Source organism: Sphingorhabdus sp. EL138 (assembly GCF_945862485.1).
In the GTDB taxonomy this organism is placed as follows: domain Bacteria; phylum Pseudomonadota; class Alphaproteobacteria; order Sphingomonadales; family Sphingomonadaceae; genus Sphingorhabdus_B.
Window position 1 is genome coordinate 1 of sequence record NZ_CAMAYF010000005.1, and the last position, 55,448, is coordinate 55,448.

General features: G+C 57.0%; 57 protein-coding genes and 1 tRNA gene (1 of these 58 running past the window's edge). 27 read left to right on the forward strand and 31 right to left on the reverse strand.

Annotated elements, in window-relative coordinates; genetic code table 11:
- Window positions 1–79 precede the first annotated feature (79 nt).
- A complete protein-coding gene (locus Q0O33_RS03385) occupies window positions 80–2,299 on the reverse strand; it encodes a TonB-dependent receptor (RefSeq protein ID WP_295496069.1) in 2,220 nt (739 codons plus the stop codon).
- Window positions 2,300–2,623: 324 nt separating this feature from the next.
- Here Q0O33_RS03385 and Q0O33_RS03390 point away from each other — a divergent pair, with 324 nt between their 5' ends.
- Window positions 2,624–4,009, forward strand: coding sequence for an aromatic ring-hydroxylating dioxygenase subunit alpha (locus tag Q0O33_RS03390; protein ID WP_295496072.1), 1,386 nt, complete (start codon window positions 2,624–2,626; stop codon window positions 4,007–4,009).
- A 24-nt stretch (window positions 4,010–4,033) separates the two neighbouring features.
- Window positions 4,034–5,254, forward strand: coding sequence for an MFS transporter (locus Q0O33_RS03395; protein WP_295496075.1), 1,221 nt, complete (start codon window positions 4,034–4,036; stop codon window positions 5,252–5,254).
- Window positions 5,255–5,289: 35 nt separating this feature from the next.
- On the opposite strand, the gene Q0O33_RS03400 is transcribed toward Q0O33_RS03395, so the two are convergent.
- Window positions 5,290–5,366 (reverse strand) — tRNA-Arg (locus Q0O33_RS03400).
- A gap of 206 nt (window positions 5,367–5,572) precedes the next feature.
- Between Q0O33_RS03400 and Q0O33_RS03405 the strand changes: the two genes are divergently transcribed.
- The 3 genes from Q0O33_RS03405 to Q0O33_RS03415 are packed head-to-tail and all read left to right on the forward strand — an operon-like array spanning window position 5,573 to window position 8,534.
- Window positions 5,573–6,718 (forward strand): acyl-CoA dehydrogenase family protein, encoded by a 1,146-nt coding sequence (locus Q0O33_RS03405; protein WP_295496078.1) that lies wholly within the window; start codon window positions 5,573–5,575, stop codon window positions 6,716–6,718.
- Window positions 6,715–7,764 (forward strand): enoyl-CoA hydratase/isomerase family protein, encoded by a 1,050-nt coding sequence (locus tag Q0O33_RS03410; protein ID WP_295496081.1) that lies wholly within the window; start codon window positions 6,715–6,717, stop codon window positions 7,762–7,764. Before Q0O33_RS03405 ends, Q0O33_RS03410 begins: the two co-directional genes overlap by 4 nt.
- On the forward strand, window positions 7,761–8,534 hold the full coding sequence (locus Q0O33_RS03415; protein WP_295496083.1) for an enoyl-CoA hydratase: 774 nt from the start codon (window positions 7,761–7,763) through the stop codon (window positions 8,532–8,534). Before Q0O33_RS03410 ends, Q0O33_RS03415 begins: the two co-directional genes overlap by 4 nt.
- A 4-nt stretch (window positions 8,535–8,538) precedes the next feature.
- Here the strand turns inward: Q0O33_RS03415 and Q0O33_RS03420 are convergent, their stop codons facing one another.
- From Q0O33_RS03420 to dapB, 3 genes are read right to left on the reverse strand one after another with little or no spacing between them, the layout of a single operon-like run.
- On the reverse strand, window positions 8,539–8,931 hold the full coding sequence (locus Q0O33_RS03420) for a hypothetical protein (RefSeq protein WP_295496086.1): 393 nt from the start codon (window positions 8,929–8,931) through the stop codon (window positions 8,539–8,541).
- 12 nt (window positions 8,932–8,943) lie between these two features.
- On the reverse strand, window positions 8,944–9,633 hold the full coding sequence (gene nth / locus Q0O33_RS03425; RefSeq protein WP_295496088.1) for an endonuclease III: 690 nt from the start codon (window positions 9,631–9,633) through the stop codon (window positions 8,944–8,946).
- Window positions 9,630–10,355 carry a 4-hydroxy-tetrahydrodipicolinate reductase gene (gene dapB, locus Q0O33_RS03430; protein WP_295496091.1) on the reverse strand — a complete coding sequence of 242 codons (726 nt, stop codon included), beginning with the start codon at window positions 10,353–10,355 and terminating at the stop codon, window positions 9,630–9,632. Before dapB ends, nth begins: the two co-directional genes overlap by 4 nt.
- A gap of 81 nt (window positions 10,356–10,436) precedes the next feature.
- Here dapB and Q0O33_RS03435 point away from each other — a divergent pair, with 81 nt between their 5' ends.
- Window positions 10,437–11,144 carry an NAD-dependent deacylase gene (locus Q0O33_RS03435; RefSeq protein ID WP_295496094.1) on the forward strand — a complete coding sequence of 236 codons (708 nt, stop codon included), beginning with the start codon at window positions 10,437–10,439 and terminating at the stop codon, window positions 11,142–11,144.
- Here the strand turns inward: Q0O33_RS03435 and Q0O33_RS03440 are convergent.
- From Q0O33_RS03440 to Q0O33_RS03460, 5 genes are read right to left on the reverse strand one after another with little or no spacing between them, the layout of a single operon-like run.
- Window positions 11,133–11,897, reverse strand: a complete 765-nt coding sequence (locus Q0O33_RS03440) for a HesA/MoeB/ThiF family protein (protein WP_295496097.1) — start codon at window positions 11,895–11,897, stop codon at window positions 11,133–11,135. The two genes, Q0O33_RS03435 and Q0O33_RS03440, sit on opposite strands and share 12 nt — an antisense overlap.
- Entirely contained in the window at window positions 11,894–12,343 is a 450-nt protein-coding gene (gene dut, locus Q0O33_RS03445; protein ID WP_295496099.1) for a dUTP diphosphatase, read from the reverse strand. The genes Q0O33_RS03440 and dut overlap by 4 nt, the downstream gene beginning before the upstream one ends.
- On the reverse strand, window positions 12,324–13,589 hold the full coding sequence (locus Q0O33_RS03450; protein WP_295496101.1) for a bifunctional phosphopantothenoylcysteine decarboxylase/phosphopantothenate synthase: 1,266 nt from the start codon (window positions 13,587–13,589) through the stop codon (window positions 12,324–12,326). The genes dut and Q0O33_RS03450 overlap by 20 nt, the downstream gene beginning before the upstream one ends.
- Window positions 13,589–15,139, reverse strand: a complete 1,551-nt coding sequence (gene ubiB / locus Q0O33_RS03455; RefSeq protein WP_295496103.1) for a 2-polyprenylphenol 6-hydroxylase — start codon at window positions 15,137–15,139, stop codon at window positions 13,589–13,591. The genes Q0O33_RS03450 and ubiB overlap by 1 nt, the downstream gene beginning before the upstream one ends.
- Before the next feature lie 11 nt (window positions 15,140–15,150).
- Window positions 15,151–15,882 carry a class I SAM-dependent methyltransferase gene (locus Q0O33_RS03460; RefSeq protein WP_295496395.1) on the reverse strand — a complete coding sequence of 244 codons (732 nt, stop codon included), beginning with the start codon at window positions 15,880–15,882 and terminating at the stop codon, window positions 15,151–15,153.
- 82 nt (window positions 15,883–15,964) lie between these two features.
- Between Q0O33_RS03460 and mutM the strand changes: the two genes are divergently transcribed.
- The 4 genes from mutM to Q0O33_RS03480 all read left to right on the forward strand — a co-directional run bounded on the left by mutM (window position 15,965) and on the right by Q0O33_RS03480 (window position 20,207).
- Window positions 15,965–16,777 (forward strand): bifunctional DNA-formamidopyrimidine glycosylase/DNA-(apurinic or apyrimidinic site) lyase, encoded by an 813-nt coding sequence (gene mutM / locus Q0O33_RS03465; protein ID WP_295496105.1) that lies wholly within the window; start codon window positions 15,965–15,967, stop codon window positions 16,775–16,777.
- A 108-nt stretch (window positions 16,778–16,885) separates the two neighbouring features.
- Window positions 16,886–17,149 (forward strand): 30S ribosomal protein S20, encoded by a 264-nt coding sequence (rpsT, locus tag Q0O33_RS03470; RefSeq protein WP_183941705.1) that lies wholly within the window; start codon window positions 16,886–16,888, stop codon window positions 17,147–17,149.
- Window positions 17,150–17,552: 403 nt separating this feature from the next.
- Window positions 17,553–19,025 carry a chromosomal replication initiator protein DnaA gene (gene dnaA / locus Q0O33_RS03475; protein ID WP_295496109.1) on the forward strand — a complete coding sequence of 491 codons (1,473 nt, stop codon included), beginning with the start codon at window positions 17,553–17,555 and terminating at the stop codon, window positions 19,023–19,025.
- Between the two features lie 165 nt (window positions 19,026–19,190).
- The gene (locus tag Q0O33_RS03480; RefSeq protein WP_295496112.1) at window positions 19,191–20,207 is read left to right on the forward strand and encodes a hypothetical protein; all 1,017 of its coding nucleotides are present in this window, start codon (window positions 19,191–19,193) and stop codon (window positions 20,205–20,207) included.
- Between the two features lie 22 nt (window positions 20,208–20,229).
- Here Q0O33_RS03480 and Q0O33_RS03485 read toward each other — a convergent pair whose 3' ends face one another.
- From Q0O33_RS03485 to secB, 4 genes are all read right to left on the reverse strand, one after another.
- The gene (locus Q0O33_RS03485) at window positions 20,230–20,883 is read right to left on the reverse strand and encodes a DUF4136 domain-containing protein (protein ID WP_295496115.1); all 654 of its coding nucleotides are present in this window, start codon (window positions 20,881–20,883) and stop codon (window positions 20,230–20,232) included.
- Between the two features lie 103 nt (window positions 20,884–20,986).
- Complete coding sequence (trpS, locus tag Q0O33_RS03490; protein WP_295496118.1) at window positions 20,987–21,985, reverse strand: tryptophan--tRNA ligase; 999 nt, start codon at window positions 21,983–21,985, stop codon at window positions 20,987–20,989.
- Window positions 21,986–21,990: 5 nt separating this feature from the next.
- Complete coding sequence (gene murJ, locus Q0O33_RS03495) at window positions 21,991–23,595, reverse strand: murein biosynthesis integral membrane protein MurJ (protein WP_295496120.1); 1,605 nt, start codon at window positions 23,593–23,595, stop codon at window positions 21,991–21,993.
- A gap of 23 nt (window positions 23,596–23,618) precedes the next feature.
- A complete protein-coding gene (secB, locus tag Q0O33_RS03500) occupies window positions 23,619–24,128 on the reverse strand; it encodes a protein-export chaperone SecB (RefSeq protein WP_295496123.1) in 510 nt (169 codons plus the stop codon).
- A 237-nt stretch (window positions 24,129–24,365) separates the two neighbouring features.
- Between secB and Q0O33_RS03505 the strand changes: the two genes are divergently transcribed.
- Genes Q0O33_RS03505 through Q0O33_RS03515 form a run of 3 tightly spaced genes read left to right on the forward strand, consistent with a single transcriptional unit; the run spans window position 24,366 to window position 26,808 of the window.
- Window positions 24,366–25,025 carry a Tim44/TimA family putative adaptor protein gene (locus tag Q0O33_RS03505; RefSeq protein ID WP_295496126.1) on the forward strand — a complete coding sequence of 220 codons (660 nt, stop codon included), beginning with the start codon at window positions 24,366–24,368 and terminating at the stop codon, window positions 25,023–25,025.
- A 12-nt stretch (window positions 25,026–25,037) separates the two neighbouring features.
- Window positions 25,038–26,246, forward strand: coding sequence for a murein transglycosylase A (locus tag Q0O33_RS03510; RefSeq protein WP_295496129.1), 1,209 nt, complete (start codon window positions 25,038–25,040; stop codon window positions 26,244–26,246).
- A gap of 7 nt (window positions 26,247–26,253) precedes the next feature.
- Entirely contained in the window at window positions 26,254–26,808 is a 555-nt protein-coding gene (locus Q0O33_RS03515) for a Smr/MutS family protein (RefSeq protein ID WP_295496132.1), read from the forward strand.
- Here the strand turns inward: Q0O33_RS03515 and dapE are convergent.
- The 3 genes from dapE to Q0O33_RS03530 form a co-directional block, all read right to left on the reverse strand.
- Window positions 26,805–27,950 carry a succinyl-diaminopimelate desuccinylase gene (dapE, locus tag Q0O33_RS03520; protein WP_295496134.1) on the reverse strand — a complete coding sequence of 382 codons (1,146 nt, stop codon included), beginning with the start codon at window positions 27,948–27,950 and terminating at the stop codon, window positions 26,805–26,807. The genes Q0O33_RS03515 and dapE overlap by 4 nt on opposite strands.
- A gap of 80 nt (window positions 27,951–28,030) precedes the next feature.
- Window positions 28,031–29,497: a glycerol kinase gene (locus tag Q0O33_RS03525; protein ID WP_295496137.1), complete on the reverse strand. Its 1,467-nt coding sequence runs from the start codon at window positions 29,495–29,497 to the stop codon at window positions 28,031–28,033.
- Window positions 29,494–29,751: a hypothetical protein gene (locus Q0O33_RS03530; protein WP_295496140.1), complete on the reverse strand. Its 258-nt coding sequence runs from the start codon at window positions 29,749–29,751 to the stop codon at window positions 29,494–29,496. The genes Q0O33_RS03525 and Q0O33_RS03530 overlap by 4 nt, the downstream gene beginning before the upstream one ends.
- A 128-nt stretch (window positions 29,752–29,879) precedes the next feature.
- Between Q0O33_RS03530 and Q0O33_RS03535 the strand changes: the two genes are divergently transcribed.
- From Q0O33_RS03535 to Q0O33_RS03545, 3 genes are all read left to right on the forward strand, one after another.
- Window positions 29,880–30,026 (forward strand): hypothetical protein, encoded by a 147-nt coding sequence (locus Q0O33_RS03535; RefSeq protein ID WP_295496143.1) that lies wholly within the window; start codon window positions 29,880–29,882, stop codon window positions 30,024–30,026.
- A gap of 118 nt (window positions 30,027–30,144) precedes the next feature.
- Complete coding sequence (locus Q0O33_RS03540; RefSeq protein WP_295496398.1) at window positions 30,145–31,152, forward strand: ligase-associated DNA damage response exonuclease; 1,008 nt, start codon at window positions 30,145–30,147, stop codon at window positions 31,150–31,152.
- Entirely contained in the window at window positions 31,152–32,720 is a 1,569-nt protein-coding gene (locus Q0O33_RS03545; RefSeq protein WP_295496145.1) for a cisplatin damage response ATP-dependent DNA ligase, read from the forward strand. The genes Q0O33_RS03540 and Q0O33_RS03545 overlap by 1 nt, the downstream gene beginning before the upstream one ends.
- On the opposite strand, the gene Q0O33_RS03550 is transcribed toward Q0O33_RS03545, so the two are convergent.
- From Q0O33_RS03550 to Q0O33_RS03570, 5 genes are read right to left on the reverse strand one after another with little or no spacing between them, the layout of a single operon-like run.
- Window positions 32,717–33,586 (reverse strand): alpha/beta hydrolase, encoded by an 870-nt coding sequence (locus tag Q0O33_RS03550; RefSeq protein ID WP_295496147.1) that lies wholly within the window; start codon window positions 33,584–33,586, stop codon window positions 32,717–32,719. The genes Q0O33_RS03545 and Q0O33_RS03550 overlap by 4 nt on opposite strands.
- A complete protein-coding gene (locus tag Q0O33_RS03555; protein WP_295496150.1) occupies window positions 33,583–36,996 on the reverse strand; it encodes an AAA family ATPase in 3,414 nt (1,137 codons plus the stop codon). Before Q0O33_RS03555 ends, Q0O33_RS03550 begins: the two co-directional genes overlap by 4 nt.
- Window positions 36,997–37,048: 52 nt before the next feature.
- A complete protein-coding gene (locus tag Q0O33_RS03560; RefSeq protein WP_295496153.1) occupies window positions 37,049–37,786 on the reverse strand; it encodes a thioredoxin domain-containing protein in 738 nt (245 codons plus the stop codon).
- 28 nt (window positions 37,787–37,814) lie between these two features.
- Entirely contained in the window at window positions 37,815–38,498 is a 684-nt protein-coding gene (locus tag Q0O33_RS03565) for a thioredoxin domain-containing protein (protein WP_295496155.1), read from the reverse strand.
- A gap of 44 nt (window positions 38,499–38,542) precedes the next feature.
- Window positions 38,543–39,082: a DciA family protein gene (locus Q0O33_RS03570; protein WP_295496401.1), complete on the reverse strand. Its 540-nt coding sequence runs from the start codon at window positions 39,080–39,082 to the stop codon at window positions 38,543–38,545.
- A gap of 22 nt (window positions 39,083–39,104) precedes the next feature.
- Here Q0O33_RS03570 and Q0O33_RS03575 point away from each other — a divergent pair, with 22 nt between their 5' ends.
- From Q0O33_RS03575 to Q0O33_RS03590, 4 genes are read left to right on the forward strand one after another with little or no spacing between them, the layout of a single operon-like run.
- Window positions 39,105–40,181 (forward strand): A/G-specific adenine glycosylase, encoded by a 1,077-nt coding sequence (locus Q0O33_RS03575; RefSeq protein WP_295496158.1) that lies wholly within the window; start codon window positions 39,105–39,107, stop codon window positions 40,179–40,181.
- Window positions 40,178–41,479, forward strand: coding sequence for a serine hydrolase domain-containing protein (locus Q0O33_RS03580; RefSeq protein WP_295496160.1), 1,302 nt, complete (start codon window positions 40,178–40,180; stop codon window positions 41,477–41,479). The genes Q0O33_RS03575 and Q0O33_RS03580 overlap by 4 nt, the downstream gene beginning before the upstream one ends.
- Window positions 41,480–41,483: 4 nt before the next feature.
- Complete coding sequence (gene nudC / locus Q0O33_RS03585; protein WP_295496163.1) at window positions 41,484–42,353, forward strand: NAD(+) diphosphatase; 870 nt, start codon at window positions 41,484–41,486, stop codon at window positions 42,351–42,353.
- Window positions 42,350–43,024, forward strand: a complete 675-nt coding sequence (locus Q0O33_RS03590) for a DsbA family oxidoreductase (RefSeq protein ID WP_295496166.1) — start codon at window positions 42,350–42,352, stop codon at window positions 43,022–43,024. The genes nudC and Q0O33_RS03590 overlap by 4 nt, the downstream gene beginning before the upstream one ends.
- Here the strand turns inward: Q0O33_RS03590 and Q0O33_RS03595 are convergent.
- Window positions 43,021–43,425, reverse strand: coding sequence for a DUF1489 domain-containing protein (locus Q0O33_RS03595; RefSeq protein ID WP_125230650.1), 405 nt, complete (start codon window positions 43,423–43,425; stop codon window positions 43,021–43,023). The genes Q0O33_RS03590 and Q0O33_RS03595 overlap by 4 nt on opposite strands.
- A gap of 24 nt (window positions 43,426–43,449) precedes the next feature.
- Window positions 43,450–44,859 carry a magnesium transporter gene (gene mgtE / locus Q0O33_RS03600; protein WP_295496170.1) on the reverse strand — a complete coding sequence of 470 codons (1,410 nt, stop codon included), beginning with the start codon at window positions 44,857–44,859 and terminating at the stop codon, window positions 43,450–43,452.
- Window positions 44,860–45,014: 155 nt separating this feature from the next.
- Between mgtE and Q0O33_RS03605 the strand changes: the two genes are divergently transcribed.
- Window positions 45,015–45,464 carry a peptidylprolyl isomerase gene (locus Q0O33_RS03605; protein WP_295496172.1) on the forward strand — a complete coding sequence of 150 codons (450 nt, stop codon included), beginning with the start codon at window positions 45,015–45,017 and terminating at the stop codon, window positions 45,462–45,464.
- Window positions 45,465–45,530: 66 nt separating this feature from the next.
- On the opposite strand, the gene Q0O33_RS03610 is transcribed toward Q0O33_RS03605, so the two are convergent.
- The 4 genes from Q0O33_RS03610 to pdxH are packed head-to-tail and all read right to left on the reverse strand — an operon-like array spanning window position 45,531 to window position 48,207.
- Complete coding sequence (locus tag Q0O33_RS03610) at window positions 45,531–45,821, reverse strand: EF-hand domain-containing protein (protein ID WP_295496175.1); 291 nt, start codon at window positions 45,819–45,821, stop codon at window positions 45,531–45,533.
- A 35-nt stretch (window positions 45,822–45,856) separates the two neighbouring features.
- A complete protein-coding gene (locus Q0O33_RS03615) occupies window positions 45,857–46,654 on the reverse strand; it encodes a PhzF family phenazine biosynthesis protein (protein WP_295496177.1) in 798 nt (265 codons plus the stop codon).
- Window positions 46,647–47,600 carry a cation diffusion facilitator family transporter gene (locus tag Q0O33_RS03620; protein WP_295496404.1) on the reverse strand — a complete coding sequence of 318 codons (954 nt, stop codon included), beginning with the start codon at window positions 47,598–47,600 and terminating at the stop codon, window positions 46,647–46,649. The genes Q0O33_RS03615 and Q0O33_RS03620 overlap by 8 nt, the downstream gene beginning before the upstream one ends.
- A gap of 10 nt (window positions 47,601–47,610) precedes the next feature.
- Window positions 47,611–48,207, reverse strand: a complete 597-nt coding sequence (pdxH, locus tag Q0O33_RS03625) for a pyridoxamine 5'-phosphate oxidase (RefSeq protein WP_295496180.1) — start codon at window positions 48,205–48,207, stop codon at window positions 47,611–47,613.
- Window positions 48,208–48,270: 63 nt separating this feature from the next.
- On the opposite strand from pdxH, the gene Q0O33_RS03630 reads away from it, so the two are divergent.
- From Q0O33_RS03630 to aroC, 6 genes are read left to right on the forward strand one after another with little or no spacing between them, the layout of a single operon-like run.
- Window positions 48,271–48,726, forward strand: coding sequence for an ABA4-like family protein (locus Q0O33_RS03630; protein ID WP_295496183.1), 456 nt, complete (start codon window positions 48,271–48,273; stop codon window positions 48,724–48,726).
- Window positions 48,727–48,780: 54 nt separating this feature from the next.
- Window positions 48,781–49,707, forward strand: a complete 927-nt coding sequence (locus Q0O33_RS03635) for a DnaJ C-terminal domain-containing protein (RefSeq protein WP_295496186.1) — start codon at window positions 48,781–48,783, stop codon at window positions 49,705–49,707.
- On the forward strand, window positions 49,700–50,662 hold the full coding sequence (locus Q0O33_RS03640) for a YihY/virulence factor BrkB family protein (protein WP_295496190.1): 963 nt from the start codon (window positions 49,700–49,702) through the stop codon (window positions 50,660–50,662). The genes Q0O33_RS03635 and Q0O33_RS03640 overlap by 8 nt, the downstream gene beginning before the upstream one ends.
- Before the next feature lie 7 nt (window positions 50,663–50,669).
- Window positions 50,670–51,497: an enoyl-ACP reductase FabI gene (gene fabI, locus Q0O33_RS03645; protein ID WP_295496193.1), complete on the forward strand. Its 828-nt coding sequence runs from the start codon at window positions 50,670–50,672 to the stop codon at window positions 51,495–51,497.
- A complete protein-coding gene (locus Q0O33_RS03650; RefSeq protein WP_295496196.1) occupies window positions 51,497–51,832 on the forward strand; it encodes a hypothetical protein in 336 nt (111 codons plus the stop codon). Before fabI ends, Q0O33_RS03650 begins: the two co-directional genes overlap by 1 nt.
- Complete coding sequence (gene aroC, locus Q0O33_RS03655; RefSeq protein WP_295496199.1) at window positions 51,822–52,898, forward strand: chorismate synthase; 1,077 nt, start codon at window positions 51,822–51,824, stop codon at window positions 52,896–52,898. The genes Q0O33_RS03650 and aroC overlap by 11 nt, the downstream gene beginning before the upstream one ends.
- A gap of 7 nt (window positions 52,899–52,905) precedes the next feature.
- Here aroC and Q0O33_RS03660 read toward each other — a convergent pair whose 3' ends face one another.
- The 3 genes from Q0O33_RS03660 to yidC form a co-directional block, all read right to left on the reverse strand.
- Window positions 52,906–53,568, reverse strand: coding sequence for a glutathione S-transferase family protein (locus Q0O33_RS03660; RefSeq protein ID WP_295496406.1), 663 nt, complete (start codon window positions 53,566–53,568; stop codon window positions 52,906–52,908).
- A 72-nt stretch (window positions 53,569–53,640) separates the two neighbouring features.
- On the reverse strand, window positions 53,641–54,255 hold the full coding sequence (gene yihA / locus Q0O33_RS03665; RefSeq protein ID WP_295496202.1) for a ribosome biogenesis GTP-binding protein YihA/YsxC: 615 nt from the start codon (window positions 54,253–54,255) through the stop codon (window positions 53,641–53,643).
- An 86-nt stretch (window positions 54,256–54,341) separates the two neighbouring features.
- Window positions 54,342–55,448: the 3' portion of a membrane protein insertase YidC gene (gene yidC, locus Q0O33_RS03670; protein WP_295496205.1), read on the reverse strand. 663 nt of this gene lie beyond the right edge of the window; the window shows 1,107 of its 1,770 coding nt (coding positions 664–1,770); its start codon lies beyond the right edge, outside the window — the gene reads right to left on this strand; the stop codon is at window positions 54,342–54,344.

Consider the following 55,448-nt stretch of genomic DNA (forward strand, 5'->3'; position numbering starts at 1 on the left):
GCGCCCGTGATCATGACCGTGCGGCCTGCAAGTGTGCCCATACCGTGGACCATTTCTTTAAAAGCGCGACCGGGCAGGCTTAAAAGGCGAACTCGGCCCGGACGCCATATGTGCGCGGCGCCGCATAGCTGCCAACGTCAGCAAGCGTCGATGTAAGCGATGATGCCAGATAGGCCTTGTTGGTTAGGTTCTTGCCCCAGAGCACCATCCGCAAGCCGTCTATCCCCGACGGTGCGAAGGATATCTCGCCATCGATCGTGGTGTAACCCTTTTGACGAATGCGATTGCTTGGCTCCATGCCAAAGCTGCTGGTGTGATAGACCGATGCATAGGCCCCGATTTTGCCAGCGTCGGTCTCGACACTGTAATTGGCGCTGACATTGCCGCTGAACTTTGGCGCACGCAACAATCGCCCGCCGCTCAGGTCCGTCGTAATCTGGATGCTACCAGTGCCGGTGGGTTGCAGCGCCTGCGCATTGGCAAAGCTTTTATACTTGCCATCAAGAACCGCAGCGCCCGCTGAGAAGGTGAGCTCAGAAGTGGCGTCCCAGCTCATGTCAAAGTCAAAGCCCTTTACCCGCGCTGACGCTGCATTCTGGGTGATATAGGCCTTGCCCGGCACAAAAATGACGGCCTGCAAGTTGGTGTAATCATAATAGAAACCTGCAGCGGTGAAGCGAAGTGACCCCGCAATCTTGCCCTTCACACCCGCTTCATAGGCTGTGATGGTTTCCGGCTTGACCGGATCAATTGCGAAATTGGTCGTGTTCACCACGCCGCTCTTGAACCCTTTGCCCCAGCTGGCGAACAAGTTGACATCAGGCGTCAATTCATAGCGTGCGGTAATGCGGGGCGTGAACTTTTTAAACGTCACAGGGTTGCCGGGATAGGCAATGATCGCAGGCTGCTTCACAGAACCGAGGGTGTCAGAAAACACCTTCTGACGTTCGCTGGTATATCGCCCGCCCGCCGTCAAGGTCAGTTGTTCGGTTGGCTTGACCGTGACTTCAGCATAGCCAGCAATGATCCGCTTTTCCACTTTGCCATAGGCATTTGTCAGGAAGAGCCTGGCACGTGGAGCTGGTGGCACCGATGGCATAAAGCCTTCAAAGATATTGCTTTCAAAAGTCTCGTTCCCCTTCAGATAGAAAAGGCCCACGAGAAATTCGACGGCGCCAAACTGGCGCGAGGCAAAGTTGGTATCATGCACCAGAAATTTGCCGGAAAGGGGTTCCGCCCTGGCTTCGCCAATATTGACGGCCGTTCCATCAATATCAGCAAGATAGACAATATTGTTGCTGAACAACCCGGTTGAGGAGTTGATCGTGCCTGCCCCGACATCAAATTCGCCGCGCAGGCTGACGCCCTTGGAACGGATCTGCGTAAAGACATCAGGTGACGCCGAAAACTGGCTGGCCTTGATCGGATCGGGTGTTGCCGGGACCGGAAAGAACGGGCCGCTAATCGGGCCAAGCAGACCCGTCAGATTCGCAGCATGGCCGATCGAATTCCCGTTCAGAGCAAAGCCTGCGTACATCGCCGAGTCACGGCGCTTGGCATAATAAGCGCTGGCTGTGATGCTCGCGCTATCACTTGGCTTGTAGAGCAATTTGCCACGCACAACCTTTGCCGTCAGCCCCAGATCGCGTTCACCGGTGACGACATGGCGACGGAAACCCTGATGATCCTGATAAGACCCTGAAACGCTGGCGGCGAGGTTGCTTGTGATCGGACCGGAGATATAGCCACGTAACTGCACATCGTTGAAACTGCCGTAGCTGGCGCTGAGCTTGCCCGTGTTGGTAAAACTGGGTGTCATGCTGTTCACAAGGATGGCGCCACCCGTGGCGTTCTGGCCATAAAGCGCGCCCTGCGGGCCTTTGAGCACTTCGATCTGCTGCACATCGGGCAGGTCGATGAGGGTCGCAATTTGTTGCGGCTGATAAATGCCATCAACATACATGGCGACGTTAGAATTTTCGCCCAGATTCGCTCCGGTTGACGTGATTCCGCGCACGGCAGGTTGAAGGAAAGAGCCGAAAAATGTCATGGCGACGCCAGGCACAACGCGGGCAAGATCTGAGGTGTTCGTAACGCCCGACTGCGCTAGCGCATCAGCATCAAGTGCCGTAATTGACATCGGCACGTCGGCAAGATTTTCATTGCGGCGCTGGGCCGTAACGATGATGTCGCCTTCACTCGCTTCTGTTGCCGCTTCAGCGGCCATGGCATTGCCGTTTGCGAGGAAAGCACCAGCAATTGCCGTGCCGCATAAAATCATAGACCGAATCATTTTCATCCCACCCTCCCTTATCGGCGTTTCTGGCCTCTTGAGCAGATATTTAGACAGGAAATTATTGGAATGCAACGATGCAATTGTTTTTTACAGCGCGCCACAGCTTGAGGACTTTTGAAGGTTTTTTTATCGTATTATCAATGCGTTACATATTTTCCATGCTGTCTGCCCACTTATCACAAGGTGGGTTGCAGCGCGCGCGCTTGAACGCTAGCAATGCAGTCTGTTCAAAACTGGCGATACCCGCCACCGCAGCACGCAATTCGAGTTCCAGCTGAGACCAAGCTGGTCAATCGCGCGTAACGGGAAAAGATAGCGAGTAGTTACATGACTGACACCGCATACGCCGCGCTGGAGGCAGTCCCCTTCCGGGTGACTAATCCCGAACTCATCCCATCACAGCGTTATTATGACCCCGAATTCTTCGCGCTGGAGAAGGAAAAGCTCTGGCCGCATGTGTGGCAGATGGCCTGCCGTCTGGAAGAGATTCCGAACGTCGGCGATTATGTCGAATATACGATTCTCGATAAGTCGGTCATCGTGGTCAACACCAAGAACGGCGTGCAGGCGTTCCATAATGCCTGCCGCCATCGCGGCGTCCGCCTTGCCACTGGCCCCGGCAATTGTGCCAAGCAGGGATTTGTCTGCCCGTTTCATGGCTGGCGCTGGAATACCGAAGGCGAAAACACCTTCGTGTTCGGCAAACAGGTGTTCAATCCGGAACTGCTCGACAAGGCAGAGATCAATCTCGTGCCATGCCGCGTCGAATTCTGGGCTGGCTGTGCGTTCATCAACTTTGATGATGACGCGCCCTCGCTGCTCGACTCGCTGGGCCCTGTGGCCGAACGGATGAACGCCCGCCATGCCGACAAGCTCAAGATGGACTGGTGGTTTGGCACGGTGCTGCCGACCAACTGGAAGCTCGCCATGGAGGCCTTCCAGGAAGGCTATCACACCATGAAGACGCACCCGCAGCTTCACCGCCTGTCCGCACTCGGCAATAGCTACGGCAATGACGCCGATGGCCTTGCGCCCAATCGCGGCCTGAACGGCAAGCAGACGCTCAACATGCACATTGACTTCATGGCACGGCTCAGCTCGGGCATGGGCGGCATGGTGCATGAGAGCGAAGTCGCGGTGATGGAGCGCATGCGCGACATGGAAGTGCCCGATGATCCCATGGGCGCGACCATGGCCTTTTACGGCAAGATGTACGAGGAAGTGACCAAGGATGCGCTCGCGCGCGGCGTGCCTATGTTCGACATTTCCAAGGTCTCGCAAGAGGTGGAGTTCCACGCGGTGGAGTTCATGTTCCCGCACTTCTTCCTGCTGCCGATGGTCGGCGCGATGTCATCCTATCGCATCCGCCCGCTGACGCCCGAAACCTGCCTGTTCGAAATCTGGTCGCTCGTTCTGCGTCCCGAAGGCGAAGAGTATGACACGCCCAAGGGTCCGACGATCCTGCCGTATGACTCGCCTGACTTCCCAGAAATTCCGCGTCAGGATTATTACAACCTGCCGCTCCAGCAGCTCGGCCTCCATGCGGGCGGGTTCAAGCATATGCGCTTGTCCAAGGATACCGAGGGCATGATCAGCAATTACCAGCGCCTGCTCGACGGTTATCTTGCCGCGCTCGATCTGGACACGCTGACCAAGGCGCAGAACATCGTCAATTGCGGGTTCGAAACCCCGATTCAGGACATTGGTTTCTGAGTCGGGCGATTGCGCCCTGACCTGATGGACACTGCATCTCCCGAGCGCAGCGAATGGCGCGAGAATGGGCCGCTGTTGCTATGCAGCCTGATCGGCCTGCCCGCATCGATGGTCTCGCTCTACGCGCTCGGGCAGTTTCTGGGGCCCTTGGAACAGAGTTTCGGCTGGTCGCGCACGCAGGCTTCGGTCGGGCTGTCGATTGCGCTGGTGATCAGCTTTTTGTTGATGCCGGTCGTCGGACGCCTCGTGGACCGTTTCAATGCGCGCTGGCTGATCCTCTCCGGCTTCGTCCTGACCGGGATTGCGCTGGCGGCCTTCTCGCTCGCCACGCAAAGTCTTGGCCTCTGGATCGCGCTCTGGTGCTTTCATGCGCTCGGGGCAACGCTGATCGGCCCGGCAGTGTGGCTGGCGGTCGTCGCCGCAGCCTTTGACAAATACCGGAGCATGGCGATTGCCGTGGTCCTTTGCGGCAGCGGCATTGCCTCGGCCTTCGGGCCTACTTCAGCACGTTATCTGATCGACGCATTCGGCTGGCGTCAGGCCTTTGTGATGCTCTCAGCCGTCTGGATTGTTCCGGCCTTCCTTTTGGCTTGCCTCTTCTTCTTTGACCGCCGTCTACGCGGCGACGACGCGGCCAAGGCTGAAACGCATGCAAGCGTGCCTCCGGCCAATATCCGGCAAACCTATTTCTCGGCCAATTTCATCAAGCTCGCGCTCGCGGTGGTCGCCTCGCAAACCGCTTTGTCGGCCTATATGATCCATTTGGCCCCGGCGCTGGCGGACAAGGGGTTTTCGCTGACTTATGCCGCCTCCATCGCGGGGCTGGCGGGGATTGCGGCCATCCCCGGCAAGATCATGATCGGCTATGTGTTTGATCGCATGGGAAAGACCAGCGTCTCGATTGGCATCATGGCTTTGGTCGCGCTGGCCTGCACGCTGCTGGCACTCGACAGCCAGAGCCTCGCCGCCGCGCTGAGCGCCACGGCCCTGCTCGGCATCAGTGCGGGAGCGATGATGGCCTTCATTGCCTGCTTGTCGCGCGATCTGTTCCCGGCCTCGATCTTCGGCACGGTTTACGGCGCGATGACCAGTCTGAGCGCCCTGGGTGCGGCGATGGGGCCGCTTGCTGCAAGCGCGGTTCATGACCAGACCGGCTCCTACGCCCTCGCCTTCTGGCTGGGTGTCGGGATTGCGGCGGTGTCGGCCATCCTGCTGGCCTCGCTCTCCCCGCAATCGGCACATTGATGCGTTTAAATATTATTATATATCAATGAGTTAAATGGCGCACCCAAGAGGATTCGAACCTCTGGCCTCTGCCTTCGGAGGGCAGCGCTCTATCCAGCTGAGCTATGGGTGCGGGTTGGAAGCGGTTAGCAGGCATGACGCCATTGCGCCAAGTTTTTTTTGGAGCGTAGTTTTAATCTAAGCCGATTTAGTGACGATGCCGCATGGAAACCGAATAGTTCGCGCGCCCGAACTTACCGGATGCATGGCGTGCGCGACACCTATTTTTCCTCTCGCTAATGGCTGGATAACTGAAAAAGGCGATGCTACGGCGAGCTTATGAAAAACCAGTTTGAACTCTCCGACGATCAAGTTGCCATTCAGGATATGGCGCGCAAATTCACCGCAGACGCGATCACACCTTTTGCCGCCGAATGGGACGAAAAGTCGCATTATCCGGTCGATGTGTGGAAAGCCGCCGGTGAATTGGGCTTTGGCGCGATTTATGTGTCGCAAGAATCGGGCGGCACTGGCCTTGGCCGGTTAGAGGCGGCGTTGATCATGGAGGCGATGGCCTATGGCTGCCCCACCACCAGCGCGTTTATTTCTATCCATAATATGGCCGCGTGGATGATCGATTGTTTTGGCAGTGCAGAGTTGAAGGCACGTTATTTGCCTGACCTGGTGTCGATGCACAAAATCGCCAGCTATTGCCTAACTGAACCGGGCAGTGGGTCGGATGCAGCGGCGCTGAAAACCAGCGCGCGGCGCGATGGCGATCATTATGTGCTGAATGGAACGAAGCAATTCATCTCGGGTGCTGGTTACAATGACGTTTACGTTGTGATGGTCCGCACGGGCGAGGACAAGACCAAGGGTGTCACGTGCCTCGTGGTTGATAAAGACACGCCTGGTCTCAGCTTTGGCGCGCCAGAGAAGAAACTTGGCTGGAACGCCTCACCGACTGCGCAAGTGATATTTGAAGATTGCCGCGTGCCCGTTGCCAACCGCGTTGGCGCAGAGGGCGACGGTTTCCGCTTTGCGATGATGGGGCTTGACGGCGGGCGGCTCAATATCGGTGCGTGTTCACTGGGCGGGGCGCAGCGGTGCTTGGATGAGACGATTGCCTATACCAAAGAGCGTCAGCAATTTGGTCAGCCGGTGGCCGAGTTCCAGAACACGCAGTTCATGCTGGCCGACATGGCGACCGATTTGGAAGCCGCGCGCGCCTTGCTCTACATCGCAGCGGCCAAGGTCACGGCGAACGCCACTGACAAGTCGCGTTTTTCGGCTATGGCCAAGCGCCTGTCCACCGACAGCGGCAGCGAGATTGTCAATCAAGCGCTGCAACTTTTTGGCGGCTATGGGTATTTGCGGGATTATCCCATCGAACGTTTCTGGCGTGATTTACGTGTGCATTCGATTCTGGAAGGCACCAATCAGGTCATGCGCATGATTATTGGCCGTGATCTCTTGCGCCAATGACCGATGATATCTTGGTCCGCGTCGAGGGTCATGCCGGTTTCATAAGCCTGAACCGGCCGTCGGCGTTGAATGCGCTGACGCTGCCTATGGTGCACGCTATGACGCAAGCATTGTTGGCGTGGCGCGATGATGACGCGGTAACATGCGTGGTGATTGATCATGCAGACGGGCGCGGTTTTTGTGCAGGTGGCGATATAGCTTTCTTGCGCAATTCAGCCCTGAATGATGGCGGAGAATCGGGCCGCAAATTCTTCCATGACGAATATCAGTTGAACCATTTATTGTTCACCTATCCTAAGCCTGTGGTTGCTTTCATGGATGGCATTACAATGGGTGGGGGCGTGGGTATTAGCCAACCCGCCCGTTTCCGCGTGGCGACTGAGAATACCAAATTTGCCATGCCCGAAACCGGCATTGGCCTTTTTCCAGATGTTGGCGGTGGCTGGTTTTTGTCGCGGCTCGAAGGCCGCATGGGACAGTTTTTGGCGCTGACCGGATCACGCGTGGCCGGTGCAGAGTGCCTCGCGCTTGGCCTTGTCACCCATTATCTGCCGAGCAGCGCGCTCGCCGAAGCCAAAACACGAATTGCCAGTGAAGGTGTCGAGCGCCTTGAAGGGATATTGGGCACCTTGTCGGAAACGCAACCCGCATCGAAGATCGTCGAGACGCTTGTGCAGATCAATCGCCATTTTGCCTCCAACGCATTTGAGGACATCCTTGCCAGCCTTGAAGGCGACGCGAGTGAATGGGCGATGAAAGAATTGGCGACCTTGCGGACCAAAAGCCCGCAAACCTGTAAAGTCGCTTTGCGCCAATTGTCCGAGAGCCTGAAGCTCAGCAACTTTGCCGAGAACATGGCCATGGAATATCGTATCGCCAGCCGCGTGATTGTACGCCCCGATTTTGCCGAAGGCGTCCGCGCCGTTATTGTCGATAAGGATAATGCGCCCCAATGGAATCCGGCGACAGCAGAAGCTGTGACTGAGGAGCTGATCGACGCTATTTTCGCCGCCTTGCCGGCGCAGGATGAATGGAAACCCCTATGACCTATGAAACCTTATTAGTCGAACAACGCGGCGCGGTGACGCTGATAACGCTTAATCGGCCGCAGGCGTTGAACGCGCTGAATAGTCAGGTGTTGGCAGACCTCATCGCTGCCTTTGCGGCATTTGATGCCGAAGACAGCCAAAGATGCGCCGTTCTGACGGGCAGCGAAAAAGCCTTTGCCGCAGGCGCGGACATTAAAGAAATGTCCTCGCAGTCTTTCGCGGACATGTATGGCGCAAACTTCTTCGCAGGCTATGATCGCGTAACCGCTACCCGCAAGCCATGGATCGCCGCGGTAAATGGCTTTGCGCTGGGCGGTGGATGCGAATTGGCAATGATGGCCGATTTCATCATCGCGGGCGACAATGCCAAATTTGGTCAGCCGGAAATCAAGCTTGCTGTCACCCCGGGGATGGGCGGGTCACAACGCCTAACGCGTGCGATTGGCAAAGCAAAGGCCATGGAAATGTGCCTGACGGGCCGGATGATGGACGCGGCTGAGGCCGAGCGATCTGGTTTGGTTGCCAAGGTTGTTCCTGCAGCCGAGCTGGTCGACGAAGCCGTTAAAACCGCAACGGCCATTGCCGCCATGGCGCCTTTGGCCGCGCTTGCGTGCAAGGAAATGGTTAACGCTGCATTTGAAACAACCTTGCAGCAAGGCGTGGTGTTCGAACGCCGCTTGTTCCATGGCTTGTTTGGTACAGAAGACCAGAAGGAAGGCATGGCTGCTTTTATCGAGAAGCGCCCGGGTAACTGGACGGGTAAGTAACCGCTCAGCGCGATTGCGCGATTTTCTCTAGCATCTGAAACTTGCCAAGCCCGCATCCGGCACCTTCGTAAAGCTGCCCGCCTTGATCATGCAAAACGCGGACGATGTCGACGCTGCACAATTGGTTGAGTGACGTTCGATAGGAAAAGCGATCCTCAAACTTCAATCCGGGGCAGCTTTGGGGCAGGGTGTTGCGATAGGTTTTGCCGCCCGCCATGCGGAAATCGATATTACGGCTATCGATAACTTTCGTGGAACGTATCTGCGATATCGTGACGCAGTTTTTTGGTTCGCCCACCGTCCGAACCGGTTCAGCTACCTTCTTACCCGCAAGTGCGACCGCTCCGCCACCAGACAGCAAGGCAATCGCAGGGATGATGAACAGCAATTTACGCATCGGCCTTCTCCATTATGACGACTCGCCCTTAACCCCTTCTGCCTTAACTTTAGCTGACTTGATTTTGGGCGCGGGCGTTTTGGGTTTGAAGCGGCACAAGTCGGCGACGGGGCAGCACCAGCATTCCGGCGTGCGCGCTTTGCAGATATAACGCCCATGTAAGATCAACCAATGGTGCGCGCCAACGCGGAACGGCTTTGGCGTGCTTTTCTCCAGCGCTTTTTCGACCGCGACCACGGTTTTCCCCGGCGCGATTCCCGTGCGGTTGCCAAGACGGAAGATATGCGTATCGACAGCGAAGGTTTCTGCGCCAAAGGCGGTGTTCATCACCACATTGGCGGTCTTACGCCCCACGCCGGGCAAAGCCTCCAGCGCGTCGCGGTCGGCGGGCACTTCGCCGGCATGATCACGTACGAGGATTTCTGACAAAGCGATGACATTCTTCGCCTTGTTATTATACAGGCCAATGGTCTTGATATGGTCTTTCAAGCCCTCCAGCCCAAGCGCGACCATTTGTGCAGGCGTCTTGACCTCTTCGAACAATGCCTTTGTTGCCTTGTTTACCCCCACATCGGTTGACTGCGCTGAGCATGTGACGGCGACGAGCAATTGATACGCATTGCCATAGGCCAGTTCAGTTTCCGGATCGGGATTTGCTTCTGCCAAGCGCCGGTAAAATTCGAAGATGTCGGCTTTCTTCAAAGACCAAGGACCTCTTGCATATTATACCGGCCGGGTGTCTGCCGCGTCAGCCAGACGGCAGCTTTCACCGCGCCGCGCGCGAATATAGCGCGATTTTCGGCGCGATGGACAAGCTCGATCCGTTCATTGTCTGAGGCGAATATGACCATATGGTCGCCCGCCACGCTGCCGCCGCGTAAGGCGGCAAAGCCGATATCGCCGGCCTTGCGTGCGCCGGTAATCCCGTCGCGGCCCCTTTCGCTATGATCTTTCAAATCGACCGCGCGGCCCTTTGCCGCGGCATCGCCCAGTAGCAAGGCGGTGCCCGATGGCGCATCAACCTTATGCCTGTGGTGCATTTCCAGAATTTCGATGTCCCAGTCCGCACCCAACTGCCGCGCAGCTTGTTCCACCAAGGCGGCAAGCATATTCACGCCCAAGGACGTATTGCCGGTCTGCAAAATGGCAATATCGCGCGCGGCATCATCGATCAGGAAATGGTGGCGCTCCTCCAAACCTGTCGTGCCAATGACGATGGGCTTACCCGCAGCCACGCAGGCATCGAGACTCGCCTCAAGGCCGTGCGGGCTCGAAAAATCGACGAGAACGTCGGATGCGGCAATCAATGCGCCAAGGTCGCCGTCCTTATCGACGCCTCCTGCATGTGTGTGGCCGTCGGCGACAATTGCATCTACCAAAGTCTGACCCATGCGCCCCGCGCTGCCAATAATTCCAATTTTCATATCTCTTGCCCTGACTTAATGTCTGGGTCTTACTATATTAGGCAACCGAAACAAGTTTTGGGTGAAGATGAAGGAAAGCATGTGGGGCAAGGCATAAAAAACATTGTGATCCTGACAGGCGCAGGCGTCAGCGCCGAAAGCGGCATCGATACCTTTCGCAGCGCAGGCGGGTTGTGGGAGCAGCATAAGGTGGAAGATGTGGCCACGCCCGAGGCTTTCGCGCGTGATCCTGACCTTGTGCTGCGTTTTTACGATATGCGTCGCGAACGTATTCAACAGGTAGAGCCCAATGCCGCGCATTATGCCCTCGCACGGCTGGATGCGGCATGGTCGGGCAATCTGCTGCTGGTGACGCAAAATGTCGACGATCTGCACGAACGGGCAGGGGCGCAGCGTCTGTTGCACATGCATGGTGAACATCTGAACGCTTGGTGCAATGCCTGTGATGCCCGCCACCCGTGGCGCGGAACATTGATGGATCGGCCAGCTTGCCCAGCCTGCGGCGTGGCGGGGCGGTTACGGCCGGATATCGTCTGGTTTGGGGAAATGCCGTATCGGATGGACGAAATATACCATGCGTTGGACCAAGCGGATTTATTCGTCAGCATTGGCACATCTGGCGCGGTCTATCCTGCTGCTGGCCTTGTGCGTGAAGCGCGGCAGAAAGGCATCAGGACTTTGGAACTGAACCTTGAACCATCGCATGGCACATCATGGTTCGAAGAATCGCGGCATGGCCCCGCAACATTCGTGGTGCCAGCATGGGTGGACGAGATATTAGGCGGTTAAGCCGCCACAGCTCCTACAGCCTGTATCTTTCGGCAGGCGAATAGACCGCATCCCGAGAGCCATCCCGTCGAACAAATGCAGCTTGCCCATCTGGGCCTCCCCAAAGCCGGTCAGCGCACGAATGGCCTCCATCGCGGCAAAGGATCCCATCAGGCCGCACATCGCGCCAAGCACGCCCTGCGTCGCGCAGTCGTCGCAATCATCGGGGTCATGCGCGTCGCCAACGAAGCAGCGATAGCAAGGCGCATCATCCTGCCACCCCGTAAAGGTACCAATCTGTCCATGAAACTGGCCAATCGCGGCGCTAACCAACGGCACTTGCGCGGCAAGGCACAGATCGTTCACGATCAAGCGCGTGGCGAAATTATCGCAGCCGTCGATCACGACATCGACGCCCTTTAGAATGTCTACCGCGGTGGAGCGGTCAATACGCTGCTTGAGGCCGCGGAATGTTACATCAGGATTTAAGCGTGCGACGGCGGCACTCGCGGCATCGACCTTTGCCGTGCCAATGTCGCTTTCGGTGTACAGAATTTGTCGCTGGAGATTGGAAAGCGACACAACATCATCATCAATGACGCTGATCGTTCCAACGCCCGCCGCGGCTAGATATTGGATGGCAGGGCAACCAATGCCGCCCGCACCGATCAGCAGCACATGGCTCGACAGCAATTTAGACTGACCCGCGCCGCCAATGTCGCGCAGCACAATATGCCGTGCGTAACGGTCAAGCTGTTGGTCGCTAAGCGTCATACGCCGGTTGAACCAAAGCCTCCGGTGCCCCGTTCGGTATCGTCTAGGGCGTCGACTTCGAGCATCATTCCTTGCGTGACCGGCGCGACTACAATTTGCGCAATCCGGTCGCCTGTGTTGATCACGAAATCTTCGTCACCCAAATTTGCGAGAATGACCTTCACTTCGCCGCGATAATCGCTGTCGATAGTGCCAGGGGTGTTGAGGCAGGTGATGCCATGTTTCAGGGCAAGGCCCGAACGCGGCCGCACCTGAACTTCATAGCCATCGGGAATGGCAAAGGCGAAACCCGTGGCAACGGCGTGGCGTTTGCCAGCGCGCAAGGTCAGGCTTTCGGCGGCGCAAATGTCCATGCCCGCTGCGCCAGATGTTGAATATGCAGGCATCGGTAGGCCAGCGCCGTGTTCTAGGCGCCTGACCCGAATATCAACCTTTTGCGAGGGCATCGGCCACTTTCTCCATCAATTTACGGGCAATAACGTCCTTGGCACTTTCGGGCCAGCTATCGACGCCCTCCTTGGTGATGATATGAAACGCATTGTTTGCGCCGCCCATTACGTCGCCGGACACGTCATTGGCGACGATCCAGTCGCAACCCTTTTTGGCGAGCTTTGCCTGCGCATGTTCGACAATCTTCTCTGTCTCCGCCGCAAAACCAATCAGCAGCTTTGGGCGATTGGCGTGCGTGGCGAGGCTGGCGAGGATGTCTGGATTTTCGGTTAAATTGAGCGCGGGGATATTGCCGCCGTCTTTCTTAATCTTTTGCTCAGGCGCTTGCGCAGCGCGCCAATCAGCAACGGCAGCCACCATTATGGCGGCATCGACCGGTAAGGCTTTTTCTACCTCTGCCTGCATGTCGAGCGCGGTTTCTACGTCAATCCGCACAACGCCGTGCGGGGTCTCCAGATGGACGGGGCCAGCGATGAGCGTTACTTCCGCGCCTAAATCCGCTGCCGCGGCAGCAATGGCAAAGCCCTGACGCCCCGAAGAACGGTTGGCGATGTAGCGTACAGGGTCAATCGCCTCATGAGTTGGGCCCGCGGTTACCAAGATGCGTTGGCCGGATAATGGACGATTTTGCTGCGTTACAGGCGCAGCACCGCTTTGAACCGTTGTTGGCGAACGGCCTGATGCCAGCATTGCATCAAAGGGATGCCCCAACATCATGCAAATTTGTTCGGCAATGGCGGGTGGCTCTGGCAATCGTCCGGGGCCAAATTCGCCGCACGCCATCGCGCCTTCATCAGGGGCCATGATGTGGATGCCATCGGCGCGCAATTGGGTCAAATTTCGTTGCGTTGCCTTATGGTTCCACATGCGGACATTCATCGCGGGAACGGCAAGCACGGGCTTGTCCGTCGCCAATAAGACAGTGGTCGCGAGATCGTCGGATATGCCCGCCGCCATTTTCGCCAAGATGTTGGCAGTGGCGGGGCAGATGACGACCAAGTCGGCCTGACGGCTCAACTGGATATGCCCAATCTCGCTTTCTTCCTTCAGGTCGAACATATGACCATATACTTGGTCTTCGGTCATGACCGACATGGACAAAGGCGTCATGAATTCGGTCGCGCTTTGCGTCATGACCGCGCGCACGGATATGCCCTGCCGCTTGAGCAAGCGGACAAGTTCAAGCGACTTATACGCCGCGATGCCGCCCGTGACGATGAGGAGGATGCGTTTGGTAGACATTAGCTTAACCCCAAAACCCACATGCCAGCCGCACCCAAGGCACCGGCCAATGCCGCGACCAATAGATAACGCGCAGCGTTGCTTTGTCCATTACGTTCCCAAATGAGTTGAACAGGCGGCAAGGGTGGCGGCTCAGGCGCGCCGCCTTTGCGCGGTAGCTGTTCATCCAAGCGGCGGATGAGGTCGGGGATCAACTTCAGCGTGTCGGCTTGTTTGCGCAGGCCATCGGCCAGAATGGCTTCTGGCCCCAATTCACCGCGAATCCAGTCACGCACATAAGGCGCGGCGACGTCCCACATGTTGATGCTTGGGTTTAATGAGGTCGCAATACCTTCGACCATCACCATGGTTTTTTGCAGCAACAACAAATGCGGCTGTGTCTGCATATCGAAATCGCGGGTAATCGCGAAAAGACTGTCGAGCATTTGCCCGACCGACAATTCGCTCACTGGCTTGCCGCGCGTTGGTTCGCCCACCGCGCGCAATGCTGTCGCGAATTCATCTACATTGTGATAGCTTGGCACATATTGCGCCTCGAAATGGATTTCTGCCACGCGCTTATAATTGCCCGTGGTCAGGCCATAGAGAATTTCCGCCAACCAAAAACGCGCCTGCCGGTTGATCCGGCCCATGATGCCAAAATCAATGGCGACAATCGTGCCGTCGGCGCGCACGAACAAATTGCCCTGATGCATGTCAGCATGGAAAAAGCCCTCTGAAATCGCTTGCCGCAAAAAGGTAAGGACAAGCTTTTCGGCTAATTTATTTAGGTCATGGCCCGCCGCCCTGAGCGCATCGATATCGGAAATTTTGACGCCGTCGACCCATTCTAGCGTTAGCACGCGGCCCGACGTCCGGTCCCAATCGATGGTCGGAATAGTATAGCCTTCGACCGCGACCATCGCGTCTTGCAGTTCGGACGCGCTTGCCGCCTCGCGCCGCAAATCAAGTTCGCGCAAGGTCCAGCGTTTCAAATTGGCGATAACCAGTTGTGGCCGCAACCGTGCTGCTTCACCGCCCAGCGCCTCCAAATGCGCGGCCGCCCATTCATAGGTTTCAATGTCGCGGGCGAATTGCTCACGAATACCCGGGCGAAGCACCTTGATTGCCACATCCTTGCCTTCATTCGTGCGGGCACGGTGTACCTGCGCGATGGAGGCGGCGCCAACGGGGACGGGATCGATATATTCAAACAACGCTGCCGCGGGCTTGTTCAGGCTGTTGTCGATCTGCGCATAGACCTGGTCAAATGGCGCTGGCGGTAACTGGTCCTGCAGCATCAGCAGATTATGCACCGCCTCTTCGCCGATGATATCAGGCCGAGTCGCGAGCGTTTGCCCAAGTTTAATCGCGGCGGGACCAATGGCGCGAAATGCGCCTGCATAATCCGGTACCTTCGGCTGTATTGTTCCAAAGCGCGCGATGCGGCACAGCCGCTTGACTTGTGCAGGGGTATTACGATCCGCCTCAATGGCGCGAAGAGCGCCGTGGCGCGCAAGAATGCGGCCCCATTTGAGCAAACGAATGATGTGGGTAATTGGGCGGGTCATGCGGCGCGGGGTTAAACCTTCCAGCCGCTATGGATCGCGACCAGACCGCCCAATATGGGCTCAACTTTGGTTTGCACAAAACCTGCTTCACCAATCATGCGTTTGAAATTCTGCATGTCGGGGAAACGGCGGATGGATTCGACCAGATAGCGATAGCTGTCTTCGTCCCCCGCAATGGCCTTACCCAACTTTGGCACCAATTTGTCGGAATAGACGTCGTATATTTGCGCAAGGCCAGGCCATTCGACTGTGGAAAATTCGAGGCAGAAAAAACGGCCACCATAACGCAGCACGCGATGCGCCTCGCGCAGGGCCTTGGGAATGTCGGTCACATTCCGTATGCCGAACGCAATCGTATAAGCGTCAAAATGTGTATCGGGGAAAGTCAGCGTTTCGGCGTTTTGCGCAGACCAGATGAGGCTTCTGATACCGCGCTGCATGGCGCGTTCCATGCCGACATCCAACATGTCTTCGTTAATGTCGGAGACGGTGACCTGCGCGCCGGATTTTTCCATGCGAAAGGCGATGTCGCCGGTGCCGCCGGCCATGTCGAGAATATCCTCACCTGCGCGCGGTTTAACGCGGCGCACGAAGCTATCTTTCCACAAACGGTGCATGCCGCCCGACATCGCATCGTTCATGATGTCATATTTGCGCGCGACATTGGAAAAGACGTCGCCAACGCGCTGCGTCTTTTCTTCTGGGCTAACTTCCTCATAGCCGAAGGATACGGTGTCGTTCATCATGCTGCCTCTAGCCGATTGTTGCGCCAGCCGCAAAGCCTGTTAGGGGCAAAATCAAATGCCCGAATAGGTGCAAAATTATATGCCCGAATTACCCGAAGTAGAAACTACCGTATCCGGCCTGCGGTCGGTCTTGGAAGGCGAACTTATCGTACGCGCGGAACCGCGCCGTGCGGATCTGCGCTGGCCGATTCCGCCCGATTTGCGGCAGCGGCTCACGGGTGCGCGCATTGAAACACTGGGCCGGCGCGCCAAATATGGGCTGATATACACCGACCGGCAGGACGTGATGATATTTCATTTGGGGATGTCGGGCCGTTGGCGCGTCGACCCCGTGGAAATTGAAAAGCACGACCATTTCATTTTGGAAACGGCGAGTGGCCGGGTGGTGGCGCTCAATGATCACCGTCGTTTCGGGTCGCTGGACATTATCGATTCGCAGCAGATCGACGATTATCGCTTCTTTGCCCAAATGGGGCCTGAGCCGCTGTCGGAGGCGTTCGATGCTTCCGTGCTGCAAAAGGCCTTGGTTGGCCGTAAAGCGCCGATAAAGGCCATGCTGCTCAACCAGAATATTGTGGCGGGCTTAGGGAATATCTATGTGTGCGAGGCCTTGCACATGGCGGGCATTGACCCAATTGCTGTTGCATCGAGCATAAGCAAGCCGCGGCTGACCCGATTGGTTATAGCAATCAAAGAGGTGCTCACTGCTGCTATAGCCGCTGGCGGATCTACCCTGCGCGATTTTGCAGCGCCCGATGGGGAGCTTGGCTATTTTGCAAAGGACTGGCGTGTCTATGGCCGCGCGGGTGAAGTGTGCGCCTGTGGCAGCAATATAATGCGGCGTGTTGATTCGGGTCGATCAACCTTCTACTGCCCGAAATGCCAGCGATAAGGCGGCATTATGAGGTTGACGAATCTCTTGGGCAGGGTTAAGGGCCGCTCCTTCAACGGGCGTACCGCATGGGCGCGCCTCTACAGATATTGAAATTCGAGGACAAAAATGGCCAATACGCCGCAAGCAAAAAAGCGTATCCGTCGCAACGCGCGTCGCACCGAAGTAAATGGCGCACGCGTCAGCCGCATCCGCACTTTCATCAAGAAAGTCGAATCGGCGATTGAACTTGGCGACAAGTCAGCGGCTGCTGCCGCACTGGCCGCAGCGCAGCCTGAACTGGCGCGCGGCGTATCCAAGGGCGTCCTTCACAAGAACACAGCATCGCGCAAATTTGGCCGCCTCACAAAGGCGGTCGGCGGTCTCGCTTAAGCGATACTTATGGTGCCGGACCTTCCGGTTTGAGACATTCGAAACCCGCCGCGAACACGGCGGATTTTTCTTTGCCAATTGTCACAAATTGCAAGGGTGAGGATTTCCCGCGATTCGACAGGTTCACAATTTAGTTCTGAATCGAAAAATACATAAAATCATGTGGTTATTAAATATTTAACGCATTTGCTCGTGTCTCGCCGAGTCAATGGCAATTATTTCAGTTTTTTTGCAGTCTCGCACTTGATCGACTCGTTTATTGCTGTCTAAGAAATGCATTCCAGCAACGCATGACTACAGTCGCGCAATGCCTCACATGGAGAGTAAACACGTAGCTCGGCTGCATTTGGCAACAAATGCGAGGCCAGTACCCGTTTGTCCTGTGTCCGGCAGATAGCGCGCGGTGATGTTGCGCTGGTTGGGGTGGAAAATGGGGGCAGGCACGTTGGCCGAAGGCAATTCAGTATCGCAAAGCAAAGTCGGTCCATCAGGAAGCGGGAATGATGTGTCTATATCACATGCCCGTTTCGACGCTGATTGGCACAATATCTCCTCCGGCTTGCGTCGAGATTTGGGTGCGCAGGTTTACGGCCAATGGATTCGCTCCATCAGCCTTGGTGACTATTGTGACTTGACTGGCACGTTGGAGCTTTTGTTGCCCTCCGACTTTTCCGCAAGCTGGGTTTCCGACCATTATGCCGACCGCTTGCGCCTGGCATGGTCCAGCACAAACAGCAGCGTCAAGCAGTTGAAAATTCGCACCCGCCCCGGCGCGCCGCGCGTCGAATTGCTGCGCGCTTCAACCAATGCAGAACGCGCGGTCGCGCAAGAAACGAATGAGGCACAAGCCACGCGGTCGGCGCTTGACCCGCGCATGACTTTTGCGAATTTCGTGAAAGGCCAAACCAATGTGCTGGCGCTGAGCGCTGCAGAGCGCGTGGCGTCGAAAGACAAGCCCTTGTTTAACCCGCTATATCTGCAAGCGGCAACTGGCCAAGGCAAAACACACCTGATGCATGCCATTGGTCATGCTTATGCCGAGGTTAATCCCGACGCGCAGATTTTATATATGTCGGCTGAAAAATTCATGATGGAATTTGTGACCGCGATGCGGCGCAAGGAAGTGATGGAGTTTAAAGCACGTTTGCGTGCTGTTGACGTGCTGCTGATCGACGATATCCAGTTCATCATCGGCAAGGTGTCAACGCAAGAAGAGTTTCTGCACACCATCGATGCCATCATTGGCGCAGGCAAACGCTTGGTGGTTTCCGCTGACCGCGCACCGCAAGCGCTGGACGGCGTGGATCAGCGCATCTTGTCGCGCCTGTCGATGGGCCTTGTTGCCGATATTCAGCCCGCAGATCTCGAATTGCGCCGTTTGATTCTGGAACAGCGCCTCGCCCATATGCCAGAGGCGCAGGTGGGTGAAGAGGTGGTCGAGTTTCTTGCCCGCACGATCAGCCGCAATGTCCGCGAATTGGAAGGCGGCTTGAACAAGCTGCTCGCTTATGCACAATTGACGGGCAAGCCAGTCACGCGGACTTTAGCTGAAGAGCAGCTCAAGGATATTCTAAGTGCGTGCCGTCGCCGTATCACCATTGATGAAATCCAGCGTGCCGTGTGCGAATATTATCGTATCGACCGCAGCGAAATGTCCTCAAAGCGCCGGGCGCGCGCGGTTGTGCGTCCGCGCCAAGTTGCCATGTATCTTGCCAAGGTGATGACACCGCGCAGCTATCCTGAAATCGGACGCAAGTTCGGTGGGCGTGACCATAGCACGGTGATCCACGCGGTACGCTTGGTTGAAGGGCTTCGGCAACAAGACAGCGACATGGATAATGATGTCCGCGCGTTGCTCCGCCAACTCGAAGCCTAGGGTCAGGACCCTAATTTCCACCCCTTTTCAACAAGCTTTCCAGCGCTTATCCCCATGATGTGAGTCGGAGGGATAAGTATGAGTCAGGTTTGCGCTTCATGCGGAGCGACTTCGGCTAATCAAGCCGCTTTCTGCGCCAGTTGCGGGCGTGCGTTGAAGCCCAAAATGGCCCCAAAATCCGCCAAGTCGGCCGCGAATCGTGATTGGCGGATGCCATTTGTCGCGGTCGTTGCTGTGTTGGCGATGGCCGCATTATATTTTTGGCTCTTCATTGCGGATGATTTGAAACGTGGCTCAGATATGCCCACCACCGAAGCGGGAGAGGCTTCAAACCCAGACGCGCAAATATTTTTCGCAATGACTGACGCGAACTTGCGCAGTAAACCAACGATAAGCGGCAGTGACATATTGGGCAAGTTGCCCCGTGGTTCGCAAGTGACCGGCACAATTCAACCAGGTTCAGGTGTTGATGGCGGGTGGCTGGAACTGAGTGATGGCAATGGTTTTGTCGCACTGGTCAATCTGTCACAGAACAAACCACCGGCGTTGGTAAAGGCGCTCAATGATCAACTATGGGTTGCAGACGGGCTGATTGATGTCTGGGCCACGACCTTGGCAGATAGCAATTTGCTGGATCGGCTGCGCGAGGGTGCACAGCTGACACTGGTGGGCACCACGGCAGATAACTTCGTTGAGGTGAAGCTTGCCGATGGACGCTATGGGTATCTTGCAGACGCTCCATCGATCTTGGCGCGCATTGGGGGCAAGCCAATTGCCATCGGCTTCAATCCACAGACCTGTGCGTTTTCCGGGGAAATCGGTGCTGAATTTGCCAAGATCGGTGCGCAGTTGCGGGCACAATGGCAAGCGTTGGAAGCAAAGGAATTTGCCAATGAAGCTGCCCGTCAAAAGGCCTATGCAGCGGTGGAAGGCAAAAGCAAATATCTCAGGCTACGCCGATCATTCGAAGGCTTGTCGTTGACGGGCCTGGCGCAGCATTATGAATCGCAGTCTTTATATTTCGATGACTCACCCGCCAAAGTTATGGACGTATTCCGCGCGCAAGGCTTTGACATCGGACGCGACGGGCTTTTCACGGGGACGGAGCTTTACGCAGGAATTGCCGCTACGCGGGGTGAAGGCGCAGCCTATGGAAAAACCGAACTGGGCTGCGGCGTATAGAACGCCACAGCCCGAATAGGGCTTAGCGCTTCTCCTCTGGCGCGACGGAAATCCGGACGGTTTCGCCGCCATTGCCGGGGAAACCCGTGAACATGGCCTCGACCAGATTTGGTACCAGATAGGGAAGTTTGTTCGAACGCGACTTGGCCTCCGCCTTGCCTTCGAATAGCCGCTTGCCGTCAACATTGCGGTCAATCTTCATATCCAGATTGGCGGTGAACACCGTGAAACTGTCGATGTCATATGGCCGGTTAAAGCCGCTATAGAGAAACGGATCATAAAAACCTACGACATAGCGTGCGCCGCGACGTGTGCGCACGACAAAGGGGCGGTAAAAGCGGCCATAGCCCCAATATGGATCGTAAAACGGGTCTTGACGAATGATGTTACGCTCCTTGCCTTCATCGACGGCATAATCGAGCGATACGGTCATGTCGGCGGTTGCCACCGATGACGGCACATACCCAACTTCCTGAAGTTCCTTGGCGACCAACGCGGCATATTGACCAAATTCTATGCCACCGGAGTTGGCGGGGTTGGCTGCGCGGATCATAAAGGTCTGACCCTGCGGCGCGGGTAGTTCCTGAAAGCGCGAAACATCGGCGTTAAAGGGCGTCGCGCATGCGCCTAAAGCAAGCAGTGCCAGCGGAGCGAGAAAAGTTACGACCTTTTTCATCCATTCATATCCCTTCAAAAGCGGCCAGACGCCGTCTTGTTATTAACCTGTCAAAATTAGGATGGTTTCGCTGAACTAAGGTTGAACGACGATATAACAACATTTAACGTAGTAAGCCAAGCGCAGCATAAGCTGCCTTTAACGTTGGTGCGCCCAATTCGCGGGCCTTGGCCGCGCCCTTTGCCAATGCCGCGTCGATTTGTTCATGATCATCCTTGAGCGCGCTAAAGCGTTCCGAAATGGGACGCAAATGTTCGACTACAATTTCTGCCAGTGCAGGCTTGAAGGAACCAAAGCCCTGACCGCCAAAACGTGCCAGCGTTTCGTCCACCGTCTCATTCGCAAAGGCCGCATAAATACCGACCAGATTCTTGGCTTCGGGACGGCCTTCCAGACCATCTGCCTCCGACGGCAATGGTTCGGGGTCGGTTTTTGCTTTCTTTATTTTGCTTAAGATCGTGTCAGCATCATCGATCAAGTTGATACGGCTCATGTCGCTTGGGTCAGATTTGGACATTTTGGCGCTGCCGTCACGCAAGCTCATGATGCGCGCGGTGGCTTTCGGAATGATGGGATCAGGCAAGGTGAAAATCTCTGTGCCTTTGCCAAAATCGGTGTTGAATTTCTGGGCGATGTCGCGTGCTAGCTCCAAATGTTGCTTCTGGTCTTCGCCCACAGGCACATGCGTCGCCTGATACAGCAGCACGTCCGCGGCTTGTAAAACAGGGTATGTGAACAACGCAATGCTCGCGCCTTCGCGGTTCTTGCCCGACTTGTCCTTGAACTGGGTCATCCGGTTGAGCCAACCCATCCGCGCCGTGCCTGTCAGCAGCCATTGCAGTTCAGAATGGGCAGGGACCCGTGCTTGATTGAACAGAATCGCCTTATTGATATCCAGCCCGCAGGCGAGCAAGGCCGCTGCCATCTCGCGGGTGTTGGCGGTCAACTCCTCGGGCACATGGGGCATTGAAATGGCATGCAAATCTGCGAGGAAATATAGGCATTCCATTTCATCCTGCATCTTCACCCAATTGCGGATCGCACCCAGATAATTACCGAGATGAAGGTTGCCCGTTGGCTGAATACCGGAAACGACGCGCATAGATATTACTCGCTTGCAGAAGACGTAGGCGCGGCTGCACGCCTGCGGAAAAGGGATTTGAGTTCGCTGATCCGGTAGGCCCCGAAAAGCAATATGGCCAGCGCATAAACTGCGCCGCCCACGCTGACCAAAATGGACAAAACGGCAATGCGTCGCCACAGGCCCGTACCAAGCTGGCCTTCGATAAGCGCATTTCCGAAATAGAGCGCGACGCCCATAAGGGCCGCCGCCAAAATTATGCGCCATGCCTTTTGCTTCAACCGCGCATCGACGGCAATATGGCCGCGTTTGCGCAAAGTGAACCACAGCAATGCGACGTTTACCCAAGCTGATATGGCCGTCGCCACGCCGACGCCGATATGCGCCAAAGGCCAGATCAAGATCAGGTTGCCGACAAGGTTGACCAGCATCGACCATAAGGCCAGTCGCAAAGGGGTTTTGGTATCGCTCCGCGCGTAAAATCCAGGTGTCAGAACCTTGATGAGCACATAAGCCGGAACGCCTGCCGAAAACGCCATCAGCACCGCCGCGGTCCCTTGAGTGTCGGTAGAAGTGAAGGCGCCATGTTCGAATATGCCATGCACAATCGGGATCGCCGACACAATTAACGCGACCGTCGCAGGCATTGCGAAGAATAAGGCAAGTTCGACAGCGCGGTTCTGTGTGTCGGATGCGGCTATGCTATCTGCCCCGGCAATCTGCCGCGATAGGGCAGGCAAAATAGCTGTCCCGATTGCTATGCCAATCAGGCCCAAAGGCAATTGGTTCAAGCGGTCGGCATAATAGAGCCACGATACCGAGCCTTCGGGAAGGAACCGTGCCGCAAGCGAGGTGGAGATCAAGAGATTGAATTGGATCGCGCCCTGGCCAATCGCTGCGGGGGCAATCAAGGCCAGCATCAGCTTCACATCCGGCGTCAGGCGCGGCAAACTAAGCTTCAGGTTAACGCCCGCGCGATGGCAGGCCCAGATAAGCCACAGCAATTGCAGCGCGCCCGATACGGTAACTGCGACCGCTTGCGTGACCGCCGTTTCAACCTCGGTATCGCCGCGGAAAAATATCAGCGCGATGATCATGCAGATGTTCAGCAATATCGGTGCGGCGGCATTGACCCAGAATCGGTTTAGCGAATTCAATATACCACCAAGCAAGGATACCAATGATATCAGCGCCAGATAGGGAAAGGTAATGATCGTTAAGTGCCGGGCCAGCGCGAATTTCTCCGGCCCGCCATCGGGAAAGCCGCCCGTCATGGCCCAGACAATAGGGCCAGCCGCGAGCATCATGAGGGCCGTAAACAGCACGAGAAACGGGAATAGCACGGACAGTATTTGGCTGGCAAAATGGCGCGCGGCGATCAGGCCTTGATCAGCTTTCTCGCGCTCGGCCTCCGTCATTTTCTTGTTAAACAAGGGCACGAAGACCGCCGCAAACGCGCCTTCGGCAAAAAGTGCCCGGAACAGATTCGGCAAACGCCACGCGATCAGGAAGGCATCGGACGCAAGACCAGCACCCACGAAGCGCGCCATCAACATGTCGCGCACTAGGCCCAAGACGCGGCTGACCAAAGTCAGCCCCCCGATGGTGATGCTGTTTCGAACCAGGCTCATCTGTTCACCTGGTGCCGTCGGCTTCAGGCTTCGCCGGCAGGCTGCGTCTCTGCCATTTGCTGCGCCTGCGAAAGCTGCTGAATATAGAGCGCATTGAAGTCGATAGGTTCAAGCACCAGTGGCGGATAGCCGGCATCGCGCACAGCGTCGGCAACGATTCGGCGCGCAAAGGGGAACATCAAGCGTGGGGCTTCACCGAATAAGAACGGATGGGCTTGCTCTTCGGATACATTACGCAGGCCAAACAAGGTGCCATAATCCAGCTCAACGGAGAATTGGACGCCATTGTCGGTCTCTGCCTTGATAGCAAGCCGTAAGGCGACTTCATGCACTTCGTCGGTAATGGCGTTGGCTTGGATATTGACCTGCACATCAATTTGCGGCGCGCCTTCCCAGTTGAAGCTGTGCGGGGCGTTCGGATTTTCAACCGACAAGTCCTTGATATATTGGTTCAACATACCGACGGCGGGCAAAGTATCTTCGCCATTGGCTTTTACCTTTTCGGAAACGATGGTGCCTGTGTCGTCGGCCATGATGTGTCGTGCTTTCTTATTGTTTGCCACAGCCGCAATGATACGACCCTTTATGGCCGATGCGCCTAGCAGGCGAACCGTTAAAGGGCAATGATACTTGCGATTGCGGCAAGGTGCAATTTTCTTTGGGCAAGGCCCTTTGAAACGCGTATCTTTAATTCCTATATATTTTTGAGTCGGCTTAACGAAAAATTTCGTACAGAGGTCGCAGATAGATTCTTGCCGGATGGAGGCGTTGTGACGTTTACGATTGTATTGCTTGCTCTTGTTGCAGCTTTCTTGGGCCTTCGCCTATATTCGGTCCTTGGAAAACGCACGGGACATGAGCAGGAACCTGTTGCGCATCGTCCTTTAGAGGCGAATACCGCGGCATTATTGCGGCAGCCTGCGGCTGGCGGTGACGCTGCTTCAGCTTTACCCGCTAATGACCTTTCAAAAGTCGATATGGCGGCGCAAAGCGGTATTAAAGCCATTGGCAATGCGGATCGTGGTTTTGAACTTGGCGCGTTCGTAGAGGGTTCAAAAACCGCTTATAAAATGGTGCTTGAGGCTTATTGGAAGGGTGACAAGGAAGCGTTGCGCTTCCTCTGCGATGATGACGTCTATGCAAGCTTTGCCGAAGCGATTGATGGCCGTGCTGCGCGCGGAGAGACCCTCGAAAACCGCTTGGTGCGTATTGACGAAGTACGCGTTGTCGGCGCAAGTTACGATCACCCCATGGCCCGCATCTCGGTGCGCTTTGACGCCGACATTGCCGCGATGGTTAAGGATGCCGATGGAAATATCATTGGCGGATCGATGACCGATGCGGTCGAAACGCATGATATCTGGACCTTCATGCGCGACGTGAAATCGGACGGCCGCAACTGGAAGCTTGACGAAACCGACTCGGTCTGATTCACCTGGGCGATGAAACGCGCCCTTTTCCTTCTCGGTCTATCGGCCTTCACACTCTCCGCTTGTGCAAGCGGGGTGACTTCGTATGGTGGCCCTGCAAGCTCGTCGGAGGCAAAGGTCGCCTCCCCGCCAGTCGCGGATATAGCGGCAACGCCTGCACCGGCGCGTGACGTTACAACCGCTGCTGGGCTTGGCGTGGTGCGCGGTCCGCAAATTACCACGTTGCAGGTGGATACGCGCAAAACGGCGCTTGCCCTAGACAGTTTTAGAACAAGTTGCCCCGGCCTTGTCCGCCGAAGCGACGCTAGCGGCCTGACCGAAGGCAGCGACTGGGTGGCGGCTTGCAACGCCGCCAAAACCTGGACGGGCGACGCCATTTCCTTTTTTGCAGAACATATGGATGCAGTGCAGGTCGGCACTGGCAGGGCTTTTGCCACGGGCTATTTTGAACCGGAAATTGCCGGTTGCCGTATGCGGCAAGCGGGTTGCGATGTACCCGTCTACAAACGGCCGTCGGACCTGATCGATGTTGACCTTGGGCAGTTTTCCGATGAGCTGAAGGGGCGCAATATCCGCGGCAAGGTCAGCGGTACCAAATTTGTGCAATATGACGATCGGGCCGCGATTGAGGGTGGCTCCTTGGCCGGGCGCGGGCTAGAAATCGCTTATGCGTCCGATGTTGTGGAGTTTTTCTTTCTGCAAATTCAGGGATCGGGTCGGCTGAAACTGCCCGACGGCAATGTGATGCGCATTGGCTATGACAGCCAAAATGGGCGTGGCTATACCGGAATTGGTAAGCTGATGCGGGATCGCGGGCTAATTACTGACGCCTCTATGCAGGGTATCGTCGCCTTTTTGCATGCCAACCCTGAAGAGGGGCGCAAGATCATGCAGGAAAATAAAAGCTATATTTTCTTCCGTGAACTGACGGGCGCGGGGCCTTTGGGCGCGATGGGCTATCCTGTGGTGGGTGAGGCGAGCATTGCCGTGGATGTGAAATTCATCCCGCTCGGCGCGCCGGTATGGCTGTCGATGGACCGTGCGGAGCCCAATGGCATTTGGATTGCACAGGATACGGGCGGTGCCATTAAGGGCGCGAACCGCATCGATACCTTCTGGGGCGCTGGCGACCGCGCGCGGGTGATTGCGGGCGGCATGGCGGCGCGGGGTGCGGCACTTGTTTTTCTGCCTAAGGCTGCGGTTGCGCGGTTAGGTCTGTAAAGCTGGCATGGCGCGGCCTCTCGACAGCACGGAAAAGTCGCTTTGGGGCAGGGTCATTGCGACCGTAAAGCCCTTGCATGGCGGCAAGCCAAAGCCTGTGCCTGTCGCAACCCCGGCGGCGGACAAGGCCGTGCTGGCGAAGTTTTTGAACGCCAAACCGAAGCCAGTTCCCGCCGAGAGAAAGCCGAAACAAACGCCCGTGCAAAGCAAGATTGCACCTGTGCCGCATAATCTCGACGGACATTGGGACAAACGGATCGCGCGGGGCAGCATCCTTCCCGATGTCAGCATCGATTTACACGATGCGTCGCTGTCGCTGGCGTATAACCGTCTCGACGGCGCGTTGGAGCAGGCAATTGCGCAGCGGATGAAAGTGATATTGCTCGTTACGGGCAAACCCCGCGCGCATGATCGGGCAAGTGGTGAGGGCCGGGGCGCGATTGCGGCGGTTGTGCGCGATTGGCTTGCCGCATCGCGGCACGCCCGGCATATTTCGGCGGTACGCAACGCCCATCCGCGCCATGGCGGCGCTGGAGCGCTTTACATTATGATGAAAAGCTAAGCCTCAGCCGCCAGCATTTTGAGCGCAACGCGCCGATAGATTTCCGTGAGCGCCGATAGGTCCGCAATTGCGACCGCTTCATCCAGCTTATGCATCGTTGCATTGCACAGGCCAAACTCGACCACAGGGCAAATTTTGGTCAGGAAACGGGCGTCCGAAGTGCCGCCAGTGGTTGATGCTTCTGGTGCGATACCGACCACAGCCTCAACCGCATCCGATATAGCAGCCGAAAGCGCCCCAGGAGGTGTCAGGAAGGCCTCTCCGGAGATCATGGCTGTCAGGGTGCCGCCATGGCGCTCTACAAGCTCACGGAGCCTTAAAACAAGCGCATCGCCGTTTTGCAAATCATTGAACCGGATCGATAATCGCGCTTCGGCCTTTGCCGGAATGACATTGGTCGCCTTGTTGCCGACGTTCAGGTCCGTAATTTCAATATTGCTCGCCTGAAACCAGTCGGTGCCGTCATCGAGCGTGATCGCTTCAATCTCGGCCAGAATCGCGATAAGGCTTGGAATTGGGTTATCCGCCAGATGCGGATACGCGACATGGCCTTGCGTGCCCGCGACCGAAATCCACATGTTGACCGAACCGCGACGGCCGATTTTCATCATGTCACCCAAGCGGTTGACGCTGGTAGGTTCGCCGACGAGGCAATAATCAGGGATGCTGCCCCGTTTTTGCATATGGGTAATCAATGCCCGTGTGCCTTGGATGGCGGGCCCTTCCTCGTCGCCGGTGATAATCAGGCTGATTGTGCCTGCATCCTTGGGAATGTCATGCAGCGCGGCAACAAAAGCGGCGATGCTGCCCTTCATATCAACGGCGCCGCGTCCGTGGAGCAAATCGCCTTTGATCTCTGGCACAAACGGGTCGCTGGCCCAGCCATTTCCGGGCGGCACGACATCGACGTGACCAGCGAACGCAAAGTGGCCCCCGCTTGCCGTACGAATGGCAAAGAGATTCTCCACCGGCGCGCCATGGGCAGGGTTGTCGTCATCTTTGCCCGAGATGAAACGTTCGACGGTAAAGCCCAGCGGGGCAAGCATCTCTTCAAGCGCGTCAAACACCGCGCCACTGGCGGGTGTGACGCTTTCGCAAGCGATCAGGCGTTGGGCATAAGCCAGTGCAAGAGCATTATTCATTAATCGGAGGCGTTACGGATTAATGCGCGCCAAAACAAGTCAGACATCGGCGTTACAATAAGGCTGTTTGCGTCATTATATCATTGCAGAACGCGGGTAAGTGCGTTTGACCAGCCAGCCAAGCGGACGTCGCGTGCCTCTGTACCAAGCATCGGCGCAAAACGCTTTACCCCACCGCGCATGCTGGCCGCATCCTCCAACGTGGGAAATAGTCCGCAACCCACCGCCGCCAGCATCGCTGCCCCAAGCGCCGTTGTTTCGACAAAGGCGGGTCTTTCCACGTCGATTGTCAGCATGTCCGCCAGATCCTGCGCCATCCAGTCATTCGCCACCATGCCGCCATCAATGCGCAATTCGGCCCAGTCTGCGCCATCGGCGGCAAAGGCGGTTTTGAGGTCATAGGTCTGGTGCGCCATCGCCTCCAATGCGGCACGAGCAACATGCGCCTTTGTCGCCGCAAAGCTCAGCCCGCTGATCGTAGCGCGGGCATCGGGACGCCAATGCGGCGCGCCAAGCCCCGAAAGCGCGGGTACGAGGTATACACCTCCATTGTCCGGCACGCTGCGCGCCAGTGGCTCGGTTTCGGCGGCATGCGATATCAACCCCAGATCATCGCGCAGCCATTGCACAAGGCTACCTGCGACAAATACTGATCCTTCCAGCGCATAATGACGCTCGCCATTCAATTGGTACAAAATTGTCGAAAGCAAACGGTGGCGTGACTGGCGCAATGAGTTTCCGGTTTGTGTGAGCACAAATGCGCCCGTGCCAAAGGTCGCCTTAGTTTGCCCGACGGCAAAGCAACCTTGCCCAATGGTAGCGGCCTGCTGATCCCCCGCCATGCCCGATATGCGGATTGCGCCGCCGAAATGCTCCGGCACTGTCGTGCCAAGGTCACCTGCGCAGTCCGTAATTTCTGGTAAGATGTCACGTGGGACGCCGAACAGGTCCATCAACCCGTCGTCCCATCCGCCGCTGCCAATCGCCATGAGCGCGGTGCGCGCAGCATTACTGGCGTCGCTGATATGGCTTCCGCCGGTGAGCCTGTAGACAAGATAGCTTTCGACCGTGCCCACCGCCAAATGTGCGCCTGCGTCCTTCAATTGCGGCCAATTTTCCAACGCCCAGCCAATTTTTGAACCCGAGAAATAGGGGTCAAGCAACAAGCCGGTTTTCGCTTGAACAACTGGCTCTTCGCCTTGCGCCTTCCTCGCGGCGCACATATCGGCTGTCCGGCGGTCTTGCCACACGATCGCAGGGGCAAGTGGCTTGCCGGTGCGTTTGTCCCAGAACACAACGGTCTCGCGTTGGTTGGTTATGCCAATGCTCGCGATCCGGTCTGCGCCGCCTGCCTTGGCGACCATCGCTTGCGCGCAGGCCAGAGTCAGGTTCCAGATTTCTTCGGCATCATGTTCAACAAGGCCAGGTTGCGGATAATGTTGCGTGAGCGGGCGTTGGCAACTGTCGACGGCGGTCCCGTCCGCGGCAAATAATACAGCGCGCGTTGATGTCGTGCCTTCGTCAATGACCAATATATATTCGCTCATGCTTCTGCCGCGCGCTGTGCGCGTCCCTCTCTTGAAAAAATGAAAATGGCACGGTTGCCGAAAACCACATGATTGACCGCAAATCCCATTAGCACCCATTTAACCAGCACAAAGACCATGACGTCAATAAAATGCAACCGTGGCGAACCAAAATGCTGATAAAATTCACCCGCATAAAAGCAATCCGGGCAGTATATCACGAAATTGTGCGACGCATAAATGTCAACACCATCGATGCGATTTTGCGCGGTCATGACATTCCTTATATCAAATAGGGCAGGAACAGCGACCTATGCCATCCCGCCGAGTAAGACGGCGCGGCACAAGCTTTTCCCTGCCTCTCGAGGCGCTAGGTTGTCATATAGGTCCCGCAAAATGTCATGTGACCGGACGGCGTCTATCAATTGAAACGCTGAACCTGACCGGCAAGGGCACAATATTCAGCGGCGCGGCGCTGATGCATCATGGGTTGCAATTGCCGCACGCATTTCCCGAAACCTGCTTGCTGTTTTACGCTTCAGCGGTCTGACACCTGTTCGCGCGATCGCGCTGATAATCATCTTTCGTCTGCCGAACCTTTGCAGAGGCCATTGGTTTACATCGGCCCTGCCGCGCCCCATATCCGGCAGTAGAAAAGGACTGTAACTATTTCCCGAACCGCCGCCCAAGTTTGGATAGAGCCACATGCGCATGGCATTTATGTCAAGCCAGCGGATATGTGGATTGATCCGTCGCGTCCCGCCGAACGCGCATTGGTGACGCACGGCCATGCCGACCATGCGCGCAGTGGGCATGGAGCGGTCTGGGCAACGCCAGAGACGCTGGCGATCATGGCGCTGCGTTATGGCACCGAAATGGGCACACCGATGCCTTATGGCGATGGGTTTGAAGCAAATGGTGTGAAGATAAGCTTTCACCCTGCCGGACATGTTTTGGGTTCCGCACAAATCCTGCTGGAACATGCGGGCGAACGGGTGGTGGTGACGGGGGATTATAAACGGCGGTTCGATCCGACCTGCGCGCCTTTTGAAGCGGTGGCGTGTGATGTGCTGATTACCGAGGCGACCTTTGGTTTGCCTGTGTTCACCCACCCGCCAATTGAGGATGAGATTGCCAAATTGCTCGCCGCCCGCGCCGCCCATCAGGAGGGGTGCATATTGATAGGGGCCTATGCCTTGGGCAAGGCGCAGCGCGTCATCGCGGAATTGCGGCGCGCTGGCTATGACGCGCCCATTTATATCCACGGCGCAATGCAGAAAATGTGCGACCTATATGCGGCGCATGACGTCGCTTTGGGCGAGCTCATATTGGCAACGGGGCTCGCCAAGGCAGAGATGAAAGGCGCGATTGTTATTGCGCCGCCATCGGCGCTGAATGACCGTTGGGCACAACGTCTGCCCGACCCGATAACGGCCATGGCATCGGGATGGATGCGGGTGCGGCAACGCGCGCGGCAGCGTAATGTTGAACTGCCTTTGGTTATTTCCGACCATGCCGATTGGACCGAGTTGACCGACACATTGTTGGAACTTCGGCCCAGCGAAACTTGGATTACCCATGGCCGCACCGACGCGCTTGGCCGCTGGTGCGAACTGCACCAATTGAAGGCGCGCGCGCTTGATTTGGTGGGCCGTGAAGAGGAGGAGGAGGGCTGATGCAGGCTTTCTCCGCACTCATCGATGGGCTGATTTACACACGCTCGCGCGACCATAAGGTCCGGCTGATTGCCGATTATCTGCGGAATACCCCCGACCCCGATCGTGGCTGGGCATTGGCGGCACTGGCGGGCACGCTCAGCATAGCAACGGTGAAAGCTGCCGCGATCCGCGCGATGGCGGAGGAACGCTTTGACCCGATGTTGTTCCGCATGAGCCGCGATTATGTCGGCGACACGGCGGAGACTGTTGCGCTTATGTGGCCAGAGGTTAGCGCGGATGCCGTGGCACCAACAGTGTCGGAGGTCATCGACCTGCTCAACAGCACAAGCCGTGCGCGCGCGCCAATCGTTCTGGCGGGACTGATGGACCGGCTGGATGCCAATGGCCGCTATGCGTTGCTCAAGCTTGCAACTGGCGGGATGCGCGTCGGCATATCAGCGCGGTTGGCCAAAACCGCTTTTGGGCAAGCCTTTGACCTTTCAGTGGATGACGTTGAAGAGGTCTGGCACGCGCTTCGTCCGCCTTATGCAGAGCTGTTTGCGTGGGGCGAGGGCAAGTCCGACCGCCCCGACCCCGCCGACAGCGCGTTTTTCCGGCCCTTCATGTTGGCGCATCCCTTGGAGGACGGCATTGTCGATCTCGACGCATATGCCGCCGAATGGAAATGGGATGGCATCCGTATTCAGATTGCATCCACGGGCGGGGAAACGCGGTTGTTCAGCCGCGGTGGTGATGAAGTGACGGCAGCCTTTCCGGAAATCGCCGCTGCCTTCAACGGCATTGGCGTGGTCGATGGTGAATTATTAGTACGCGGCGATGTGCAAGGCGGGGAGGCCGCGAGCTTCAATGCTTTGCAACAACGCTTGGGCCGTAAGAATGTGACCGCGGCGATGCAGGCGGAATATCCGGTATTCGTGCGCCTCTACGACATATTGTTTGACGGGGCGGAGGATCTGCGCAGCCTAACGTGGACAGCGCGGCGGGAACGGCTTGAGCGGTTCGCGGCGCAACTTGATCCTCTGCGGTTCGATCTGTCCGCGATCATCGCCGCGCGCGATTTTAACCATCTGGCGGAAATGCGGGCAGCGGCGCGTGAGGCGGAGATTGAGGGCGTCATGTTGAAGCGGCGCGATTCGCCCTATTTGGCGGGGCGCAAAGTTGGCCTTTGGTACAAATGGAAACGCGAACCGCTCGTGGCCGATTGCGTGATGATGTACGCACAACGCGGTAGCGGGAAACGCTCGTCTTTTTATTCGGATTATACCTTTGGCTGTTGGACGCCCGATGGCGCTTTGTTGCCCGTGGGCAAGGCGTATTCCGGATTTAGTGATGCGGAGCTGAAATGGCTCGACCGCTTTGTCCGCGATAACACGGTCGCGCGTTTCGGTCCCGTGCGCGAGGTCGAAAAATCTTTGGTGCTGGAGGTCGCCTTTGACGCTGTGCACGAATCCAAACGGCATAAATCGGGCATTGCGATGCGCTTCCCCCGTATCTCCCGCCTGCGCCGCGACAAGCCAGCGGATGAGGCGGATACGATTGCCGCCTTACGTGCGATGATTGGTTAGAGAAACGCCCGCACGTCAGCCATGAAGCGGTCGAATTGGTCATGGTGCAACCAGTGGCCGGCATTTTCATATTCAATGACCTTAGCCGTCTGGAAGTGCCCGATGCGGCCGTCTTTTTCGGGGTTGGAGGCCCAGCTATTGGCGCCATACATAAGCAACATCGGGCAGGTGATGGATTGCCACAATGTCAAAAGATTTTCGCGGGGCATGTCAAAAATGGCCCAGACATTTAGGTAATGGTCAAATTTCCAGCTCCAACTTCCATCTTCGTTGCGGCTGATGCCATGCACGGTCAGGTGGCGTGCCTGTTCGTCGGTCAAATAGCTGTTTTCGGTCTTCATCCGTTCATACGCGGCTTCGATATTGGGATAGCGTTTCGGTGCGCGTCCTGCGGCGTTGCGTTTATCCTCTATCCACTGCCGGAAACGGTTTTGAATACCGATGGCATCACGCTCAGCTTGCATCTGTGGGGACGGGCCCAGCCCTTCGATGTTCACCATCTTGCGCACATTTTCGGGGAAGAGACCAGTATAGCGGGTCGCGATATTGCCACCCATCGAATGCGCGATGATGCTGACGGGGGCAAGGTTCAATTGATGGATTAACTGCGCCAGGTCGTAAACGAACGCAGACATTTCGTAATTGCCGTCGGGCGACCAGGCGCTGTCGCCATGGCCCCTTAAGTCGGGCGCAATGATATGCCAGTCATGGCGCAATTCTTCGGCCACCCAATCCCAACTACGCGCATGATCGCGGCCGCCATGGACCAAGAGCAAAGGCGGCGCGTCGGGGTTGCCCCAGTCGACATAATTCAGCCGAAGCCGTTGCGAGGTAAAGCTGTTGGTGATGGGGCCATGCAAAGTCATTCTGCGGCCAGTAATTGTTCTGCGCCCCCAAGGTCAACCGATACCAGTCGGCTGATGCCCTGTTCAATCATCGTCACGCCGAACAAACGATGCATCCGGCTCATCGTCACGGCATTGTGGGTGACGATGAGGTAACGCGTCTCGGTCTCCTGCGTCATGGCGTCGAGCAAGTCACAGAAGCGTTCGATATTGGCGTCGTCCAACGGCGCGTCGACTTCGTCAAGCACGCAAATGGGCGCAGGGTTCGTTAGGAACAACCCGAAGATGAGCGCGACCGCCGTAAGCGCCTGTTCGCCGCCCGACAGTAAGGTGAGCGACTGCAGTTTCTTGCCGGGGGGTTGCGCGAAAATTTCAAGGCCAGCCTCCAATGGATCATCGCTGTCAATCAACGCCAGATGCGCTTGTCCGCCATTGAACAGGGTTGAAAACAGGCGACGGAAATGTCCGTCTACCGCCTCAAAAGCGGTGAGCATCCGCGCGCGGCCTTCGCGGTTCAGGCTGCCGATGGAACCGCGCAAGCGGTTGATAGCGAGAGTAAGCTCCTCGCTTTCGGCAAGGCCACTGCCTTGCTGCATTTCCAGTTCGGCCAGTTCGTCGGCGGCGATCAAGTTGACGGGGCCAATGCGTTCGCGTTCATTTTGTAGGCGGTCGAGGCGGCTCGATTCCACGCCTGCATCGTCCATCGCATCTTCATCAAAGTTCAGTTTTTCGGGCAGTACGGGCGGCGGGCATTCGAACCGTTCCCCCGAAATTCGGCCCATTTCGACGCGGCGCTGTTCCTGATTTTCGGCACGCGCCTCTGCGCCTGCACGGGCTTCGCGCGCCACAGAAAGCCGCTCGGCCGCCGCCGATAATTCGCTTTCCAGCGCGCGCAAGTTTGTCTCATGCGCTGTTTCGGCGGCTTGCAGGCCAGCGAGCTTTTCGGCCAACTGTTCTTTATCTGCCCGCAAATTGGCCATGTCGCGGGCCAGTATTTCTGGCTTTCCTGCGTTCTCTGCTTGCTCGGTCGCGATGTCGGCGCTGCGTGTGTTCATTTCGGCGATCCGGCGTTCGGCTTCGCCGGCGCGTTCCTGCCAACTGCGAATTTCGGCCATCGCCACGGCGCGGCGCTCGCGGCTTTGCGCTATGCGTTGTTCGAGCGCCGACAGGTCCGCCTGATTGCGCGCCAACAGATCGCGCGTAGCCTCATGCGCCGCTGTGAGGTTTTGGACGAGGTCGGCATGATGCGACCCGTCGGGCAGGGCATCGCGCGCCGTTTCGGCCGCTATGCGCTCCGCTTGCGCTTCGGCCAAATCCTGCGCGGCTGTGGCCATTCGGTCGCCAAGCGCTGCCTTTGCAGATTTTAGGTGCGTCCAGGCGTCTTCGGCTTGATCGACTGCGCGCAGGGCTTGGCGCAACTGGCCTTCCGTCGCCACACGCGCCGCGGTTGCCTTGCGGACTGCATCCTGCGCCGCTTCAATCTGATCTGTCATCTGCAACAGGCTTTGCGCTTGTGCATCGAGCGCGGCTTGCGCGGGCGCGATGAGCGCATTCAATTCGGCCAAACGGTTGGCGCGGACCAATTGCTCCGCAATCGTCGCGCCGTCGCCATCGGTGGCAAAGCCGTCCCAGCGACGCAGCCCGCCCGCCAGCGTAACCAGACGTTCGCCGGGGACGAGGGCTTGGCCATCATCGGTGTCGGCCACACGCACCATAGACAATCGCGCCGCAAGCTCTGCCGGAGCGTTGACAAAATGGATCAGGGCCGTGTCGGCGACCGTGCCCAGCGCCGCCGTCCCGCCAAGCCAGCGGCGTCCTGTTTCACCGCCAATGCTCGCATCTGCATCGTCACCCAGTGCAGCGGCCAACGCGCGTTCATAGCCGGGCTTCACCGAAATACGGTCGATGGCCTTGTTGCCTTGGCCCTTGGTCAACGAACGCTGCAACGCGCTCTGCTCGGTCAACAATGCAGCGAGTTCGGCCTTGGCACTGGCGATGGCGACTTGGGCAAGGTCGCGGGCGGAGATGAAAGCGGCCCGCTGCGCTTCGGCGGCTTCATGCGCGTTGCTCTCCGCTTGCAATTGTGTCTGCAGCTTTTGGACGTCGGCATCGGCTTGGTTTTTGGCTGCGGCATATTCCGCCTCATCCCCCAAATCGTCCCGTTCATTGGCAATGCGGGCGCAGATCTGTTCAGCGCGCCCTGCATGCGTTGTCGCCGCCGCCAGCGCGGCATCGGCCACGCGCAATTCGGCGTCCGCGCGCGCTTGCTCGGCGGATGCATTGGCTAAGGCAATTTCGCTTTCGCGCGCTTGCCGCTCCGCATTTTCCGCGGTGCGCAGCAGGGCAGGGCGCTCCTCTTCTTGTGCTTTAATCTGGTCGGCCAGCTTGACGCTTTCTGCCTGCAACCGGGCAAGCGCATCTGCCGCATCATGCGTCAGCCTGCCCTCACGCGCGCCATCATCGGCCATACGCGCTGCTTGCGCCGCAAGGTCAGATTGGCGCTGGATTATCCGTTCATGTTCGCCCGTTAGTTGCACGAGCTTGTTCGACAGTTCACTGGCCGCATCGCGCGCTGCCATGGCCAGTGCCCGCGCATCGGCAAGCTGTCGCACCGCCTCTTGCTGCTTTTCAGTGAGGACACGCTGGGCGACAGAAGCGTCCTCAACGGCTTTCGCTGCTGTGTTAGCTTCGGCACGTGCGACATCGGCCGCGGCTTTGGCCTCGCGCCAGCGGACAAAGATCAAACGGGCTTCTGCCTGCAATATGTCTTTGGTCAGCGTGCGATAGCGTTCGGCTTGCTTGGCTTGGCGGCGTAATTGGCCTGCGCGCGCGTCCATATCGGCAAGGATGGTCGCGAGCCGTGCCAAATTGCTTTCGGCGGCGCGCAGTTTCTGCTCGGCATCTTTGCGCCGGACATGCAGGCCGGAGATACCTGCCGCTTCCTCCAGCATCTGACGGCGTTCTTGCGGCTTGGCGGAGATGATCGCGCCAATGCGGCCTTGGCTGACCAAAGCAGGGGAATGCGCCCCCGTTGCGGCATCGGCGAAGATAAGCGCCACATCCTTGGCGCGCACATCGCGGCCATTGGACCGATAGGCAGAGCCAGCCCCGCGTTCGATCCGGCGGGTGACTTCCAATTCCTCGTCGCTGTCACTGTCGTCGCTATCGTCGCTGCGTTCGGCCAATATCGTGACTTCTGCGAAATCGCGCGGCGGGCGGGACGCGGTTCCGGCGAAGATCACATCTTCCATGCCCGCGCCACGCATTGATTTGGCGCTGCTTTCGCCCATCACCCAACGGATGGCTTCCAATAGGTTGGATTTGCCGCAGCCATTGGGCCCGACAATACCGGTGAGCCCGCTTTCAATCCGGAGTTCCGCAGGCTCAACAAAGCTTTTGAAGCCGACAAGTTTCAGCTTCTTTATCCGCAAGGGGTGAGCTCCATTGCGGCTAAAGCGATGTCATGCCCCCCCTGCGCCATATTTAGCGGGCGCCGGCCTCGACCAGCTTGCTCTTCACCTGCACCCATGAACTGGCGTCCAACTTCGCGCCGTTCAGCAAGAAGAATGGCGTACCAGCCACTTCATCTTCCTTCGTCCCGCGCTCCGTGGTTTTGATCAGCGCGTCAATCGCGGCCTTATCCGACAAGCACGCTTTGGCTTGGTCTTCGCTAATGCCGCGTGATTTCACAAATTCGATCAAGCCCATTTTGGTGCCGAGCAAAGTGGCGATCTGTTCCGGCGACATTTTCTGCATCGCTTGCTGATCCGCCTCAGTCACCGTGCTGATTTTGCCAAGCCATGAAGCCTGCTCGGCATAGAGTTGGTCGGTGAGCGGGAAGAAGGCTTCAGGGCCGCTGCATTGCGCCAAAAGGAAGCCGGGAACGTCCTGAATACCGTGGACGAGGAATGGACGGAATTCCATCGAGACGGTGCCGTCATTAACCAGCTTGTGCAATTCCTCGGTCGACTGCACCGAAAATTGCGCACAGCCGGGGCAGGTAATGGCGCCATATTCGACCAGCTTCAATTTTGCATTGGGGTTGCCCATTTGGTAGCCACCAAATTCGGTCTTAGTGACAACATCGACCCACGCCTTATCGGCAGGGGCGGCAACCTTGGCCAGCGGTTCACCCTTTGGGGCGCCAGCGGTATCTGCACCACCGCAAGCGGCGAGTGCCATGGCGGCGGCAGTAGTCAAAATGAATGTCTTGATACGCATGTGATATCCTTCTGTCTGGTATCTCGGTTTACTTCATTGCCGCCTGTAATTCAGCAATGTTATGAATATGGTCCTGCAAAACGCCATTGACCAAAAATGCAGGCGTACCGCGCACACCCAGCCTGGATCCTGAGTCGGTCATGCCAATAATGGCATTAAATGCCGGCTTGTTGGCCAAGCAGGTCTTTGCCTGTGCTGGTGTGATCCCGCGTTGTTGCATGATGGGACCAAGACCGATTTCGTCAAAGGTGCCAATCATGAATCCAGTATAATCTTCGGCTTTTAATTTATCGCGTGTGGCCGCGCTAATAATTTTGGCCTTTCCTGACCAGATGCCTTGAGTTGCGAACAAATGCCTTTGGTTACCGAAAAACTTTGCCTTGCCACCGCACCGCGCCAGCATGGCAGCAGTCAGATCCAAGGGATTAAGCACCATGTTGCGAATTTCGAGGCTCGCCTTGCCGGTGGCTACAAACCGCGCTTTGAACGCAGGTGCTTCCTGCATTTCAAAATCCGCGCAATGTCCGCAGGTGTAGCTTAGATATTCGACCACTTTGTTTGGCGCAGCAGGGTTGCCCAGAATATGCGCGCCCTTGTCCGTGACCGTCACCGTTGATAGCCATTTGTTCGGCGCGGGCGCTGCAGATAAGCCAGCGGACAACGCCGCAACACCGACCAAAACTGCGCCCAGATATTTTTTCATATGCGACATACGGATGGACCTTATCCTTCGAATTTCATCTTGCGCATCTGGTATCACTTGCCGTCTTTGGCAAGGCTTTTTGCGAGGCTTTCGAGGACGGCAAAAAGCTCTGGATCGCCAATTTCACGCAAGGATTCGCCCAATTCCATCGGCACGGGCTTTAACATCGGCGCGGCGGTTGGTGGACGCAGCTTTGGCTTGGCGACCGGGCCTTGGCGGACTTTAACCCGCGCGACCGCCCCATATCCAAAAAACCGGTTTACGCGCTCAATGATTTCCGGAAGCACATGCTGAATCATCGTGGCATGGGCACCCTCCACGGTCAGTTCCAGCGTGCCATCGGATTTCTTGCCAATTGGAAAGCGAATAGCCTCCGGCGCGGACACAGCGGCATAGCGCGCGCCGACGATTTCGTCCCAGCGGCTGACGACAGAGCTTTGCACAAAACCGAATTTCCGGAACGCGGCACGGCCGATATCGGGCATTAATGACGATACAGACTTCGCCTCACCACCGCGTGGACGCTGATATGTTTTGGGCGCCAGGGCCTTTTTGGTGCCTTTTGGCGGTGGTGGTGACTTGCCTTTATCCATCCCCTCATCCATGCCATTTTTCATGCCAGCCGTCCAACATGCCATCGATAAATCTGGGGATATCGCGCAGGCCTTGCTTGCGCATTATGACCTGCATGCGCGGACGCTGCCTTGGCGCACACCGCCGGGGCAAGGCTTTGCCGACCCTTATCATGTCTGGTTGTCGGAGATCATGCTTCAGCAGACGACCGTTGCGGCGGTGGGGGCTTATTTCCACAAATTCACCCAAATCTGGCCCGACTTTGCGGCGCTGGCGGTGGCGGATGACGCCGATGTCATGGCGGCATGGGCGGGCCTTGGCTATTATGCCCGCGCACGCAATTTGTTAAAATGCGCGCGCGTGGTCGTGGCGGATCATGCAGGTCGGTTACCGGAAACCGAGGCGGCGTTGCTGAAGTTGCCGGGTATTGGCCCTTATACCGCCGCCGCCATAGCCGCGATTGCGTTCGGGCAAAGGGCCGTCGTTGTCGATGCCAATGTCGAACGCGTCGTGTCGCGTTTGTTTGCGATTGCGACGCCCTTGCCGCAGTCAAAGCCGCTTATTCGGGATGCAATGGACAGCATTACGCCCAAGGCCCGCGCTGGCGACTTTGCGCAGGCGATGATGGATTTAGGGGCGGGCCTATGTTCAGTGCGTGCGCCCTCTTGTCTGCTTTGCCCGCTTGCCTTTGCCTGCGATGCCAAGCGTCTTGGTAATCCGGAAATCTATCCCGCCAAAACGCCAAAGGCCGCCAAGCCACAGCGCACAGGTACCGTCTATTGGATCGAACGGGATGGACATGTTTGGCTGGTGCGCCGTGACAACAAAGGCCTTTTGGCGGGTATGCGCGCTTTGCCCGATGACCAATGGACAGCCCGATTGGATGGCTATAAGACGCCGCCGGTGCCTGCCAAATGGCGAACATTGCCCCGCCAAGTGTCGCATGTTTTTACCCATTTTTCGCTTCTGCTCGACATTGCCGTTACGGCATGGCCAGCGGGGGCGGATGACCCCAATATAGGTGAATGGTGGCCACTAAAATCGCTCGACAAGGCTGGTCTGCCGACCCTATTCAGAAAAGCAGCAGAGGCGGCAATGCAGGCAGGAGAGAGAGTATGAAAATGCGGGATAGAGAACAGGCGATGATTGGTCGGCGCGGGTTTTTGGCATGGGGTGGCCAATTGGCAGCTATGGGTGCTATGGGCGCATTGGCACCGGCGCGGGCTTGGGCACAGGCGGCCGATTTATATCCGACCATCCGGACGCAGTTTCAAAGCTATGTCTCTTCGGGCAAACTGACCGGTGTTCTCGCCACCATTGGACGCGCGGCCGGAATGCCCGATGTTGTCGCCGTTGGTACACAAGGGCTGGGCGAAACGACGCCTGTGAATATCGACACATTGTGGCGCATTTATTCGATGACAAAGCCTGTGACCGGCATTGCTGCGATGATCCTTGTGGACGAAGGCAAGATGAAGCTCGATCAGCCAATTGCCGATTTCCTACCGGAATTTGCGAATATGACCGTGCTGACTGACCCGGACAAAAGCCTCGATGCGGTGCCAGCCAAGACCCAGATTACATTGCGGCATTTGCTGACTCATACTGCCGGTCTGGGCTACTCGATTGTCACCAAGGGACCGTTGCTGCAGGCCTATCTGGAAAATGGTATCACGCCGGGCATCGTTAGCCGCTTTCCTATTCCCGGTCAGCCTACAAGCACACCGACCCCTGATCTCAAGACATTTGCCGAACGGCTGGCGAAGCAGCCATTGATTGCCGAGCCTGGCACAAAATGGAGCTATTCGATCTCGCTCGATTTGCTTGGCCGCGTGATTGAAGTCGCGAGCGGCATGGATTTTGAAGCTTTTCTCAAAACCCGCATTTTTGAACCGTTGAAAATGAACAGCAGCTATTTCCAAGTGCCCAAGTCGGAAATCAAGCGCTTCGTATCCAATTACGCGCCTGTGAATGGCGTGTTGTTCCCAATCGATCCTGCTTCGACCAGCATTTACCTCGACAAACCACCCTTTGCCTTTGGCGGCGCGGGCATGGTGACGTCCGCGCGTGATTATGACCGTTTCCTCAACATGTTGGCCAATCATGGTGAATTGGATGGCGTTCGTGTCATGTCAACGGCGACAGCAAAGCTCGCCATGTCCGACTTGCTGCCCTCCGGTGTTTCCACCGCCGGCACTTTTGCCGACGGTGCTGGCTTTGGCGCGGGTGGCCGGGTTGGCAAAGGCGTGAATGCAGGCGTGTTCGGCTGGGGCGGTGCGGCGGGCACGGTGGCTTTTGTCGATCCAAGAAGCAAATTGCGCGCCGTCTGCATGGCGCAATATATGCCAAGTAATGTCTATCCGATTCACGCGGATTTCGCCAAATGGGTCCTGAAGGACCTAGGCTTGCCAGCTTGATCCTATGATGAATCCAGGTTTTACGGGCTCACCGCTCGACCGTGCGGACCGCGTCCGCAATGATCCAGAGGCTTATGACGCGCTGCTGGGCGACTGGCGCGCGCGGGTGCTGGGCCTTCACGGGCTTGATCCGCGCGTCACCGATGCAGGCGAATTGCACTGGCATTCTTTGGCGGAGCTTGAGGGGTCGGAGGAGCTTATCTTACTAGGGCTCTCCGACGGTAAGCCGCATTTCGTGGCCGTGGTCGATGCAACGGGCGATGCGTTTCGCTCGCCTGCTATCTGGCGTGCCTTGTCGACGCTGCCTGCGGGGGATGCCGCGATTTACGGCACGGCGCGTAGCTTGATTGAATGGCATAATGGCCATCGTTTCTGCGGACGCTGCGGTGCGGCGACGGTGTTGTTCCGGGCAGGCTGGGGCCGCAAATGTGGCAATTGCCAAAAAGAACATTTCCCGCGCACCGACCCTGTGGTCATCATGCTCGCCGAATTTGAAGGCAAGGCGCTGGTCGGACGGCAATCCCGCTTTCCGCCTGGCAATTATTCGGCGCTGGCGGGCTTTTTGGAACCAGGTGAATGCATTGAAGAGGCGGTGCGCCGCGAAATTCATGAAGAAGCCGGTGTGACCTGTGGCGCGGTGCGTTATGTCACCAGCCAGCCTTGGCCCTTTGGTGGATCGCAATTGATGATTGCGTGCACGGCCGATGCTTTGGACAACGCACTCACGCTCGACACCGACGAGATTGAAGATGCTATATGGGTAACAAAACAAGAGGCGATGGCAGCTTTGGCCGGTGACGCCGACCGTCGCTTCAACGCGCCGCCACCCTTTGCGATCGCGCATAGCCTTTTGCGCCATTGGGCATCGCAATGAAGACTGACGCGGTGCCGTTGCGTATCGATATCGTGTCCGACGTGGTGTGCCCATGGTGCATCATTGGCCTGAAACAGGTGGAGAAAGCGCTGACGCTTGTTGGTCAAGATATTGCCGCCGAAACCTATTGGCATCCGTTCGAACTCAACCCGAACATGCCACCCGAAGGCGAAGATACCGCAGAGCATATCGCGCGCAAATATGGCAGCACGCCCGAACAAAGCCGCGCGAACCGGAGCAGGCTGTCGGACATCGGCAACAATGTCGGCTTCGCGTTTAATTATGGCGAAGGCATGCGCATTTATAACACGTTCAACGCGCATAAATTGCTGACCATTTTTGGCAGTGAACGCGGATGGCGCGCGCAGACAGAGCTAAAAATGGCGCTATTTACGGCCTATTTTCAGGACCGCCGCGATGTGAGCGATACCGACGTCTTGTGCGACATTGCCGCAGCGCAAGGCATGGACCGCGCCGTGGCTTTGGCATGGATGAACGACGCTGCGCTAACGGCCAGTGTCCGAGCAGAAATGGCGCATTGGACCGACCAAAATATCACTGGCGTTCCGGCGATCATCTTCGATCAAAAATATATGGTCCCCGGCGCGCAAAGTGCGGAGACATTTGCCGATGTGATTAACAAGGTCTTGACGAAACGCGCGGCGGCCTAAACAAGTCCCATTTTCATCAGTTCATTAAGCATCTTCGGCGACATTTCGTCGCGGCCGTCGGTTTCGACCGAATCGAGATCAGGCGGGGCGTTGGCTTCTTCGAGATAGCGCCAGCCTTGATGCGCGCGCTTGGGGGTGGAGCGGACGGCGATGAGCTGGGGTCGAATGCGGATCCAATGCCGGCCAGCGCCATTTTCCATGAAGCCGATGATCGGGCTTCTGCCGATGATCGTATGCGTGTGTATCCAATAAAGCGAACCGCCCGCCATTTCTGCAACCCGCTTGGGCAAGTAACGCGTGGTTAAGCGGACTTCGCCGTCTTGGGCATAAGCCGCAAGGCGCTCGCGCAAATGCTGCGGGCTTTCCGCGCCAAAGGCGATTTTGGTCATGTTCAATGGCATGGAATTTATTTGGGAACTGTGTGGTTAACCGGCAAGGCCGCTGAAGACCGCGAGGCCGAGGAAGATAAGGAAACCCATCGAATCGGTAATCATCGTGACGAAGATGGAGCTTGAAACTGCGGGGTCTTGATCCAACCGGTCCAGCAGCACCGGAATGGCGACGCCGGACAATCCGGCCAGTGAAATGTTGCACAATATCGCCGCAGCAATGACAGTTGCCAGCAGCCAGTTGCCAAAAATCAGACCCGCGCCGAGACCTGCAATCACCGCGATCGTTGCGCCAATGAGCAAGGCGACCCGTATCTCGCGCCAAATCGAGCGCATGGTATTGGATTGGGTCAACTGATTGGTCGCCAGCGCGCGCACCGTCACGGCCAATGTCTGCGTCCCTGCATTGCCGCCTATCGACGCAACGATGGGCATAAGGACTGCGAGCGCAACCATCGTTTCAATCGCCGCGCCAAATTGGGCAATGATGAAGCTTGCGACCATAGCCGTGCCCAAATTGGCAATCAGCCAGCGGACGCGCGCCTTGTAGCTTTCCGAAATGGGCTCGTTAATGTCGCCTTCGCCGGCACCCGACAGGCGTAAGATATCCTCATCGGCTTCTTCCTGCACAATGTGGACGATGTCATCGGCGGTGATGACGCCCACCAACCGCCCCGAACCATCGACAACCGCCGCGGAGATGAGCGCGTATTTCTGGAAGCGTAAGGCGACCTCTTCCTGATCCATATCGACCGGGATGAGCGTCTGTTCATGCATCATGATTTCGCTGACCGGCACCTTGCGCTGGCTGCGCATGATCCAGCTCAATTTGCATGTGCCAACGGGCTTATGCTGCGGATCGACGACGAAAATTTCCCAGAATTCGGTGGTCAGGTCCTGATGGTCACGCAGATAATCGATGAGCTGCCCGACGGTCATATGTTCCGGCACCGCGACCAGTTCGCGCTGCATGATACGACCAGCCGATTCGTCAGGATAAGACAACGCATCTTCAATGACGGCGCGGTCTTCGGGGTCCAGCTCGGCCAAAACGGCTTGCTGGTCCTCCTCCTCCATATCCTCGATAATCGCAACCGCGTCATCGGTATCCAACTGTCCGGCAAGTCCGGCCACTTGGGACGCAGGGAGGGCATCGATAATGTCTTCGCGGACATAGTCGTTGACCTCGGCCAGCACCTCGGCGCTCATGAGATCGCCTAGGCTGATGGCGAGTAGGCCACGCCGTTCGGATGGCGTCAGTTCGAGAAGGTCAGCAATGTCAGCTTCGTGCAGCGGTTCAACAAGCCGGTAGACTTCGTCCAGATCGCCTTCGTCCACGGCATCGAGAACGCGGTCGACATAGTCGCGCGTCAGACGATTGTCTTCGTCCAGCGTTTCCACGATTTCGAGGTCAATACTATCCGGGTTGGCGATGTCGCTGGTCAACTGCGGGCCTCCCGTTTTTCAATCTAAGACGTTATACTAAGAATTCGCCCTCCTAAGCAGGCGGCGTCAAAATGCAATGATTTTGGCTTTGCACCACTGCGATGCATCCCCTAGGGCGGCCATCATCCATTTTACAAGCCTGAAGGAATATCAATATGGCCGATGAAACACTTACCCTTTCGCTCGACAGCGGCGACGTTGTTATCAAGCTTCGTTCTGATCTTGCCCCTAACCACGTAGCCCGCATCACCGAGCTGGCGCGCGAAGGCTTTTACGACGGCGTCAAGTTTCACCGCGTCATTCCCGGCTTCATGGCGCAAGGCGGCTGCCCCAATGGCACTGGCATGGGCGCTTCGTCCAAGCCAAATCTGGCGCAAGAATTTAACGCGGAACCACATGTGCGCGGCGTTTGCTCCATGGCGCGCACCAATGATCCGAACACCGCCAACAGCCAGTTTTTCATCTGCTTTGATGACGCACGATTCTTGGACCGCCAGTACACTGTCTGGGGCCAAGTGATCAGCGGCATGGAGCATGTTGACGCTTTGCCAAAGGGTGAGCCACCTGCGAACCCCGGTGTAATCCGCAAGGCGACTGTCGCCTAAAAACAAAAAAGCGCGGGAGGCCAACTGGCTTCCCGCGCGTTTTGTTTGTTTACAAATCGGGCAGTGTTAGTCGCTGCCGCCTTGTGTTGGCTCTGGCGGACGCATTGCGTCCATCGCGGCTTTCAACTCGGCCATGGAAATTTTGTCGTCCTTATCCGTATCAATATTCGCGAAATATTGAACCAACGGGCCTTGCGCCTCATCCTTGGCAATGAAGCCGTCTTTATTGGCATCAAGAAAAGCAAAAATTTGCTCGGGCTGTGGCACGCCGCCACTGGGCGGGGCGGGTGGTGCATTTTGCGCCATGACGGCGGGTGAAAGCAGGAGGGCCGACAAGACGGCGAATGACTTCAGCATGAATGATCCTTTGAACTATGGAATGTCGTTGATGGTCAGCGCAAACTGAACATACCCTTTACTACCGTAAAACAATTGCCTGACAACCAAACTCTGTCGCCGTCTAATTGGCAGCCCAAATATCCGCCGCGCGCCGATGCCTGATAAGCGGTGAAGCGGTCGCGACCGAGCACCTTGGCCCAATAAGGCGCGATGACGGCATGGGCACTGCCGGTGACGCTGTCTTCATCTACGCCAGCACCGGGCACGAATACACGGCTGACGATGTCCGTGTCTTCGCCGCGGGCGGTGGCAGTGAAGCTATCATCCCCCAGCGCAGCCAAAGCCTTCATATCGGGCTTGAGCGCCAGGATTTCTGGGGCCGTAGCATAGACGAACATATTATAGCTATCGGGGTTGCTGCGCATCGACAAAGGCTTGCCACCCATCGCGGCCATCATATCCGGATTGTCGACTTCCTCTGTAGGAATAGCGGGCAGCGCCACAGCATACGCATCGCCTTCGCGGCGCACTTCTAATATGCCAGCCTTACGCGTGCGCAGCGTCACGCGATCCATGTTGGGATTTTGGCTCAGGATGATATGCCCGCTCGCCAATGTCGCATGGCCGCAGAGGCGAATTTCCACAGCAGGCGTGAACCAGCGCAGCTCATAATCGGCCGCGCCCGTTGCATCGGGTACATAAAAGGCGGTTTCCGCGAAATTATTTTCCTCCGCAATTGCTTGAAGCACGGCGTCATCCAAATATTCCGTGAGCGGCATCACGGCGGCCTGATTGCCCGTGAAAGGCCGGTCAGCGAAGGCGTCTACGTGATAATAAGGCAGTTCAGTCATGGGAATTCTTCTTGTGCTCGATCGTTTCTGACGGGATATAGCCCATCTCATCCTTATGGCCTTCGGGGTCGGGGTGGATCAGGACTTCGACGCCCGGAAATGCGTCCATCAACGCTTGTTCCACTTCATCCATGATGCGGTGCGCCGCGGCTACGGTCATATTCGGGTCAACCCAGACATGGAATTGGCAGAAATCATGCGCGCCGCTGGAACGGGTGCGCATGTCATGTATGCCACGCAATTCAGGATGGCGCAGCGCGACATCAATGAAGCGCTGCCTTTTTTCTTCCGGCCATTCGCGGTCCAGCAATTGATCCAGTGCAATCCGCGCCGCGCGATAGGCGCCCCATAATAGCCACGCAGCAATCGCAATCCCGAACAACGGGTCGGCGCCGCGCACATTCAGCATATTGTCGAGCAGTATGGCAACGATCACCGCTATGTTGAGCAACAAGTCGCTTTGATAATGCACATGGTCCGCCTGAATAGCGACCGATCCGGTTTTGCGGACCACATGCCTTTGATAGGCGAGCAAGGCCACGGTGGCGATGATGGCAATGACCGAAACGCCAATGCCATATTCGGGATGCGCGGTCTGTTCCTGCGCGCCCAAGCGCACGATGGCGCGCCATGCGATCAATATGGCAGATACGGTGATCAACACGACCTGAAACAATGCAGACAGCGCCTCTGTCTTGCCATGGCCGAACCGGTGATCATCATCGGCAGGCATGGCGGCATAACGGACGCTGAATAACGTCAGCACCGATGCCAGAACGTCAAAGCCCGTGTCCGCCAATGAGGCCAATAAGGCGACGGAGCCGGTTTCGGCGGCGGCAAAAATCTTGAGCGCGAGCAAGAACAAAGCCATCGTCACGCTGGCAATCGCCGCGCGGTTGGTCAGGTTACCATGTGCATGGTGATGGTGATTATGCGCAAGGCTCATTGCGGTAACGTCATGGGTATAACATGCCAGTTTTCCAGCCGTTGTCATCGCGTTCATACAACCAGCGTTCGTGCAGGCGGAATTCACGGTCTTGCCAAAATTCGATACGGCTGGGGCTGACCATCCATCCCGACCAATGCGGCGGACGTGGCACGTCTTGGCCTTCAAAACGGGCTTCTATTTCGGCAAAGCGTGCTTCAAAAGTCGCGCGGTCGGCAAGCGGGCGGGACTGGTCGGAGGCCCATGCACCAAGCTGCGAATTGCGGGAGCGGGTTGCAAAATAGGCATCAGCGGTGGCATCGTCGACGCGGCTGGCTGCGCCCTCAATCCGGATTTGCCGACGCAGAGATTTCCAATGAAACAGCAAAGCGACATTCTTATTGTCGGACAATTGTGTCGCCTTGCGGCTTTCAAAATTGGTGTAGAATATAAATCCGCCATGCGTGCCAAGGTTGCGGCCATGGCCTTTCAAAAGCACCATCCGCACTGAAGGCTGACCGTCGACGCCCGTTGTCGCCAACGCCATGGCATTGGAGTCATTTATTTCGGTGGTCTGCGCTTCGGTAAACCATGTGTCGAAGAGGCTAAAGGGATCAGGTCTTTCCATAATCCACCGATAGGCTAGACTGATGCGGGTTAAAAGGGGCTAGACGATAAAATGAACTGGGACATGATATTTGGGTTAGCCAATGCGTGGGCTTTGCTGGGCTGGGTGATTTTGGCATTTGCGCCGAAACGCGCGCGCGTTGTGCCTTTTGTCTTTTTTGCAGGGGCGGTCTTGCTCGCATGTCTCTATGCGGGCCTGATGATCCCTTTGATGGCAGGCCTGATTTCGGATGGTGGACCAGTTGGGCGTCCGCCTGCGGATTTTACGACTTTGGCAGGCGTGATGGCGCTGTTTGACTCGCCCGGCGGTGCAACGATTGGCTGGATACATTATCTGGCCTTTGACCTGTTTGTCGGCATCTGGATTGCGCGCAACGCGGATGCGCATAATATATCTCGCTGGCTGCAGGCCCCGATTTTGTTTTTTACCCTGATGGCAGGGCCAATTGGCTTACTGCTCTATCTTCTGCTACGTGCGTTGATAGGCGAAAAACCCGAAAATGCGTTGCTCCCAAGTTGACTCGGGGCGCTGTAATACCAATCTAAGACGGGTAGCAGAGTAACAGGGACAAGAATGGCAGATCCTTATTCCACATTAGGTGTGTCCAAGGGCGCGGACGACAAGGCGATCAAGGTTGCTTATCGTAAGCTGGCGAAGGAATTGCACCCCGACAAGAACAAGGACAATCCAAAGGCGTCGGATCGGTTTAGCGAAGTGACGCAGGCCTATGACCTGCTGTCCGACCCCAAAAAACGCGGTCAATATGATCGCGGTGAGATTGACGAAAACGGGCAACCGCGCTTTGCCGGTAATCCTTTTGGCGGCGGTGGCGGCTATAGCCAAGGTGGTCCGGCGGGTGGCAATTTCGATTTCGGCAACGGCGGGATTGATCTGGGCGATATATTTGATGGCCTGTTTGGCGGCGGGGGCGGTGCACGCCCGGGCGCTGGGCCCGGCTCACGTCCGCAGCACGCACCGCCGCCCAAGGGCGCGAATATTGCTTATGCGCATTTGGTGTCGTTTACCGACGCCGCGACGCTTGCACCGCAACGCATCTCGTTAGGCGATGGCAAGACGGTGGAATTCAAACTGCCCGCAGGCATAGTGGCGGGACAGCAAATCCGTATTCCCGGCAAGGGGCAACCCGGCCCCGGCGGCCATGGCGATGCGATGGTGACGTTGAAAATTGGCAGACATCCCGATTTGGTGCGGGATGGTGACAATATCCGCATCGATCTTCCGATTTCGCTGAAAGAGGCGGTAGCAGGCGGCAAGGTCAAAGTGCCGACGGTTGATGGCGCCGTGATGTTGACTGTCCCGCCGCGCACCAATTCGGGTGCTGTTCTGCGCATCAAAGGCCGCGGCTTTACCGCCAAGACGGGTGTGCGGGGTGATCAACTTGTGACGCTGATGATCCATTTGCCGACAGACCCGGCGGAGCTTGCGCGGATAAGTGACATTCTCTCGGACAGCTCTGTCCGGGAGAATATAGGTGTCTGAAATTTCGCCTCTGTCACCAGAGGCGCGGGCACATCTTCCGGCGACAACGCATGCTGACGAAAGTGAAGCGACATGGTTTGCGCGACTTGGCCTTCCGGGTCAGGTCGTTGAAGTGACCAAGCGGGTCGGCGTCGGCGTGTATAGCGATGGGTTCATTCACGCAGGCAATTTTGCCTATCTGTCTTTGGTGTCGCTCTTTGCCTTTTGCGTCGTAGCGGCTGCTATCGCGGGTGCCTTTGGCCAAACCGAATCTGGCCTCGCCTTAATCGAAGCTTTTTTTCAAACCGTACCGCCCAGCGTGGCCAGCGCCCTTCAAGGACCCATCCAGTCTGCGATGACCGCGCGTTCCGGGCCGTTATTATGGCTCAGCGCTGGGGTCAGCCTGTGGACGGCGGCAAGTCTTATCGAAACCTTTCGCGACGTTTTGCATCGCGCTTATGGCGCAACACCCAACCGCGCCTTCTGGCATTATCGGTTAAGCTCTTTGGGCGCGATTATCGCTTCAGTTGTTCTGGCGATGGTCGCCTTTTCCGCGCAAGTGATGGTCACCGCGGCGGAGGATTTTGTCTATCGCTTCATCCCCACGGCGCAGACGGTGGCGAGCTATTTTGCGTGGGGGCGAATCATTCCCTTCGTCACGCTGTTTGTCGCGATTTACGTTATTTTCGCAGGCCTCACGCCGTCCAAATATCGCTCTGCGGATTTTCCAAAATGGCCTGGCCCAGCCTTTGTGAGCATTTGGTGGCTGGGCTTAACCGCATTGTTGCCCTTATTCCTATCCAGTGTGAGCAATTATGACCTGGCCTATGGCAGTTTGGCTGGCGTGATGTTGGCGCTGATTTTCTTTTACCTGATCGGCCTTGGCTTGGTAACAGGGGCGCAGTTGAACGCGGCGCTGGCCAACGCCCATGAAAATGGACTAAGGCAAGTCAAAGCACATATAGCGGACGAATGAGGATATTATGACCGGATTGATGGCTGGTAAACGCGGGCTGATTATGGGGCTTGCCAATGACAAGTCGCTCGCATGGGGTATCGCAAAGCGCTTGCATGCCGAAGGTGCCGAATTGGCCTTCAGCTATCAGGGCGAAGTCATGGAAAAGCGGGTGCGGCCATTGGCGGCGCAGCTGGATTGTGATTTCCTGATTGACTGCGACGTGGCGGACATGGCCAATCTCGACCGCGCTTTCGAAACGCTGGCGGACAAATGGCCAACCATCGACTTTGTGGTGCACGCGATTGGCTTCACTAATAAAGAGGCGTTGCGCGGCAAATATTTTGACGTCGGTTTGGAAGACTTTTTGATGACCATGAATGTCAGCGTCTACAGCTTTACCGCCGTCGCCAAGCGCGCCGCCGCGATGATGAAGCCGCTCGACCCTGAAACGGGCGAAGGCGGCGGGTCAATGCTGACATTGAGCTATTATGGCGCGGAAAAGGTTATGCCGCATTATAACGTCATGGGCGTGGCAAAGGCTGCGCTGGAAACGTCGGTCAAATATCTCGCCAATGATGTGGGGCCGCAGGGCATTCGCGTGAATGCGATTTCAGCCGGCCCCATCAAGACGCTGGCGGCATCGGGCATTGGCGATTTCCGCTACATTTTGAAATGGAATGAGCTGAACACCCCGCTGCGCCGTAATGTGACGATTGATGATGTCGGCTCTTCGGCGCTGTATTTCCTGTCCGACCTTGCTGCCGGAGTAACCGGCGAAACCCACTATGTTGACGCGGGCTATCACACCGTCGGCATGAAGCAGGAGGATGCTCCTGATATCAGCACACTCTGATGTTCGAGGGGCATAGCTACGCGCTGGTTCTTCTTCTGGCAGGCTGTGCTGTGCTCATTGGCGGGCACGGCTATTGGCACGCGCGTCGCTATTGGGAGGGGCTTCCGCCTCTCTTGGATGCATTTGTGTCGATGGCAGGCTTTTTAGGCATTATTGGCGCTTTTGTATGGGCCGGACGCATCGGCGCAAACTTCGGCCATCCGCACGCTGCCCGCGTGATAGGCGTTGCAATGGCGCTCATCATTTTTCGTGCAATCCGGACTTGGTTGGGCAAGGAGCAAGTGCGCTATCGTTCGGGGCAATTGAAGAAAACGGAAAGAGCAAATGAGCTTTAATACCTTTGGCCGCGTGTTCCGTTTTTCGACATGGGGCGAATCGCATGGTCCGGCGCTGGGCGCGTTGGTCGATGGCTGCCCTCCCGGCCTTGCTTTGTCTGAAGCAGATATTCAGCCATTTTTGGACCAAAGACGTCCCGGCACGTCCCGCTTCACCACGCAGCGGCAGGAACCCGATGTTGTGCGGATATTGTCCGGCGTGTTTGAAGGCCGGACGACAGGTACGCCGATTTCGCTGATGATCGAAAATGTGGACCAACGATCAAAGGATTATTCCGAGGTCGCCAAGGCCTATCGTCCCGGCCATGCCGATTTCAGCTATGACGCCAAATATGGCTTTCGCGACTATCGTGGTGGTGGCCGATCCAGCGCCCGTGAAACCGCTGCGCGGGTGGCGGCTGGCGCAGTCGCTCGTGCTGTTATACCTGATGTGAACATCATCGCCTATGTCGCCGAAATCGGTGGCGATGCGATTAATCGCGATAATTTCGAAGCGTCGCAGATTGATAAAAACCCGTTTTTCTGCCCTGATGAAGCGGCGGCGGGGCGTTGGGAAAAATTGGTCGACGAAGCACGCAAGTCTGGTTCCTCGCTCGGTGCGGTCATCGAATGCGTTGCCACAGGCGTTCCGCCTGGCTGGGGCGCGCCGCTGTATGCAAAACTGGACAGTGAGCTCGCGTCGGCCATGATGAGCATCAACGCGGTAAAAGGCGTTGAGATAGGCGCAGGCTTTGGGGCGGCGCGTTTGCGTGGTGAGGAAAATGCTGACCCGATGCGGCCAGCCAACGCAGGGTCAAACCATCCCGAATTTTTGGCGAATAATGCGGGCGGTATCGCGGGCGGCATTTCGACGGGGCAGCCCGTTTTGGTGCGCGTCGCGTTCAAGCCGACCTCTTCCATCCTCACGCCCGTTGAAACCGTTACACGCGACGGGTCCGCCACAGATATCGTCACCAAGGGCCGCCACGACCCTTGCGTGGGTATAAGGGGCACACCCGTGGTCGCGGCGATGATGGCGCTGGTGCTGGCGGATCAGAAGCTGTTGCACCGCGCGCAATGCGGCTAGGGACGGATTACGTAAAAGCGCTCTCGATGCGTTCTATCGTCCACGGTTCTTGCGCAGCGGCGGCATACCATTGTTCCATCCATGGATGCGTCATGATGGCGTCGGCATAAGCTTGGGCAAAACCTGGCAGGGTGAAACCATAGGTCACAAAGCGCGTGACCACGGGCGCGAGCATGATGTCCGCCGCGCTGAATGTGCCGAACAGATATGGCCCATCCTTGCCAAAGCGCGAACGTGCCTCCGCCCAGTTTTGCAATATGCGGATCGCATCGGCTTGGGTTTCTTCGGATAAGGTTACGTTGGTAACTGTTCGGCGCGTGTTCATCGGGCATTCGCGGCGTAAAGACAAATAGCCCGAATGCATCTCAGCCGCCATCGACCGCGCCATGCCGCGCGCGACCGCGTCCTTGGGCCAATAACGGTCACGCCCGACTTTGTCGGCGAGATAATCGATAATCGCGAGGCTGTCCCAGGCCACCGCCTCTCCATCCCACAAGATCGGGACTTTGCCCGACGATGGCGCAAGGTCTGCCGCGCGCTTGCGTTGTTCCCAGTCCGGCGCAAACAAAGGCACTATGACCTCTTCAAAATGCAGGTCAGATTGCTTCGCCGCGAGCCAGCCGCGCAGCGACCAGCTTGAATAGGCTTTGTTTCCAATGATCAGTTTCAAGGTCATGCGACCTTACATGGTCGCTGTTTGCTTTTCTGTCGAGAGGGCAGAAAAGCAAAATTTACGCACTTTTTAAGAGGCCACAGCTTCCAACACTGCGGCGCGCAGGTCTTCAATCCCGCCGCGTTTTTCGGCGGAGGTCACTGACAGGTCCGGATACGCCGCAACATGCTTGCGCAGCTTTGCCATAGTGTCGGTTTCCACTGCAGCCAAGTCGCTGGCCTTGATCTTGTCGGTCTTGGTCAACACGATGCGGTAACTGATGGCGGCACTATCGAGCATCGACATGATATCATGATCGACCTCTTTAATCCCGTGACGGCTGTCGATCAGAACGAACACGCGTTTCAAAACCACGCGGCCCCGCAGATAATCGTTAATCAGATAGCGCCATTGCTGCACGGTCTTGATCGGTGCTTTGGCATAACCATAGCCCGGCATGTCGACGATGCGAAATGCCGCAGGGTCGCCCACATCAAAGAAATTCAATTCCTGTGTGCGACCCGGCGTATTCGACGCGCGCGCCAGATTGTTGCGGTTGACGAGTGCATTGATCAGGCTCGATTTGCCGACATTCGACCGGCCCGCAAACGCGATTTCCGGCACCGTTGGTTCGGGCAGAAATTCAAGCTTTGGTGCCGACTTCAGGAAGCTTATGGGCCCTGAAAAGATTTTAACATGATCCATTATTGGTCACTAATTCCAAAATCGTCATCCCGAAACAAGTTCGGGTTGACGATAGGTTTAATTCGGGATGACGAACAGATTATGTGTCACGCCTTGGCATTCGCTTTTGCTTGCGCCTTTTCTTGGGCTTCACGGGCCATTTGCTCGCGCAAAATGGGGTGTCGCGAATATAGCCACTTTTGCTGGGCAATCGACACGAGGTTGGACATCACCCAATAGAGCTGAAGACCCGCGGCAAAGGGTGCCATGATGAACATCAGGAACCAAGGCATAACCGCAAAGACCTGCTTTTGCACTTCGTCCATGGGTTGCGGGTTAAGCCGCTGCATCAGCCACATCGTTACGCCCAACAAGATTGGCAAGATACCAATCGCGATGAAGGATGGCGGATCGAACGGCAGCAAGCCAAACAGGTTGATTGGCGTCAACGGGTCGGGTGCGGACAAGTCCTTCAACCACAAGACAAAGGGCTGATGGCGCATTTCAATCGATAGCAGCAGAATTTTATAGAGCGCGAAGAAGATGGGAATTTGCAGCAGGATCGGAAGGCAGCCCGCGAGCGGGTTCACTTTCTCTTCCTTGTACAAAGTCATCATTTCTTGCTGCAGACGGGGCTTGTCGTCTTTCCAGCGTTCTTGCAGCGCCTTGAGCTTGGGCTGCACCGCGCGCATCTGTGCCATAGACGCAAACTGCTTTTGCGCGACTGGATACATGAACCCGCGTACGATGAGCGTCAGCCCAATGATCGCAGCGCCGAAGTTGCCGAAAACGCCAAACAGCCAATGGAGGATCCAGAAGAAAGGAATGGCGATGAACCAGAACCAACCCCAGTCAATGGCATAGTCCAAATATGGAATGCCCAAATCTTGGGAATACGCGTTGAGGACAGCCATTTCTTTGGCGCCCGCAAACAGGCGTGAGTTGCTGTCATATGCGGCCCCGGCGGCAACGCTGGTATAACGCGTTGGGATGACCTGCGCCTGATAGACATCGCCGCTCGCGCGGAACTTTGCCGAGACAGGCGTTTTTTGATCGGGGATCAGCGCGCCGAGCCAATATTTGTCGGTAAAGCCGAGCCAGCCGCCCGTGCTGGTGAACGGAACCTCGCCTTTGTTTTCGACCACATCGACATAGCCCCAATCATAATTGGGCTTGTCATCGAACACGCCCATGGGACCGATGTGGATGTGCGT

Excerpts from the sequence above, each read along its gene's own strand:
- Q0O33_RS03565 (WP_295496155.1), bottom strand. The coding sequence starts at position 38,498 with ATGTCGCATATGAAAAAATATCTGGGCGCAGTTTTGGTCGGTGTTGCG.
- Q0O33_RS03480 (WP_295496112.1), top strand. The coding sequence starts at position 19,191 with ATGGCCCCAAAATCCGCCAAGTCGGCCGCGAATCGTGATTGGCGGATG.
- Q0O33_RS03635 (WP_295496186.1), top strand. The coding sequence starts at position 48,781 with ATGGCAGATCCTTATTCCACATTAGGTGTGTCCAAGGGCGCGGACGAC.
- Q0O33_RS03575 (WP_295496158.1), top strand. The coding sequence starts at position 39,105 with ATGCCAGCCGTCCAACATGCCATCGATAAATCTGGGGATATCGCGCAG.
- Q0O33_RS03415 (WP_295496083.1), top strand. The coding sequence starts at position 7,761 with ATGACCTATGAAACCTTATTAGTCGAACAACGCGGCGCGGTGACGCTG.
- Q0O33_RS03580 (WP_295496160.1), top strand. The coding sequence starts at position 40,178 with ATGAAAATGCGGGATAGAGAACAGGCGATGATTGGTCGGCGCGGGTTT.
- dapE (WP_295496134.1), bottom strand. The coding sequence starts at position 27,950 with ATGAATAATGCTCTTGCACTGGCTTATGCCCAACGCCTGATCGCTTGC.
- Q0O33_RS03610 (WP_295496175.1), bottom strand. The coding sequence starts at position 45,821 with ATGCTGAAGTCATTCGCCGTCTTGTCGGCCCTCCTGCTTTCACCCGCC.
- Q0O33_RS03510 (WP_295496129.1), top strand. The coding sequence starts at position 25,038 with ATGAAACGCGCCCTTTTCCTTCTCGGTCTATCGGCCTTCACACTCTCC.
- rpsT (WP_183941705.1), top strand. The coding sequence starts at position 16,886 with ATGGCCAATACGCCGCAAGCAAAAAAGCGTATCCGTCGCAACGCGCGT.
- aroC (WP_295496199.1), top strand. The coding sequence starts at position 51,822 with ATGAGCTTTAATACCTTTGGCCGCGTGTTCCGTTTTTCGACATGGGGC.
- Q0O33_RS03420 (WP_295496086.1), bottom strand. The coding sequence starts at position 8,931 with ATGCGTAAATTGCTGTTCATCATCCCTGCGATTGCCTTGCTGTCTGGT.
- Q0O33_RS03590 (WP_295496166.1), top strand. The coding sequence starts at position 42,350 with ATGAAGACTGACGCGGTGCCGTTGCGTATCGATATCGTGTCCGACGTG.
- Q0O33_RS03450 (WP_295496101.1), bottom strand. The coding sequence starts at position 13,589 with ATGTCTACCAAACGCATCCTCCTCATCGTCACGGGCGGCATCGCGGCG.
- Q0O33_RS03485 (WP_295496115.1), bottom strand. The coding sequence starts at position 20,883 with ATGAAAAAGGTCGTAACTTTTCTCGCTCCGCTGGCACTGCTTGCTTTA.
- Q0O33_RS03410 (WP_295496081.1), top strand. The coding sequence starts at position 6,715 with ATGACCGATGATATCTTGGTCCGCGTCGAGGGTCATGCCGGTTTCATA.
- dut (WP_295496099.1), bottom strand. The coding sequence starts at position 12,343 with ATGCCCTCGCAAAAGGTTGATATTCGGGTCAGGCGCCTAGAACACGGC.
- mutM (WP_295496105.1), top strand. The coding sequence starts at position 15,965 with ATGCCCGAATTACCCGAAGTAGAAACTACCGTATCCGGCCTGCGGTCG.
- Q0O33_RS03615 (WP_295496177.1), bottom strand. The coding sequence starts at position 46,654 with ATGACTGAACTGCCTTATTATCACGTAGACGCCTTCGCTGACCGGCCT.
- Q0O33_RS03440 (WP_295496097.1), bottom strand. The coding sequence starts at position 11,897 with ATGACGCTTAGCGACCAACAGCTTGACCGTTACGCACGGCATATTGTG.
- dapB (WP_295496091.1), bottom strand. The coding sequence starts at position 10,355 with ATGAAAATTGGAATTATTGGCAGCGCGGGGCGCATGGGTCAGACTTTG.
- Q0O33_RS03545 (WP_295496145.1), top strand. The coding sequence starts at position 31,152 with ATGCAGGCTTTCTCCGCACTCATCGATGGGCTGATTTACACACGCTCG.
- pdxH (WP_295496180.1), bottom strand. The coding sequence starts at position 48,207 with ATGGAAAGACCTGATCCCTTTAGCCTCTTCGACACATGGTTTACCGAA.
- Q0O33_RS03525 (WP_295496137.1), bottom strand. The coding sequence starts at position 29,497 with ATGAGCGAATATATATTGGTCATTGACGAAGGCACGACATCAACGCGC.
- Q0O33_RS03460 (WP_295496395.1), bottom strand. The coding sequence starts at position 15,882 with ATGAACGACACCGTATCCTTCGGCTATGAGGAAGTTAGCCCAGAAGAA.
- Q0O33_RS03395 (WP_295496075.1), top strand. The coding sequence starts at position 4,034 with ATGGACACTGCATCTCCCGAGCGCAGCGAATGGCGCGAGAATGGGCCG.
- Q0O33_RS03595 (WP_125230650.1), bottom strand. The coding sequence starts at position 43,425 with ATGCCATTGAACATGACCAAAATCGCCTTTGGCGCGGAAAGCCCGCAG.
- Q0O33_RS03515 (WP_295496132.1), top strand. The coding sequence starts at position 26,254 with ATGGCGCGGCCTCTCGACAGCACGGAAAAGTCGCTTTGGGGCAGGGTC.
- secB (WP_295496123.1), bottom strand. The coding sequence starts at position 24,128 with ATGGCCGACGACACAGGCACCATCGTTTCCGAAAAGGTAAAAGCCAAT.
- murJ (WP_295496120.1), bottom strand. The coding sequence starts at position 23,595 with ATGAGCCTGGTTCGAAACAGCATCACCATCGGGGGGCTGACTTTGGTC.
- Q0O33_RS03605 (WP_295496172.1), top strand. The coding sequence starts at position 45,015 with ATGGCCGATGAAACACTTACCCTTTCGCTCGACAGCGGCGACGTTGTT.
- Q0O33_RS03560 (WP_295496153.1), bottom strand. The coding sequence starts at position 37,786 with ATGCGTATCAAGACATTCATTTTGACTACTGCCGCCGCCATGGCACTC.
- ubiB (WP_295496103.1), bottom strand. The coding sequence starts at position 15,139 with ATGACCCGCCCAATTACCCACATCATTCGTTTGCTCAAATGGGGCCGC.
- Q0O33_RS03620 (WP_295496404.1), bottom strand. The coding sequence starts at position 47,600 with ATGAGCCTTGCGCATAATCACCATCACCATGCACATGGTAACCTGACC.
- Q0O33_RS03385 (WP_295496069.1), bottom strand. The coding sequence starts at position 2,299 with ATGAAAATGATTCGGTCTATGATTTTATGCGGCACGGCAATTGCTGGT.
- Q0O33_RS03550 (WP_295496147.1), bottom strand. The coding sequence starts at position 33,586 with ATGACTTTGCATGGCCCCATCACCAACAGCTTTACCTCGCAACGGCTT.
- Q0O33_RS03650 (WP_295496196.1), top strand. The coding sequence starts at position 51,497 with ATGTTCGAGGGGCATAGCTACGCGCTGGTTCTTCTTCTGGCAGGCTGT.
- Q0O33_RS03390 (WP_295496072.1), top strand. The coding sequence starts at position 2,624 with ATGACTGACACCGCATACGCCGCGCTGGAGGCAGTCCCCTTCCGGGTG.
- Q0O33_RS03570 (WP_295496401.1), bottom strand. The coding sequence starts at position 39,082 with ATGGATAAAGGCAAGTCACCACCACCGCCAAAAGGCACCAAAAAGGCC.
- fabI (WP_295496193.1), top strand. The coding sequence starts at position 50,670 with ATGACCGGATTGATGGCTGGTAAACGCGGGCTGATTATGGGGCTTGCC.
- yihA (WP_295496202.1), bottom strand. The coding sequence starts at position 54,255 with ATGGATCATGTTAAAATCTTTTCAGGGCCCATAAGCTTCCTGAAGTCG.
- Q0O33_RS03530 (WP_295496140.1), bottom strand. The coding sequence starts at position 29,751 with ATGACCGCGCAAAATCGCATCGATGGTGTTGACATTTATGCGTCGCAC.
- trpS (WP_295496118.1), bottom strand. The coding sequence starts at position 21,985 with ATGCGCGTCGTTTCCGGTATTCAGCCAACGGGCAACCTTCATCTCGGT.
- Q0O33_RS03405 (WP_295496078.1), top strand. The coding sequence starts at position 5,573 with ATGAAAAACCAGTTTGAACTCTCCGACGATCAAGTTGCCATTCAGGAT.
- Q0O33_RS03630 (WP_295496183.1), top strand. The coding sequence starts at position 48,271 with ATGATATTTGGGTTAGCCAATGCGTGGGCTTTGCTGGGCTGGGTGATT.
- nudC (WP_295496163.1), top strand. The coding sequence starts at position 41,484 with ATGATGAATCCAGGTTTTACGGGCTCACCGCTCGACCGTGCGGACCGC.